This window comes from Staphylococcus sp. HMSC065D05, from assembly GCF_001813195.1.
GTDB lineage: Bacteria > Bacillota > Bacilli > Staphylococcales > Staphylococcaceae > Staphylococcus > Staphylococcus epidermidis.
On sequence record NZ_KV811770.1, the window covers coordinates 1 to 57671 of the forward strand.

Below are 57671 nucleotides of genomic sequence, written 5' to 3' on the forward strand. Positions count from 1 at the left end.
TTATTAAGTTCCCGTTTAAGGGGGTCAGTACCATTTACGTCGTTGTTTTTTAAGTATGTTAGGTTCCAAATTATGATTCAAGTAATAAATCTTCAGGATTTTCAATGAGTTCTTTAATGGTTTTTAAGAATCCTACAGCCTCTTTCCCATCGATGATTCTATGATCATAGCTTAATGCGATATACATCATTGGACGATTTTCAATTGTATCTTTATCAACTGCAATTGGGCGTGTAATAATTGAATGCATACCTAAGATAGCTGCTTGATTACCATTTATAATCGGTGTACTCATCATTGAGCCAAAGATACCGCCATTAGTGATGGTAAACGAACCGTTAACCATGTCATCAAGGCCTAATTTTTTATCACGAGCTTTTACGGCTAAATTAGCGATTTCTTGTTCAATTTCTGCAAAATTTTTCTTATCACAATCTCTAACAAATGGTACGAGTAATCCATCGTCAGTGGATACTGCAATGCCGATATCGTAAAATTGTTTAGTAATCATATCATCGCCATCTATCTCAGCATTTACTTCAGGATATTTTTTGAGAGCTGCAACGGCAGCTTTAGTGAAGAAGGACATAAATCCTAATTTAGTACCATCATGGTCTTTGATAAATTGCTCTTTTTTACGTTTACGTAAATCCATAACGTTTGTCATATCAACTTCATTAAATGTAGTAAGCATAGCTGTTTGATTTGATACTTCTAATAATTTTTTTGCAGCAGTTTTTTTGCGTCGAGACATTTTTTCACGAATAACAGGTTTTGATGGATTGTTATTGGTTTGTTTAGAACCACTGTTTTGTGATTTGCTTTCACTTTTAGCTGTTTCACTCGAAGATTTTTGACTATTTTCAACATCATCTTTTCTTAAAACATCATTGCCTTTTCCGGATACTTCGCTTAAATCAACGCCATTTTTACGTGCATGTCGACGTGCAGATGGTGTTGCACTGATACGTTGTTGGCTATTATCTTGTGTATTTTTACTTTCACTAGAATTCGAATTAGATTGTTTTGGCGTTTCTTTCTCTTTAGCTTCATCTTTTTGTGAAGATTCGTTAGAACTATCGCTAGATGTGTTTACTTGTCCTTCTCCTACTACAGCTACAGCTTGACCTACTTCAACTGTATCGCCTTCCTCGGCTAATTGTTCTGATAATACCCCAGCTTCTTCAGAAACTACTTCGACGTTAACTTTATCTGTTTCTAGTTCTAAGATAGCTTCACCTTTATCTACATTATCGCCTACATTTTTTAACCATTCTGCAATGGTACCCTCTGTGATTGATTCTGCTAATTCTGGAACTTTTACCTCTGCCATACTTATTTTTCCCCCTAGTTAATTGTTAATGCTACTTTCAATAATTTTAGTTTGTACAAGTTTATGAATTTCTCCATCGCCTTCAGCAGGTGCAGCTCTTTGTATTCTACCGTGATAAGTTAAATCATATTTATTAGCAACAAGTGCTTTTAGATAAGGATACACAAATAACCATGCACCTTGATTTTTAGGTTCTTCTTGAACCCATGACACATTTTCAAGATGAGGTAACGATTTTAATACTTCTTTAATTTCTTCTTCTGGGAACGGATATAATCTTTCTACTGCTATGAGAAGAATAGAATCGTTAGGATTTTTAGCTAAATATTCTTTTAGGTCAATATACATCTTTCCTGATGCTAAAATCACTCTTTTGACTTTTTGTTCTTCGATATCTTCTGTGATGATAGGTTTAAAACCGCCAGATGTAAACTCATCAATAGGTTTAGCTACTGTTTTATTTCTTAAAAGACTCTTAGGTGACATGACAATTAATGGTCTCATTTCTAATGTATCTAAACTAGCGGCTTGCGCACGTAGTAAATGGAAGTAATTACTTGCACTAGATAGATTAACTACAGTTGAATTATTTTCAGCGGCTAATTGTAGAAATCTTTCTAAGCGTGCCGATGAATGCTCTGGTCCTTGCCCTTCAAAAGCATGTGGTAAGAAAAGTGTTAAACCTGAACGCTCACCCCATTTTGCGCGAGAACTTGAGAGGAAATTGTCAAACATCATTTGAGACATATTAGAAAAGTCGCCATATTGAGCTTCCCATATGTTAAAGTTACCTTTATTTTCGACGTTATAACCATACTCAAATCCAACTACAGCTGCTTCAGATAGCGGCGAATTATGAATATCAAAAGTAGCCTGTTGTTGAGGTACATGATGCAATGGCGTGAATGTATTACCATTTTCTTCATCATGAAGCACAGCATGTCTATGACTAAATGTTCCCCGTTCACTATCTTGACCTGTTAAACGAATTGAAGTTCCATCTTGTAATATGGTTGCAAAAGCAAGTTGCTCTGCTTGAGCCCAATCGACGAGCCCCCCTTCTTTTTCAAAAGGTTCTCTACGTTTTTCAAGTACTTTATTGAGCTTTTTCAGTACATGAAAATCTTTTGGATAATCAAGCATTGCATCATTGATTTCTTTTAAATGATCAAATGAGAAATCTTTCGTATCACTTTGTAAAGGTAGTTGGAGTGATTCTGGTTTTTCCATATCTGGGTTATTCATTTTGTCATTTTTATCAATTTTATCATGTGCTGTTCGCATTTCTTTTTGAACACTGTCAATGACTTCATTCATTTCGTCTTCAGAAATAATACCTTCATCAACTAACTTTTTACCATATAAAATTTCAACTGAATCATGTTTTCTAATATTTTGGTATGGAACTGGATTAGTAATAGAAGGCTCATCCATTTCATTATGCCCATAACGACGATAACCTACTAAATCAATAACTACATCTTTATGAAATTCTTTACGGAACTCCATTGCAATTTCAATAGCTTCAATTGTTGCTTCTACATCATCGGCATTTACGTGTAGTATTGGAACATCGTAACCTTTAGCTACGTCGGAAGAGTACGTTGTTGAACGTCCATCAAAAGGTTCAGTTGTAAAACCGATTCTATTATTTGTAATAATATGAAGTGAACCACCTGTAGAATATCCTTTTAAACTACCTAAGTTCATCGTTTCAAAATTAATACCTTGACCTGGATATGCCGCATCACCATGTATAATAATCGGCATTGCTTTATGGAAGTCGGTAGATGGACCTCCTACTTGATGTGTATTATCTTGTGCTGCTCTTGTTTTACCAGCAACAACGGGTGCAACGATTTCCAAATGACTTGGATTATTCGCTAAAGAAATACGTTGTTCTATTCCATATGAGTTAGTCGTTTTAACGCCACCTAGGTGATACTTCACATCTGATGTCCAACCTGAAGTTAATTCTAAACTACCATCTTCTGGTAAAAACTTCATTGGATCTGTATGCATAAATTCTGAAATCATCATCTCATAAGGTTTTTCCAAGACATGCGTTAATACATTTAAACGTCCACGGTGAGCCATACCGATTTGAATGTTTTTAATCCCCTCGTTACCTGCTAATGTGATTGTGTGTTGAAGCATTGGAACTAACGTATCGACACCTTCAATTGAAAAACGTTTAGCCCCAACAAAATTTTTGTGCAAATATTTTTCAAAACCTTCTACGTGTGCGAGTTTTTTGAAAAGTTCTTTTTTTTGATTATCGTTTAAACTTGCTTTATAAGGCGTTTCAATTCTTCTTTTTAACCACACACGTTCTTTATTATTATTAATGTGAGTGTATTCAAAAGCTATCGGTCCTTTGTAACGTCTTTCCATACGAACAATTGCATCATAGGCATTGTCATAAATGTCTTTAAAATGTTCAGAGACAATTCCAGATGATATTTTTTCCAAAGTTTCTTTATCTAAATCAAAATCTTCGATTTCTAATTTAGGAACATTTTGACGCTCTGGAGGATTTACTGGATAAATATCTGCTTTTAAATGTCCGTATTGACGAATATTATCGATTAAGCGCATAACACGTTTAATTGTGCTATCTCCCGCTTGTGAACCACCCCCATCAGTGGTAGGTTTAGCTTCGATATGAGCTTCACCTGTTTTAATTGTACTGAACAAGACTTGTAAATCTTCAGGTACGGATGATGGATCTTGTAGATAATCATCATACAAATCTAGCATAAGGCCAAGATTTGCACCGAAGTTTACAGGAGCCTCTGTAAATTCTTTCTTGTTCTTAGTCATTTAACACCCTCCACAAAAATGATGAAACGCTTACATGGTTATCATAGCATTATTTCATATATTGTTAAAGTACATTTACCTATTATTATACAAAATAGGAGCAAGACAGAATTTACTCCAAATTCATAGTCTCGCTCCCGTATGATCGCTATCTCCATCTATCAAGTTTAGATTGTCAAGTCTATAGTAAGAGAACTTTTGTGAAGAAGTTCCTTTCATTAGTATGACATGATATAGCTATTCTAATCAGCATCTTAGTATAATGTCCGTAATCTTTATTTATAATGATAGGTGTCAATGGATTTAATCATTTATAGTACTAGTTTAAGGATTGTTAATATCTAAGCCTGTAATAATTTATTTGTCCCTTGTTTGATCGTAATCATTCGTTACTTAAATAATACTATTTATTTAATTTAGTACTGGAAAACTGATTTTGAAAGTCGTGTAATTTTGTAGTTCACTTTCAACCTGAATCATACCACCGTTAAGTTGTACAATTTTTTCAGCTATTGATAGTCCTAATCCATTGCCTCCCTGACTACGTGCACGTGATTTATCTACACGATAAAATCTATCAAAGATAAATTCTAAGTCAGCTTTTGGTATACCCATACCATGATCAGTAATATCAATCATAATCATTTTATTTTTTAGTTGAGTAACAATTTTAATGTGCTTATGTTCAGTATCGTATTTCATTGCATTATCAATAAATATGAGTAAAAGTTGTTCAAACTGATGACGGTTAATTTTTAATTGGATAGGTTTAGTAGCAAGATGTGTTTCAAAGGTATAATCTGGATGTAGGTGTTGCAGTGACTTCACACGTGACTGAATCTCGCTATTTATGTCTACATTTTCACATTCCAAAACATTATGATTGACTCTATCTTTGGTAAGTAAAAGTAGTTCTTCGACAAGTTTTGTTATTCGATTCACTTCCTCAATTGAAATATTCAAAGATTCCTCCAAAACTGCTGGATCTTTTTTTCCCCAACGTTGAATTAAATTGAGATGACCTTGAATAATCTGTAGTGGCGTTCTTAATTCATGTGAAGCATCCTCGACAAATTGACGTTGCTGATTAAAAGATTCTTCTATTTGATACATCATTTCATTAAAGGTATCAATTAAATTGTCTGTTTCTTCATAATTTGTAGTTAATTCAAGTTTATTTTGAAAACCATCTCTTCTAATTTGATTCATTTTATTGGACATTGTAACTATTGGTTTAGTAATTTGCGAAGAAAAGATATAACTCACGCCGGCGGTTATAATGGTTGCAATTAATCCAAAAGCAAGTGCAACGATATAAAGTGATTTAACGAGATTATCATAATTTTGAAGAGAATGGACTAATACACTGTATCCAGAAAATTCCTTCGAACGTATAGGTTCAGTTATTACTAAGTAATTAATACCGTGGCTTCTATGAATATGTATACGTTCAGGATGTTTGAAATCAATTTTGTTATCATAAGCAAGTGTATTATCATTTGATGTTTGAATTAACTTTCTACCCTTATCATCATAAATCAATATTTCTTGAAAATTTTCTAAGGATGCATTTAAATCCAATGCAGATATATCACTTAAAGATTTTGAATGGAACAGATTGGCGATATCATTTGAACTTCTTTCAGCTTCGTCAATTTCACTACTTCGTAAAGTATCTTTTAAAAAGAAAATAATAATTAAGCAGAAAAGTAATATTGTCGTGAAGGTAATGAGCGTCGTAATAAGCATCCATTTATATTTTAATTTTTGACGCTTAATCATCGAATCACATACCCTACGCCACGTACTGTTTCTATGGATTTTTCTTTATTAAAAGGTTTGAGTTTATTACGTAAATAACGAATATAAACATCAACGACATTCGTTTCTACTTCACTATTATACCCCCATACGTGATTGAGAATTTGTTCACGTTGCATGACGTGGTTACGATTTTCAGCTAAAACATATAGTAAATCGTATTCTGTTTTAGTTAATTCTAATTGATGGCCATTAACAGTAACTTTAAAGGCATCTTTATCAATGATAATACCATTGATATCTAAAACATCTTTATCTGGCTGTCTGCGCAATACCGCTCTTATTCTTGCAAGCAATTCTTCTATATCAAAGGGTTTTACAATGTAGTCATCTGCCCCATAGTCCAACCCAGCTACTTTATCATATGTCTCGCTTTTTGCAGTAATGATGATAATGGGAGTAGTTGTTTTTTGACGAATTTGTCTACAAATTTCTAGACCATTTATGTTTGGAAGCATTAAGTCTAAAATATATAAATCATAGGGCTTAGATAATGCTTTGTCCAAACCTGCCTTTCCATCATTCTCTATATCAACAGTATAATTTTCATGAGTTAATTCAAGCTCTATAAATCTAGCAAGATTTTGCTCATCTTCTACGATTAAAATATTTGTCATATTTGCACCTCACGCTACATCTTAAACAATTAACTCGTATTTCTAAAGATGTAATTCAAAATTGTAAATGATTTGTTATGAAACTAGTATCATTTTACCATGAACCACCTTAATAGATAGTCGAATAAGTAGACTGTCTTTAGAAAAAGTCACTCTAGCATTATCATTATATTTAAATTAAATCGAAAAAATGTATATATTTCTAATTGACAATCATTATCAATCATGTATAATGTTAATTGAAAATGATTATCAATAACAATTGAAAAACATTCCCCCCACATACAAGTTGTTCTTTTGGATTGGTCATTTTCAACTATCCCCTTTTATATGCCCGTAAAAGACTAACGTTAAGATAGGACGTTTCAATAAAAGCAGTAGGCCTTTGACACTTGAGGTCTGCTGTTTTTTAGTGCCACTGCAACGAAAAAAATATTCATTGCTAGTGGCACTTATACTTGGGCAAAGCCTCAGGTGTCACCATTCGTAAAATTAAATAAAGCCTGAGGCGTCTTCTTTTATTTAAAAAAGACGAAGTCTCAGGCTTCATTTTCTATAAGTTAAATCTGTAACCAATGCTTCTGATTAAAATATTCTATATTCTGAGGTTTAGCATAATCAGAAATCATATAATCAATTTCGCTAAACCCATCAATACGATACGACGCATGCGCATCTCGCTTACTACTATCCGCTAAGAGATAACTCAGTTGACTTTTTTGAATCATAATGTGACTTGCATGCGCTTCTTCCAGATCAAATTCATAACAATCACTCGTATCAAACGAACCACATGAAATAAAAGCTTTATCAAATTTAAAACGTTGTAATAACTCATTCGTCATATGCCCGCGCACAACATCTTGTTCAGTATTCGTCTTTCCAGCAAGCATAATCACTTCTGCTTGAATTCGTTGCTCCTCTATAGCACGATTCAATTCATCCGCAATCTTCAGAGAATTCGTCACAATCGTGGTCTGAGTAATATCATTGAGATATTGAGGAATTCGCCCTGTTGTGGTTCCACCATCGATGACAATAATTTCTCCAGACTGTATTTGCAAAGCAGCTTTCTTAGCAATACGCTCTTTTACTTGTGATTGTTTCTGCCACTTATTCGCATATGATTTCTCTTTATTAATATGATTGTATTGTATCGCACCTCCATGTGTACGTGTAATCAGTTTATCGTTTTCTAAGGTTTCTAAATCCTTTCTCACGGTTTCAGGCGTAACTTGTAAGAATATAGCTAAATCTTTTACTGCCACCTGTCCGTACTGATCAACACGTTTACGAATAAGATTCAAACGTTCATTTCTTTTATACATAATTATCTATACTCCAATCTGCTTCATTCGTGCTTGCCAACGATCATTTCGCCATCTAAGATACATAATGATAAATCTCAGCGCTTCATCAGCAATACTCACTAAAATAATTCCTGTATAACCTAATCTCCAATGAATACCTAATAGATAACTTCCAGGTAATAATAACAACCATGTGGTCACAACACTCACGGTGACTGGATAACGTACATCCCCTGTCACGTTTAATAAATCTACAATTAGATTATTAATTGCACGTATCGGTTCTAATCCAAAAAGTATAACAAGATAGTAAATGATTAAATGATAGGTTTGTAAGTCGTGTGTTATCCAACGTCCACACACTATAAATCCTATAAATACACACGTCATAATCATGAAAGATTGTGTGATATTAAACCAAATACTTTTTATAACAACTTTCTTTAAAGTACGGTAACGTCGACGGGATATAAATTTTCCTAAATAAATTTGGCTAGCAGCACTAAATGCCATAGCACAACTAAAAGACAGGCCGCTTAAAACAGTAGAAACAGATTTCGCAGCGATGACTTGAGTGCCTAACATCGCAATAAATGCAGTTGTAAATGTCTGTGCAAAATTATAAGAAATTTGTTCACCTGCTGTTGGGATACCTAATGTCGAAACCTGATATATTTTCTTCCAGCCCAGCTTGAAGTAATGCTTGAATGGACGGAAAATTTGTATCAGCGCAATTAAAGCTAAAGTACATCCCAATAAACGACTGAACGCTGTTACCACCGCGACACCTAATACAGGGTTACCTACATATTCTGGAATAATAAAGAGTACGATACCGTTCAAAATGATATTAGTCACATTACTAATGATAGTAATGCGTGTAGCTGATGATGCATGATTCATGACACGTAATACAGTACCAATATACATGTGACAGGTCGTTAAAGTGAGTACACTCAATATAATCATTCCAAATTGATAGGTCAGTTTGAATATATCTTGAGGTACCTGAAAAAGTCGTAAGATAAGTTCGAATGCGATCCCAATCACAATCGTAAATACGATAGATACTATGATATTGAACAACAAATTATGATAAATCTCTTGTGAAATACTTGAAGGTTGATGTTCCTTCAAATGAACAATACGTATATTTGTACCCACATGAATGATTGTAATCAGAAACGTGATGAGCATGAGTATTTGGCTTATCATTCCCGAAGCAGCAACGGCATCAGTGCTATAGCTGTTTAACATCAATGTATCAGCTTGACCCATGATGAGTATGAAAAGTTGTTCTATTAAAATAGGAATGTATAATGACCGAAACGTTCTTTTAGAAACGATCATCAAATTCTAACACTTTCGATTTATATATAGCGTCAGGTTGCAACTCAATTAATCTAGCCCCACGTTGTAAATCACCATAAGTATTGTAACCACCAACACGACCAAAGCTAAGGCGAATCCCATATAAATTAATCGTAAAATCATTGTCATGGTCATGACCGCAGAACATACCTTCAATATCACCGTTTAGTAACATCTGACTAAATAATCCGGAATTAATTTTTGAGCACGCAATAGGTTCATTGAAAATGCCATGATATTCACCAATATTCTCAACTTCTCTATATTCTTGTAATGGAATATGTGTAAATAATAAGTTATGTTGAAAGTTGTGTTGAAATTGAGTTTGATATGCTTGATGTGTTTCCCTAAGCCAATTCACATGTTCAGGTCTTATAAAATCATAATCACCTATGCCAAATGGATTATAATCTCCTCCATCAATAACATAAAGCACATGTGTGACTGTATCGTTGTTTACAACTTCTATTGTATAAGCTTCTTTATCATCAACAATGAGGCTATGATTTTTCTGTACATAGTTGGTAGAATATTGGTCCTCAATAGCGCGTAAGTCTGAACGTTTGAGATGCCCCTCTGTATCGTGATTACCAAATGTCGTTGCAATTTGCGTATCATATCGATTTAAATACTCCATTAATTTCTTATAAACGCGACCTGAATCAATGACGCCTTCAGACCAAATTTGGTCACCTGTTAATACTGTGATGTCAGGTTGATAGTGTGTCATCATATGATGAATTAAATCGTAAGTTTTTTGATCTTTTTCATCATTGTGTGGCCCAATATGTAAATCGCTTAATTGTAGAATTGTAGTCATTGTTTCGTCTCCTTTACTCTTTTGTCGAACCGATAGTTATACCTTTTACAAAATGCTTCTGAACAAATGGGAAGAGGAATAATACTGGAATTGTTAATAGTACAATCATTGCCATCTGCATTGAGTCCCCTGTAATTGTCAACTTGTCTAACATCGCATATGAACCTGACTTTTGTTTTAAAGCATCTGCAATGGCAGCTTGTTTCGTTAACATATCTTGTAAAACAGTAGCTAACGGTTTGAGGTTTGGATTACGTACGAAGAATGCACCTGTAAACCAATCATTCCACTGACTCACGGCGTTAAATAATGTAATTGATGCCACCACGGGTTTACTCATGGGTAAGACAATTTTCCAAAAGATTTGAAAGTCATTACAACCATCTACTCTAGCGGCTTCAATCACACTACTAGGTAATTGATTGAAGAATGTACGCATAATTAAAATGTTATAAACGCTATAAAGTGACGGTAAAATGTATACCCAGAATGTATCAGTTAAATGAAGTTGATTTAATAGGATATAAAGTGGTACAACACCGACACTGAATAACATCGTAAAGACTAGGAAGAATGAGATGATTCTTCGAAACGGTAAACTTTTGATTGTTAGAACGTATGCAGCCATAGCTGTTAATATGACGCTTAGTATCGTTCCTATGACTGTCTTTGCGATACTAATAAATAATGCATTTAATAACGTGCCTTGTTTAAATATCTCCTTAAAATTATCTAGTGAAAATTTACGCGGGTAGAAAGTGATGCCACCTTTTTGAGCATCTACCCCAGAGTTAAATGCTAAGGCAAAGATATTAATCATCGGGAGGATAATCGTGATTACTAAGCCAATAATAATGATTAATGAGATAATACGAATGACAAGTGCACTTTTATCTTGTGAAACTTTCATTGTCTCTGCCACCTCTTAATAAATAATTTGAGTTCCTTTTTTATCTCTTTGATTTTCAACGTATCTTTCAAATTGATTTAAGCCTGCCTCTTCTAAACGTTGCTTAGCACTATCAATAATTTGTTTCGCTTCCTTGTCTGATTGAGAATAATAAGCACGTTTAATAGCGTCACTATAATCATCGAGTGCAATTTCTAAATCTTCGCCATATTCATATTTAGATAAGAATGACTTTACTGTGAGTCCGTTTACGATTTTGGCGTGTTTCTGTCTTTCATCATAATGCCACATATCAGCAATCTTTTCAGGAGTCGTCTTTTTCGTTTTTGTATTATCTCCGTATTCAGTTTCACCGAAATCAGCTTTATTATCTATATCAGTATAACCAAGATGATCTGCCCAATAAGAACCCGCACCTCTAAAACCACGTTTTTTAGCTTCGTCTGGATTATTTTCAACTTCTTTTAACACTTCAGGTTTAACATGAGGTTTACCTTTCTTATCTAACGTATAGTCACGTCCTTTAATACCGTACTGACCGAGTAATTTACCTTTGCGACTTGCAAGGAAATCAGCGAGTTTAACGACGTCTTCAGGATGTTCAGTCGTACTTGGTACAGCCCAACCGTTTGCGCCTGATTTATATGGCTTTTCAACTCTAAATTTACCTTTGACTGTATTGAGTGGCCCAAGTGGAACGTATTTCATACTTTGATTTTCAGTAACATAGTTATGTAAATCTGAAACAATGCCCCATGAGCCATTTACGAGTCCTTCTTTTGCTTTATTTTCTTCCATTGTATAGAACTCTTTTGTCATTAAGCCTTTCTTCATAAGGTCTTTAACGTAATGTACACGTTTAAGTGGATATTCGGTTTGTGATTCATGTATAATTTTCTTACCTTTATTTAAAAATTTCTCATCAGACTGACCAGTCCACACAAGGTCATTATAGAATCTAGTACGATCGTCACCGCCCCATGCTGTTGGGCCAATAGGTGTGATTTCTTTACCATTATCATCTTTGAAGTGGTGTTCTTTCATCTTTTCAGCAAGTTTTTCTACATCTTTGGACGTCTTGATAGAAGCAGGGTCGATATGAAGTTTATCCATGATATCTTTTCTGACATAAGGACCACCTACAGTGCGACGTTCTTCTTGTCCTGGATGACGGTTAATCCCCATATGTACAAGGTACGTTCCATCTTGTTCTTTATTAAACATGATGTTATCTTTCGTATCTTTTGGTAAATATCCTTTTTTGAAATACTTACTATAAATTTTTGTGTTTTTAAGCATTTTCGTTAAGTCTGTGAGTCGACCTTGTTTCGCTGCTTTATTTAGTACTTTCATTTCAGGTCGTCCACTATCGTCTAAGTAATAAACGATGAAGTCGGGTAAATCTCCTGAAGCGAGTCCTGAAGTTAATGCTTCTGTGGAATCTTCATTAGAAACGGTTTGAAGTTCTAACGTGATGCCAGTCTTTTTCTTAAGTTCTTGAGCGACTTCTTTATTCATTTTAGGGGAGGCATCGTTATCACTTTGAAACACAAGTCCTTTAAGTTTTCTATCTGCAATCCATGTATCTGGTTTACCTTTAGCATCTGCTTCTCTTTTCGCTTCATCTTGCGTTTTATCTTTGCTACATGCTGTTACGAACAAAATGACTGCAATCATTAAGATGAGCATAGACTTTCTAAACATGTACATTCTCCTTAATATAGTGATGTATCCAGTTTCTTATCTGCGAATTTATTAATAATGACGACAGCGATAAGTCCTATCACACCCTGTAATAGGCTAATCGCAATTGCGTAACTGAAATCGCCTTGTTCAATACCAGTACGAATCACAAATGTATCCAGTATTTCTGAAACGTTAGCGTTACCTGGTGTTTTGAGTAGGTAAATTTGATCGAATCCTGCTTTTAAAATATCGCCTAGAGAAATGATGAATAAGATAACAATTGTTGGCGTTAACATAGGTAAGGTAATATGTATAATTTGTTTGAAACGATTCGCGCCATCAATCGCAGCTGATTCATAAATTTCAGGATTAATACTCATAATTGCTGCAAAATAAATAATGGAATCCCAGCCTACATTCTTCCATATATAACTAGAAAACATGATGGTGTGAAAATACTCAGGGTTCATCATAAAGTAAGTCGACCCGTCGCCACCAAATTGATGGATCAGTTGATTCATAAGTCCATCATCTGGAGCGAGTAATTTCTTGAAAATACCGATAACTACAACCCAAGATAAAAAGTGAGGGATGTAAAGTACGCCTTGAAATAAACCTCTAATCTTACCTAATTTAGAATCTTTAATTTCGTTAAACATAATGGCTAAAATAATTGGAAATGGTAGAGCTAAAATCAATTTCATGCCACTTATAATTAGCGTATTCATAATAATTTGAATACAGCGAGGGTCAGAGAAAAAGCGTTTAAAATAGTATAGCCCTTTCCATTCACCGCCGATGATACCAGTATCGAAGCGGAAATCTTTGAATGCCAGAACAAGACTTGTCATTGGAATATAGTTGAAAATCAAGAAAAAGAGTAAACAAGGTAAAATCATTAAGTAAAGTACTTTGTGTTCCCACATTCTTTTTAACAAAGGTTTTTGATGAGCGGATTGAAGGCTTTGTTTTTTGTTTTTACTCATGATAAAACCTCCTCTTGTACTCTTTCGCCTGAATCAGAATCGAAAAAGTGTGCATCTTCCGTTTTTATACCGAAGGAAACTGTTTGTCCTAATTCAAAATCCAAATTACTATCTACAGCTGCTATGATTTTATGCTCATTGTGATGACAGTGAAGTAATTTGTATGAACCAGTTAACTCAACTAAGTCTACAGTGAATTGAGAAAGTTGGATTGGATAATTACTTATTTCGTTATCATTAACAAGATGTAAGTCTTCAGGTCGTATACCAAGTCTGTATTGTGCATGCGATGCAAGTTGAAGTAATGTAGCATCAGCCACTTTTTGTCCATCGAAGTACCAAGCATCCATGTTGTAGGTCATTGGAACCATATTCATTGATGGGCTACCAATGAAAGTGGCAACAAATTCATTGACAGGATGACGATAAATTTCTTCAGGCGTACCAATTTGTTGTATTTCGCCTTGTTTTAATATGACGATACGTGATGCCATTGTCATAGCTTCAGTTTGGTCGTGTGTCACGTAAATCGTTGTTGCTTTCATTTGTTTATGTATTTTTATAATTTCGCTTCTCATGTTACTTCGTAATTTAGCATCTAAATTAGAAAGTGGTTCATCCATGAGAAAGATTTGAGCTTCTCTAACGATAGCTCGACCAAGTGCCACACGTTGACGTTGTCCTCCAGATAAGGCTTTAGGTTTACGGTCGAGGAGGTTTTCAATTTCTAATATTTGAGCTGCATGTTGAATTTTTTCGTCATAAATTTTCTTCTTGATTCCTCGCATTTTTAAGCCGAAAGCTAAATTTTTATAAACTGTCATATGTGGATATAATGCATAGTTTTGAAAGACCATAGCAATCTTACGATCTTTAGGTTGTAAATCATTGATTACTTGATCGTTGATACTAATTGTCCCTTTGCTCACATCTTCAAGTCCTGCAATCATACGTAACGTTGTTGATTTCCCACATCCCGAAGGTCCTACAAATACTACAAATTCATTGTCCTCAATATCTAGATTGAAATCTTTAACTGCGTGACTACCATTGTCGTAAACTTTGTTTAAATCCTTGATTTGTATCATGTCTTTGCTCCTTTGAAGATTTAATCACAAGTTCAGTATAAGTAATCGCTATTAAAGTAAACTTTTTTCAAATTTAAGTTTTCGTAAATCAAAATTTTTTGTTTGTAATTTTTCAAAAAACAAAAGACTTAAAACATTTATAAGACAACATTTTAAGTCTTTTATTAACAAAAATGAAAACAAAGAAATTAATATAAGATAAATATTATTAACATTGAGCTTACAAACAATATTTATTTAAAAACGCCGATTTGAATATACTAAATAAACCACTAAAATCATTGTTTACTCACAATCATTTCAGTGGTTTGGTCAATACCTATTTAATTTAAAATTCCAACCGCGCTTCTTTATACAGCGAGTTGTTTTTTCAATATTAACGTTGATAAAACAATGCAGAAGGCACCACCAATAATGCCGGCAATAATATCTGTAGGGTAATGAACGCCTAGGTATACTCTAGAAGTTGATATTAATAAAATGAAAAGTGCGCATAAACCGATTAACACGCCTTTAGAGATACCCGAATCATGACGGTTTATTACATATATAGCGCTTCCAAAGAATGAAGTTGAGCCCATAGCATGACCACTTGGAAAACTAAAGCCGGAAATGTCAATTAAACGCAATAATGTTGGACGTTCCCTATCAAAGATATTCTTTAATAGTGGATTGAGTGTACTAGATAAGCTCATTACTATTACAAAGAATAATGTCTCAATCTTGAAACGTTTTAGCATAAGGTAAGCAACTAATAATAAGGATAGCGCAACCATTGCCCAAACTTCACCAATTTTTGTTGCACCTAACATAATAGATGTGGTAATGAAACTTTCAGATGAATAAATAAATTCATATACTTCGTTATCTATCCATTTTCCAAGCCTTGACTCATGAAAAAAAGCTATTATACCAAAAATAAGTGTAAAAACAATCAGCAATGAAATGCGTTTCCATCGATTCATTATAGGTGCCCCCTACTTGTTTAATGCATCATGAATAATTTTATCAAATAAATCTTCTTTCGTGTAACTCTCTTGATATGTTTCCATTTGTTTAATAATAGATTCACGATGTAATTCAATATCATTTAATTCTTGCAATAAGTTAACTTCTGTAAGTTGATCTTCAGGAATATGACGACCATAACCCTTAGATTCAAAGTTTTTAGCATTATCAATTTGATCTCCTCTTGATTGATCAAGTCCTAAGGGGATGAGTAGCATCGGTATTCGCAGCGTTAAAAATTCATAAATTGCGTTAGAACCTGCGCGACTTATAACAGTATCAGTGATTGCTAATAAATCAGTTAAGTCGTCTTTAACAAATTCAAATTGAACATAACCTTTTTTATTAATTGAGTCATCAACAAGCCCTTTTCCAGTTAAGTGTATAATTTGATAATCATGGAGAAGTGCCTCAATATTTTGACGAATGATATTATTAAGTTTTTTACTACCTAAACTTCCACCCATGACCAATAACACTTTTTTGTTTTTATCAAAATCAGTGAGTTGATAACCTCTTTCTTTATTCCCTTGTTTTAAGTCCTCACGTACAGTAGCTCCAACAAAATCAGCTTTATCTTTTGGAAGATATGCAAGTGTATCTTCAAAGGTTGTGTATATTTTCTTAGCAAATTTTAAAGAAATTTTATTAGCTAATCCAGGAGTTAAATCTGATTCGTGTATGATAGTTGGAATTTTTAAAGAACGTGCGGCTATAACTACCGGAACACTAACAAAACCACCTTTTGAAAAGAGTAAGTCTGGTTTTTGTTTTTTAAGTATTTTACGTGCATCTAAAATTCCTTTCAAAACTTTAAAGACATCTTTTGCATTTTCAAAGGATAGATAACGACGTAATTTACCGCTTGATATTGGATAATATTGAATATTAGGGAGTTGTGACTCTATCATTTCTCTTTCAATACCATGTTTTGAACCAATATAAAATGCTTCGTGTCCTTTTTCAATCGAAGTAGGAATTAAACTTAAATTCACTGAAACATGTCCTACTGTTCCTCCACCTGTATATGCAATTTTTGTCATAATTACAACCTCTATTCTTATATGTTTTTATAATAAGCATAAAAAGGTGCCCCTCTATCAAAAGGATGATAATCTATCTCTATCTCATCAACTTTAGTAAAACCAAACTTTTCAAATAATCCTTGAGCAGGTTTATTGAGGGCAAATGTATCCGTTAAAATGACATGAATATCATGTTCATTTGCTAAGTCCATGGCAAATTGGAAAAGTTCAGTCGCAGCACCTTTATATTGTTTTGATCCAGCTAATCTGTGAATAACGTATGCTCCATTTCGATTAACAGGCCAATCAATGTCATCATACCACTCCGATTGGTTTTGGTCGATAACAATAAAACCATAAATTGTATGATCAACGTCTAAAACGTATAGTGTTTTATTTTCGATGTCTTCTTCAAAATGCTCTTTCGCGGGATATTCATCATCCCATTGGTTGTTGTTGAATTCTTCCATAATCTGTTTAGCCTCTTTGACTAATTGAGTAATACTAAGTAAATCATCTTTAGTTGCTAATCTAATCATCTTACTAAAACACCTCTTTTTTTAAATTTTAACGAGTAGTAACAATAAATTTAAATCATATTGATACTTTCAAGACTCAATCAATTAACGAAAATCTGAAAATGTTAAGAAATGATTGGGACCATACCTTAATAGGAATAACTTTTATAAAAGTTGTATTTCCAACTAATCAGAATTATCAGATATGATTAAGAGCCTGTACATATACTATATGTCTCAGGCTCTTAATTCAAACGTGAATGGTTATTAAATTTAAGAAATCCAACTCTTTAAGAATGATATTACACTTAAAGAGTTGAATGCGTTCTTTTCGTTTAATGGTTTTCTCGCAAGTTTATTTTAGTTTGTTTAGTAAATCGTTTAAAACAGTATCTTTTTTATTCGCTTTTTCAACAAGTTTTTCAGTAAATTTATCATTTGTTTTTTTATCAAAATTGCCATTAACTTTTAAATTATTGTCTTGTTGAAATGTTTTAATAGCGGATTCTAATTGTTCGTCAAATATGTTTGTTTCATTATCAATTTGATAACCTAAAGCTTTTAGACCTATTTTCATCGTTTTAACATTTTTATCTTTTTCACCCTGATGATAAGTTTTGTTATCTGGAATGACATTGAGTGATTGGTATTTTGGTGTTGAGATACTAACATCTGGTCTAATTCCTTTACCATGTATATAATGGCCATCAGGCGTTAGCCATTTCATCTCTGTATATTTAATTAATGAACCATCACTGAATTCACGAGTGGTCTGAACGATACCCTTACCAAATGTTTTAGAACCATAAACTTTAGCTTTATGATAGTCTTTCATAGCACCTGTAAACACTTCTGAAGCACTAGCTGATCCCTCATTAACTAAGATGGATACTTTCATATCTTTTGCTTGTTTTAGTGCTTGATTAGAAGTTTTTAATTCTTCCTTATCCTTACCTTTTTCCAATTGAACGACTGTATTTCCCTTATCAATAAAGATGTTTGCCATCTTGACTGCTTCATCTAATAAACCACCCGGATTATTTCTCAAATCTAAAATGATATGACGGACGCCTTGCTTATGCGCTTTTATGATTGCAGATTTGAGTTCACCAGAAGTATTGCTCTGGAATTTATTGATTGTTAAAACGCCTACATTGTCCTTTTTCTCATACTCTACACTCTTAACGTGAATGGTATCGCGTTTAATCTTAATATCCTTTTCTTGCGAACCACGTTTTATAGTTAAAGTAACATATGTTCCTTTTTTACCTCTGACCATTTTAACAACTTGATCAAGTGGTTTACCGACTACCGAATGATGATTCACTTGTGTGACGATATCTTTAGGTTGAATACCAGCTTTTTCTGCTGGTGAATCCTTCATTGGACTAGTAACACTTATCTGTTCATTTTTCTTTTGCATTTCGGCACCTATGCCAACGAAATCACCTGATACACCTTCATTAAATTGTTTTGTTTCTTCAGCAGTCATATATTCTGAATATGGATCTTTCAGTTCTTTAACCATACCATTTATGGCAGATTGAGTTAATTTATCAGAACTTTGCTTTTTGTAATAATCTTTATTAAGTGTTTGATAGACATATTCAATTTTTTTTAAATTTGCACGTTGTTCTTTATTTAAACCACTTTTTTGATGGCTAATTAAAATCGTTGATACTACAGTTATGATAGATGTTAAAAGAATAATGCCCAAAATAATGAGTATGAAATGCCATAATTTAATTTTTATTTGCTTGCTATTTTTAGACGGTGTTGACTTTGTATTATCATCTTGAGATGTTGCATGATTTTTTTGATGATCATTCATGGTATCACATCCTTATACGTTCATATTGAGTTATACAAAATATAAATTCATGGTTATATTTATACTTAATCATTAACAAGTTATTGAGGAATTTTCATCTTGTATGTATTCGAATATTTTTAATTATGATGTATGTAAGTAAAAATCACATGAGGCTTGAGTAGTACATGCTAAAAATTACTATATTAAACGTATGTTTCATTGAGAAAACAGTGTAATTATTCTGTGTACGTCAAACAAAAGTTATAACTAAAAAAGTGTAGAGTTTGAATCCCTTTACATTAAAACACCTGAGACAATGAGTCGTGTCCCAGGCTCTATCAATATTTATTAGTGAAAAGAATTTAAAACTTCAACCATTCCGTATAGTCATCATACAAGTCATCAAATACAGACATTGGTAGGGTGAATTCGCTATGTGTCTCAATATATTCAGATAATGTATTAAAATCATCTTCGTGTTTTGGAAAGGCAAGGTCTTCAAAAATTTGCTCAGCAAAAACCCCTTTATCATCTTTTCTTCCACGCACGGTCATAATAAATTGATAAAATGAATAATTCTTAACCATTAGCTTACTGTCACATCAATAACTTGTGTTTCCCCTTTAACTACTGCTTGTACGTCTTCAATATGAATTGATTCAGTTTGATCAGAGTTTGTAATAATAATAGGGGAAATAATAGATTTTGCATTATTATTAATATATTCTAAGTCAAAACGTATAAGAGGATCACCTATTTTAATGTCATCCCCACTTTCAACAAGTACTTCAAACCCTTTGCCATCCAATTGAACGGTATCTAATCCGATATGAACTAATAACTCTAATCCATTTTCGGCTTTTAACCCTACAGCATGTTTTGTTGGAAAAACATTATCGACTTTGCCTTCAATCGGTGAAACAACCTCACCCTCTGTAGGATTAATACCAAAGCCTTCTCCCATCATTTTTTGCGCAAAGACTGGATCAGGAATATCTTCAATCTTGACATACTCACCTGTCAAAGGTGCGTAGATTTTAATGTTTTTGTCAATTTCTTTACCTTTTCCAAATAACTTTTTAAACATGTAAATGCACTCCTATTTTTTGAAATGTTTAATTAAATCTCCATATCCTAACTCTTCTAGTTTATCATAAGGTATAAACTGAATCGCAGCAGAGTTAATACAGTATCTTAAACCACCTTTTTCTTTAGGTCCGTCATTAAAAACATGCCCCAAGTGGCTATTCGCTTTTTCTGATCGAACTTCAGTTCTAATCATACCAAATGATTTATCAACAAGTTCTACGATTTCATCATCATTTAATGCTTTGGAGAAACTTGGCCAACCGCAATTAGATTCAAATTTATCCTCTGAAGTAAATAATGGTTTGCCGGACAATTTATCAACGTAAATTCCTTTTTCAAAGTGATTCCAATACTCGTTTTGAAACGGAGGTTCAGTACCATTTTCTTGAGTAACTAGATACTCCATGTCATTCAGTTCATCTTTGTTTTTTTTAATCATTTTGAGACCCCCAGTGTGATTCGATAAATGCTTTTCTACCAGATCCACGTTGGTATTGTTCATAATGCGTAGGATTCTTTTTGTAGTAATCTTGATGATATTCTTCTGCAGGATAGAAATTTTTATATGGTTTAATCGGTGTGATAACCGGTTTTTTAAAGATACCCTCTTCGTCAATTTGTTGTTTCTTTAACTCGGCAGCTTTGCGTTGATTCTCATCATGATAAAAAATGACAGGTTGATAGCTTTCACCCCTATCAAAGAACTGCCCTCCGTCATCAGTTGGGTCAAACGTTTTAAAATAAACGTCTAATATATTTTCAAATGTTGTAATATCAGGATCATATTCAATCTGTACAGCTTCCACATGCCCTGTTTGATTTGTGCATACCTGTTCGTATGTTGGATTTTCTACATGTCCTCCACTATATCCGGAAACGACTGATTTTATTCCAGGATATGAGGTGAAGGGTTTAACCATGCACCAAAAACAACCTCCAGCTAGTGTTGCATATGCCATGTTATATTCCCTCCTTAAGTTATCTGTTTGTTTAAATTTACGCTATATTGTCGGGAATTTAAAGTATTTAACTCAGAATCTTATATGTGATTTTGTGACAACTTAGTTCAACGTATCTCTTAATACCACAAGTCCAATAGCACCTTGTCCAGTGTGCGTCGAAATCACTGGAGTTGTTACATTAATATCAAATTGGTTAAAATCAAATGATTCTGTAAATGATTTTTTGATTTTATCAACGAAATCTTTAACGTTGGCGTGAGCAATCCCTATTGATTTAATTTTATGATCTTTAACAAAATCTGTAATTTCTTTTTTTAAATATTGGACACTAGAGTTTTGAGTTCTAGAATTATGCACTAGTTCAAGTTGACCATCTCTTAAAGTTCCGATTGGCTTAATTTTCATAATGTTTCCAATTAAACCTTTTGTTTTACTTATCCTGCCACCTTTAATGAGTTGATTAAGCTGACCGATAACCACAAACAGTTGCAAGTTATCACGTAATTGTGTCATTTCTTCCACTATTTTTTCTGTTGATGTACCTTGACTTATTAATTCAACAATTTGCTTAATTTGATAACCTAACCCAAACGAAATAGATTTAGAATCAATCACTGTGATATTACCATCTACCATATGACTCGCTTGAACAGCAGTATTATAAGTACCACTTAAACCTGACGAAAGATGAATACTTATAATTTCAACGTCATCTTGAGCTAATTGCTCATATGTTTCAATAAATCGACCAATAGGTGGTTGACTTGTTTTGACGTCTGCATCATTTTCAATATAATCGATATACTCACTTGAAGAGATATCAACTTGATCAGTGTAAGATTTTCCGTCGATTGTCAGGCTTAATGGTATAACATGAATGTTATGTTGTTTTAAATATTCATGTGATAAATCAGAGGTTGAATCTGTGACGATAATTTGTTTAGCCATAATTGCCTCCTATTCCCCTTTTCTACGCACTAAATGTAAGAATGTATGCGGTATAGTATTTTTTTCATCTAGTTGACCTTCCACTGAAGATTCGACCTCCCAGTTTTCGAATGTGTACGGTGGAAAGAAAGTGTCTCCTTGAAACTTCCCATCTATTACTGTGATATACATATCATCTACCTGGTCAATCATTGCTTCGAATAACGTTTGTCCTCCAAATATAAAAACATGACCAGATAACTCTTTAATTTCATCAAGAAAGTTTATAACATCTACCCCTTCATGGTGAAATGAAGCTTGGTTAGTGAGCACAACGTTACGTCTATTTGGCAGTGGTTTCCCGATAGAATTAAAAGTTTTTCGACCCATTACAAGTGTATTTCCAGTGGTCAGTTGTTTAACATGCTTTAAATCATTTGGTAAATGCCATGGTAATTGATTTTGGTACCCAATGACTCTTTGTTTATCGTGAGCGACAATTATTGATAATGTCATGGTATACCTCCTTTCTGTATGCGAAATATTAATGCATTTTTTATACCGCAATAGGTGCTTTAATAGCAGGGTGTGATTCATAATTTATCAATTCTAAATCTTCATAATTAATATCAAAAATTGATTTATCTGTATTAATTTTTAATTGAGGTGGTAGATAACTTTCTCTTGATAATTGAGTATGTATTGCATCCATATGATTGGAATAAATATGTGCATCTCCAAACGTATGAATGAATTCACCCACTTCAAGTCCACATTCTTTTGCAACAAGATGTGTCAATAAAGCATAACTTGCAATATTGAAGGGAACACCTAAAAATATATCAGCACTTCTTTGATATAATTGACAATTTAATTTACCCTCTTGTACATAAAATTGAAACATTGTGTGGCAAGGTGGTAATGCCATTGAATCGATTTCAGTAGGATTCCATGCTGAAACAATGTGTCGTCGAGAGTTTGGATTGTTTTTAATTTGTTGTATAACTGATTTTAATTGATCATAATGATTACCATTTTTATCTTCCCAATCTCTCCATTGTTTACCATAAACATTCCCTAGGTTGCCATATTTTTTAGCAAATGCATCATCGTTTAATATACGTTCTTTAAATTTTTTCATTTCTTCTTTATACTGCTCGTTAAATTCAAGGTCTTGCTGAGAACGATGTCCAAAATCTGTCATGTCTGGTCCATGATAATCATTAGACTGAACATAATTTTCAAAAGCCCATTCATTCCATATATTGTTATTATATTTAAGTAGGTATTGAATGTTTGTATCTCCTTTAATAAACCATAATAATTCAGTTGCTACTAATTTAAAAGAAACCTTTTTGGTTGTAAGTAAAGGAAACCCTTTGGTTAAATCGAAACGCAATTGATGCCCAAATTTGGAAATTGTCCCTGTATGTGTGCGATCATCGCGTCTATTCCCTATTTCTAATATCTCTTCGCATAAGCCATGATAAGCTTCGTCGAATGGATTATACATGCGTACAACTCCTTATAAAAATATGTATTATCTTAATGAACATTATACTAGAAAAGATGTATCGATAGAAGAGAGAGGGTTTTGAGTTTATAAAATTTTAAATCTTTTATGTAAAATATCTCATATAAAACAAATTAATAAATGGGAATGTGTTGAATTGGTTGTTCAATCTTGACAATATGAATTTGAGTTGTGAAATTTTCTTACATAAGATTTTTTAAAGACTCAATGGACTGTTTTTTTATAAAAAAACCGAGTCACAACAAATGTTGACTCGGGAATTTCAAATATGAAATGCAAGTAATTATGAATATTTTATTTCTATTGGAGTGAAAGAAGTCCATCCTCCATGAAATATGTTTTATCACAAAAATGAGTTAAACGTTCATCATGAGTAACAATCACACATGTTTTATTTCTTTCTTTCGTTTGTTCTTGAAGTATTTTCATTACAGCCATTGCATTATTCGTATCTAGTGAAGCGGTAGGTTCATCTGCTAGTATGATTGATGGATTTGTGTAGATAGCTTTAGCTATTGCCACACGCTGTTTTTGACCACCGGATATTTGATTTGGTAATTGATTGGTAATATCCGATAAATTTAGCTGTTTAACCAATTTTTGATATCCATCTTCACTTAATGTATCTTTTTTATATTTGCCAAGAAGTTTGAATTGTTGTTCGATTGTTAAAAAAGGCACGAGATTCGTCGATTGTAATATAAAACCTATTTCGTTAATTCTTATTTTTGATAAGTGCTTTTCAGATAATATTGATATATTTTTGTTGTTGATGTAAATATTTCCTGAAGTAGGTCGTTGTAAGGCGCCAGCCATAGTTAAAAATGTACTTTTCCCTGAACCTGAGGGTCCCACAATAGCAATCAGTTCACCCTGAATTATTTTTAAATCGGTAGGTTTTACTGCCTGAATTATTTGATTGCCGTCTCTGAAAGATTTGCTCACTTGTTTGAACTCTAACATGTTTATGATTCCTTTCTATCCAATTGCTTTAAGTGGATTTATTTTTATTATAGACAGAACAGAAAATAGACTGCCTAATAAAGAAATAATGATAAGAACAATTCCATATATCAACATCGTTAATAAATTAAAATGAATTGGAACAACACTAGGCAAAAAGGTACCTGTTAATAGTGTTAAGAGAAATCCAATGATTGTTCCAATTAAAGATAATATGAAAGTTTGAGCAAAAACCATTTTTGCTAAATAGCCGTTGGTAAAGCCTTGTGCTTTAAGTACACCAAATAAGTGTGTTTTTTGGAGCGTTATAACATATAAGAATACGCCAATAACTGTTGCTGAAATTATAAATAAAAAAACGATCATAAAGTTCAAAGTTAAATTTTGAGCTTTATAGCCAGGAAGATTTTTAATAAACTGCGAGATTGAAATACTTTCTAAATCTTTGTTAAGTTTATGATTTTTCCAATTTGAGTCTTTGACTACTATGGCATTTGTTTTATCTTTTGATAATTTGGGATTAAGTTTCTCAATGGTTTTATTATTAGAGAATAGCACGGGTGAAGCATTATATTTAGCACTTTCTACAATACCTACCACTTTTAGCTTTTCATCTGATTGAGATAAAGATAAGATGTCACCTATTTTGAACCCCTTATCGGCTAGTGATTGATCAATGACTACTTCATTTGAACTTTCAACTTGATGACCTTTAATTATAGGAGGGATTAAAAATGATTTGTGTGTAACGCCGAAAAGTAACGCGTTTTCTTCGTGATGATGGTTTGAGATAATGACCCCTTGTTGTTTTAATGTGGTTGATTGTTCATAAGTATTTTGCACTTTGGATATATTGAATAAGGATTGCTCTACAGTTTGATTAGCATCTTTTTTTAATATGATAGCGTCTGCATTCCACTTTTCTATACCTTCAGTATTCATTTTAATAAGGCCGTTTGCAAGTCCAGACAGTAGGAATAATAAATAACTTATAAGTACTAATATGCCATGACTAAACTGAATTTAATTTTATTTCTTTTTATTTCATTCCAAGCTAAAAACATGAATGGTGCACCTCAATTTTTTACATAATCGTTGGTAGAGAAAGTAATCAAATAGAATGAGTTAAAGAACAATTACATTTAATATGTAAGTATGATTGTAATTGAAAAAAATAGGACAGGATTCATGTTGAATCGACTGTCCCACTCTAGTGAATGATATTAGTTTTAGTGATTCTTTGACATAGCTAGACAATATTAAGTTTATTGACAATTATCGTCAAAAGCATCTTTTAAATCCATAGCTATATCATTGATGTCGCGCCCTTCAATATGTTCTCGAGGTATAAAATGAACTAAATGTTGACCTTTAAATAATGCGTATGAGGGACTTGAAGGAACTTGTTGGATGTAATCTCTCATTGTTTGTGTTGCTTCTTTATCTTGACCTGCAAATACGGTTACTTTATGATCTGGTTTTACTTCATTTTGTTCTGCAACTGCAACAGCTGCTGGACGTGCTAATCCTGCAGCGCAACCGCATGTTGAGTTGATTACAACAAATGTTGTGTCATCATTATCTATATTTTGCATATACTGATTGACATCATCACTCGTTTCAAGACTTGTGAATCCATTGTCTGTTAATTCAGCTCTCATTTGTTGTGCAAGTTCTTTCATATAAGCTTCGTACCCATTCATCATAAAATGCTCCTCTACTATAAATTGTTTCTAATTGTACTATATAGAAAATTAATTGCTTTTAGCGAACGTGTTTTCTATTTGTGGTAATAATTCATTCCAGTTAGCGTTATCTTCTTTATCAATTGATATAAAATCCAAAACATAAAATATTGATTTAACACCTTCTATTTCAAATAATCGGTTAATAAATTCAGGTTGACCTTCTTGAGCGGCAGTATATGTTGTAGATGAGTTATCTTGACGTGGTTCACTCAAAGAAACTTTCATTGTATTATGATTAGGTGTTTCTGAAATTGCTATAATCTCCATGTGACATCCTCCTATTGTAACTCATTACCAATTTGTTTAATTTGTTTACCGACCGTGCATTCATTTATACAAAAATGATGTGCTGGTGTTTTACCGTGAGTTTTTCTATTGTGCTTTTTTAATGGACATTGGTGACAATAAATATTCATCAATTGGTCGATGTGTTGAATTGCTTGTTGTTCTGTATAAGTGAGTATAGCTTCCACTTCCCTTAGCTATAGACTATTTATAATATATACTCATTTCACATGTTTGTATTATAGCATTTATAAGTTGGGAATTTGAAATAATCAATTTTAGTTTTGAGAAAATTGATAACTTAGATGTTGGTTTAAGTTAATATTTATTTACTCTTCTTTTTTAGCATTGCATTAAAGATAAATTTTAAGTAAACTAGTATAGTTAATTTTGGCGGTTTCTAAACACCCGCTTTAACAAAATTTAGGAGGAAAATGATATGTATAATGAAATATTTGGTATTGCGTCATTTATTGTTACATTCGCTTTAATGGTACTGATGTATCGTTGCTTTGGTAAACAAGGACTAATTGCTTGGGTAGCAATAGGAACGATTATCGCTAATATACAGGTCATAAAAGCAGTTCATATTTTTGGTATTACGGCTACGCTTGGAAATGTCATGTTTGCTTCTATATATTTAGCTACTGATATATTAAATGACATCTATGGTCGTAAAGTTGCTAAAAGAGCAGTGTGGCTTGGTTTCTCTTCAACCTTAGTAATGATTATAGTCATGCAAATGTCATTGCATTTTATTCCTGCTCCAGTAGACAATGCGCAAAACTCATTAAAAATGATTTTTGATTTAGTGCCTAGAATTGCTATTGGTTCCATTATTGCTTATATCATAGGCCAACAAATTGATGTATTTATATTCAGTATGATTAAAAAGATATTTAGCTCTGATAAAACCTTTATTATTAGAGCATACGGTAGTACCATTTTAAGTTCTATTATTGATACCGGTTTATTTGTTTCAATTGCTTTTATTGGTACTATGCCAGGTACTGCTGTTTTTGAAATATTTATTACAACTTACCTGTTAAAATTAGTGTCAACAATTTTTAATGTACCATTTGGATATATTGCTAAGTCACTATATCGAAAAGGAAAGATAGAACAATTAGATAATGGGTATTAATATTTATTGTATTCGATATGTAGATATACAAAAAAACGAAACAGAATTCCTTGTGCTGAACTAGCTTCGAAATTCAATTTGATTTGTCCGTAGAAATTCCAAGTGAAATTTTCAATGATAGGACGTACGACCAAAGTTAAATAAATCTTAATATAAGGGCTCAATATAGACATCAATGCCTTATTTGTTAGCAGAACCTGTAGTATATATGTTATCTTAGGTTCTGTTTGTTTTTGATTTAATTTTTAGCGTTTTGTCTTTTTAGTTTGATACAATAGAATAGATACATTTTAGCGAGTAGACAATTCTGAAGAGGAGTAAAAGTAATGGCTAAAATACATTTTGATGCTGCGACTAAAGGAAATCCCGGCCGAAGTGCTTGTGCGATTATTATAAAAGAAAATTCACAAAGATATGCATTTACGCATGATTTAGGTGAAATGGATAATCATAGTGCAGAATGGGCAGCAATGTTGCACGCTTTGGAACATGCACGCGAATTAAAAGTATCTAACGCGTTACTTTATACTGATTCAAAATTAATTGAAGATAGTATGCTACAAGGTAAAGTTAAAAATGCTAAGTTTAAAGTTTATTTTGAAAACATAGAAATCTTAGAGCAAAGTTTTGATTTGATGTTTGTGAAATGGATTCCACGAAAACAAAATAAAGAAGCGAATCAACTTGCTCAACAAACACTATACAAACTTACATCACAATAATCTAAAGTGTTAATATGATATATTACGTATTTAATTGTTTGTTCAACCTCACCAATAAGATTTCGGCTTTGAAAAGCTTATTATAATACGTTCATACTCAATAATCGATGATTAACACAAAAACAAGCCCGAGACATTAAGTCCCGGGCTTGTTCTGTGTTAAAGATATATTTTACTTTTTAGAACGCTTTTTGTTTTTTACAACTTTTTTAGTTGATCGAGGGGTTTTCTTCTTTTTAGAAGCAACTTTCTTCTGTTTTGTATCATTGTTATCACTATTTAGTTTACGTTTAACGACGGGGATTGAATGAATATCCTCTTCACTCAATTGCTTTTCTTTAGATTTCTTACGTTTAGCAACTGGAATTGAATGTTTGTCATCGTTTTGTATTTGTTCTTCTTTATCTATTTTACGCTTAGTTATTATCATTGGATCTATTTTATCAGTATCTGAAAGACGAATGTCTTTGCGATGATTTTTTATCGATTGTTTTTCTTCTTCTTTTTTACGTCTTTTAGCTAAAACTAACCAGAAACTAGAAAGTAAACCAGTTAATGTGATAACACCTACAGTTTTGCCAAAATTATCAACTAAATGTTTGAATAGGCTATCATTATCATTCTTATGAAGTTTTGGTTGCTGTGTCTCTTTATTGGTTTTACCTGGTTCAACACCCGTTCCTTTTAGAACTTCTTTGAATGTTTCAGTTTGTACGATATGGTTTGCAACATCCGTTTCTCTTAATCTAGCATCAAATTTTGATTGAAGATAATTAAAGTTATGCAAAGAATCCTTGAAGGATTGATTTGTAATATTTACATTTACTTTCATGATTTGCTCTATACCTTGTAACAATGCTTTGTGTACATCTTGTACGGTATGTGCATCACGAATTGAATTCATCGTTTCTAGTTGAATTTGTTTAATTCTATCAAGTGCCCATTGTTTTATAAAGTAAGAAGCAGATTGATTATTTAGTATTTGCTGAGTTTTATTTATTACAACATATCCTAATTTATGTTCTGCTATATGTTTTTCACCTAGTAAATGTGCCTTGTTTATAATATGTTCATATCTATTATTAAACTCTTGATGTAATTGATTTAATTCTACTAAATTATGAGCATAATCGACTTTTGCTAAAAATTCTTTTTGTAGTGCAGTTAACTGTTTATCAAACTGAGTTTTTTCTTTAGAAGTCAAACCTTTTATTGTTTTGATTTCTTTGAAACCATTTTGGATTTGAGTATTAACATCAGTAATGATATCCTTTTTAGCTTTATTTAGCGTAAAGCGTTTAGGATCAAATTGATCTATTTCTTTAAAATCAGTTCGTTTTACTGTTTCAATATCTTTAATCGATTTTGAATGATTCACTTTATCGATAGCTTGCTTTTTCAATCTTTCAATTTCAGCTTTTGCATCTTCACGTTGAATAGACGTTAATTCGTTATTAGAATCTATATCTTTGATTTTTTGTTTTACCAGAACATCAATTGTTTTTATAGCATCATTTTTAGCTATTTGTAATTCTTTTTCTACAACTTTCACTAGAACATTTACAGTGATATATGAGCCATCAGCTAACATAACCTTAACTATAGCGGTTAAGTGATCAGCTACTTTATCAGTCTTTGGTAATGAAACAATATTTGCTTTAAGTTCATCAGTTAAAGTCATAGCTCCAATTATAGCTTCTAATGAAATCGTTTCATCTCTGTGAACAACCACCTCACTTGTTACTAGAGCATTTTGAAGGCTCAATTCAGGTAGTTCAAAAACTAATGGTTGTTGATCAGTATCCCAAATAACAATATGAGCTAAAGTATTAAATGCATGCTCTTTATTGTTACTGATATCATCAATTGAATTAGAATTTTCGATATGTTGAAGTGCATCTTTTTCTGTTTTATCAATATCTGCTAAAGCATGTGCTTTTTGAGAAGGTGTTAAATCAGTGTTGTTATTTATTGCATCTCGTTTCTTTTGTGATAACTCTTTTATCACTTGTTTAGCTTCTGCTTTGGCGATAATTAATTTTTTAGTAGTATCAATGATTCCATCTAGTTTTGTTGTAGCATTTTCTATTTGTTGTTTATTTATAGCTTGATGAATTTCATTCTTAATTTCATTTACTAACTTCTTAATTTGAGATATTAGTTTATTTTTTTCTTCATTTGATAAGTTTGGATTTTGACTAATTAAGTGATTTATATTTTCAACTTTTTGGTCAATCATTTGATTAGCATCTAGTTTTGCTTTAGGTAATTCATCTGCATGTATGTGTTCAATTGCAGATTGCCCTTCATCTTTTGCTTGATTAACTAAATCATTTGATGTTGCGTCATTAATATTAGAAAGCGCTTTTCTAGCTTCCTCATTTACCATTTGTTTAGCTTGATCTTTAGAATTTGATGTTGCATTAGCATGTTCAATTTCATCAAGTTGACGTTTAAGCGTTTCTTTAATGTCATTATGTGCTTTTGCTTGAGCATCTTTAAGTCTTGCGATTCCATTTAAAAGTGCTCTAGCATCATCCATATTTTGAATCATACCAATTATGATATTAACGTCTTTATTTGTACCGTTTTCTTTGTCAAGAACATTATTCGCTAAGTTGATAGCGTAATCATATTGTAATTTTAGGTCTTCATCGGCATTTAAATATTCGATGTTGTCTTTTGTAGTTGCTGTTAATTGAGTTACATGTTCTTTTAAACTTTGCATAGCATCATTTAATTCAATTGCATTATCAACAATTTGGTTAATAATTTTAATGTCTTTAGACGCTCTAATCTGATTAATTACTGCAGCTTTTTGAGCATTATTAAGTATATCTAATTCTTTAATAATATATACTTCAGATTTTTGTTGATGTTCTTTTAGACGTTGTTCACCATTTAATTGATCTTTTGCATTATCTATTTGTGTTAAAAGATGCTGAATGTCATTGATATTGACATTTGTACCGCTATTTTTATTTAACACGCCTTTAGCTTCTTTTAAAGCTTTGTTAAATTGACGTTTTAAATTATAATCAGCATTTCTATAATTTAAACTTGCCTTAACGGAATTTACTAAGGTTTTAAGTTGATCTCTCAATAATTTCATTTTATCGTTTAATTCTAACGTTGATTGAGTGAGCTGAGATAACTCTGTTAAAGTATTTGCTGCATTTACCTTGTTTGTGACATCTTCAAGTTGCGCTTTATTTAAATCTTTTAATCCTTTTATTAATTTTAGATCTTTGCTTTTCTCAGTTGCAAGTCGTTGTTCACCATTTAATGCATTTTTTGTATCGTAAATGGCTTGACTAAGGCCTAATACTTCTTCAATCGTTGCTGGATTTTCTGAAGTTTTAGAGCTTGTTGCACTTGCTTGTTGTAGTGCCTCATCAAATTCAATTTGTAAATTCTTATCTGCATTAATATAATTCACACTATTTGGAACAGAAGATGAATTACTTTCTATAGTATCTTGTAAGTCTTTCATTGCATTATCTAAATCACTAGCATTAGATAATGTATTTGCTAAAGATGATAAATCATCAGAGTTGTGAATATTATTTTCAGCAATATGACGTTGTGCATCATTGATATAAGATAAAGATTGTACATATTGAATTGCTTTATCTTTAGCTTTTGATAAACGTTGGATACCATTTAAAGCATCTTTAGTATCCTCAATCACTTGTTTGAGTCCCTCAATTTGTATTTCATCTAAGTTTTTACCAGTTTCTTTTGCAAGTACTTTTCGAGCATTACTTAAAGCATGGTCAAATTGTTGTTTTAAATCTTCATCTGAATTTATATAATTTGAGCTTGCTTGGACAGGAAGAGCTTGATTATTAAGTGCATCTCTTAAAGATTTCATTGCATCATTTAAATCAAATGCTTGATTCACGATTCTAGACAATTGTGCAATAGAATTAGTATTCATAATTTCATCGTTTGCATGTGTGAATTGAGCTTTATTAATAAATTTTAAACTATCAATTAGTTTTTCTGCTTTTGATTTTGCAGCTGTTAAACGTTCAATACCATTTAGTGCATCTTTAGTCTTGAATATATCATCTTTAAATGTATCAATTGAATTGAAATCTAAGTTCTGACCTTGAGTTTTGTTAAGCACATCACGTGCATTGTTGATAGCTTGCGTAAAGTTATCTTTGCGTTGGTTGTCGGCGTTAATGTAATTTATACTTGCTTTGGTTTGAGCATAGTTATTAACGATTGCCTTAGCTAATTCACCCATAATGTCATTGAGGTTTGTACCTTCGTTGACAAGATGTTCTAATTCTAATAAATCATGCGATTGCGTTACTTTATCCTCTAAAGCGGACTTTTGAGCATTGTTTATTTTATCTAGTGATTTGATATATTCTAAAGCTCGTGGTCTAGCATAATTTAATCTTTCAAAACCATTTAACGATGTTTCTGCATTTATTAATTGTTGTAACGCCTGTTTTGCTTCATTTTGGGTTGCGTTAGTTTTTTGTATATCTTGTCCATGTTCTAGTGCTTCATCATAAGCGATAATTTTGTCGTCGTCGGCTTGTCTATAATTATCACTATTTTCAACAGAATCAGCATGATTAATGAATTGTTCTAATTTACCCATTACTTTGTTTAATGCCTGAGCATTGTTACTAGCAGTAGCGATTTCTTCTAGTTTTGTTGCGTTTTTAACACTTTCTTTCGCAGTTTGTTGTTGTAATGAATTAAGATGTGTTAATTGGTCAATTGTTTGATTAGCATGAGCTTTAGATTCTTCAACTCGCTGATCACCATTTAGATTTTCTGATGCTTGAGTTAATTGTTCTAGTGCTTGTTGTACTTGATCTAAACTTACATTTGAGCCATTTATTTTATCAATGATAGCTTGAGCATGTGAAACAGTTTGGTCTACTTTTTCCTTTTTATCCTCTGAAGCTTCAGTGTAATTAGGCAAAGTAGTATCTGTAATCACTACTTGAGTTTTATCTTCAAGTGATTTCATGGCTTCATCTAGGACTTTAGCTTGTTGCAGAAGTTGCTTAACTTCAGTTCTTAAAGCTGCGTGAGAAATCATATCTTTTAAAGATTGCTTTTGTGCATTATTAAGATAATTCATATGTTTAACTTCATCATTTGCATTTGATTTGTCATATGATAGTTTTTCTGCACCAAATAGTATTTTTTCGTTAGCTAAGATATTATCTTTAACAATATCGACCTTATATGGTTCTAATGTTGGATTTGTTGTCTGATTAAGTAGTTGTTCAGCATCAGCAATAACTCGATCGTATTGTTGTTGATATTTTGAATCTTCATTTAAATATTTACTATCGTTCAATATATTATTTTTATGAGCAACTACTTGTTGTAGTGCTTCCATAGCTTTATCAAGAGATTGAGCATTATCTAAGTTCTTCGCAACTTGTTCGCGTGTTGTAGCATTTGTATTCGCATTTATCATGACATCGCGTTGAGCAACGTTAAGATGAATTAGCCCATTAATTGCATTAGCAGCATCTTGTTGTGCATGAGTAAGTTTCTGATCACCATGTAAGTTATTTTGAGCAGTTTCAAGTTCATGAGTTATGCTATTGATTACTGTTGGATCCATTTCAGGATTTGTTTGTCTATGAATGATTGAATCAACATGATTTATAGCTTGTTGATAGGCCTCTTTTTCGGGTTGATCTTCGTTAATGAATCGACTACTATCTAACACTTTATCTACATTTTTATAAACTTTGTTAAGTGCTTTCATTGCATGATTTAATAATTTTGCTTTTTCAATCGCTTGCGCAACTTCTGTTCTCGTTTTAGCAGTATATATTTGATTAGATATTGAACTGCTTTGTTGTGATGTTAAATCATCCAATTTACTTAATTCTTTATCAGCTAAATCGATAGTTTGATAAAGTTTTTGTTTACCTCTGAGTTGTTTTTTCGCTTGATTAACTTCGTTGATAGCATGCTCTATATCTTCAATAGATAACGTTGGATTTACTGTTTCGTTAAGTATTTCTGTCACATGATTAACGGCGTTATCATATGTTTCTTTAACATCAGGGTCTTCGTTAATATAGTTACTTGACTGTTTAACTTGCTCTTTATCTTTGATACTTTCTTCTAAATTCTCCATGACTTGATCGAGTAGTTTTGCTTGGCCAATAATAGCAGCAACTTCAGTTCTGGTAACTGCGCTATTAATTTTCTCATTTAATACGTTTTGTTGTGCTTGATTTAAGTGCGTCAATGTAGGTATAGATTGATGTGCGTTTTGCTTATCAGCTTCTAACAATTCAACGCCATTTAAGTCATTATTCGCTTGATTTACAGCATCCGTTAGTTGCTTAATTATTTCTTTATCCAGTGTTGGATGTTGTTCATTGATAATATTTTCGACTTCTCTAACTGCGTGATTATATTGCTCTTTTTTATCATCACTTGCATTAATATATTTGCTCTCTTGTCTTACAGTTGATTGATTTTGAATGCTGTTTCTTAAATGCTTCATAGCATCATTTAGAGCTTGCGCACTTTGAAGTTGTTCAGCTACTTTTTCTCTTGTTTGAGCTTTATTAACCAATCTATTTATGGCATCTCTTTGTGGTGCATTTAAATCGTTTAAACTATTAATCAATAAGTTTGCATTTTCTTTTGCTTGTTGTAATTTATGTTCTCCATCGAGTGCATTGATGGCATGCTTTATATTATTGATTGCATTCTCTATTTCGTCATGAGACATCGTAGGGTTTGCTACTTGATCAATGATTGATTGTGCATGATTAACTGTATCGTTGTACATATTTTGAGGTGCACTATCCTCGTTTATATAATTGTTTGATTGTCTCACAATATCTTGCTGAGCAACGATATCTTTAAGTTTTTTCATATCATTATTTAAAGCTTTCGCTTTGTTATAGATATTATTTACTTGTGAAACTATAGTTGCTTGTTCAATTTCATGAGTTAATGCTTCTTTTTGAGCTTGATTGAGGTTATCTAAGTGATTGACTGCAAAAGTTTTTGAATTTTTATTGTCATTCAATTCACGTTCACCATGAAGTGCATCTTTAGAAGTTTTTACATTTGATGCTGCATGTTCCACCTCTAAAGGATTCATAGTTGGATTAGATGTTTGATTGATTATTTGTTTTACACGATCAACGGCATTGTTATATGCAGTTTGTTTACCAACAGTTTCATTAATGTAGTTACTTGTTTGTTTAACATTATTTTCATCAGTGATACTTTGACGTAAAGTATTCATTGAATCGTTTAAAGCTTGTGCTTTATGAATTACTTGATGTACTTCAGAACGGGTATGAGTTTGTTGAATTTCTTGATTTAATTGTTCTTTTTGAGCTTGGTTTAGACCAGCCATTTGATTAATAGTATTGATGGACTGTTGTTGAGCTTGTTCTAGTTTTTGTTCGCCATGTAAATCATTTTTAGCTTCAGTAATTTTATCAGCAATAGTGTTAATATTAGCTGGAGACAAATTTGGATCTGTTTGTTCAACAACTATGTTTTTACCTCTATCTGTATATTCATCAAAGTTAACTTGTTGAGAAGTATCCTCATTAATATAATTACTCGTTTGTTTTACTGCGTCATTACCAGTTAAAGCATCTTCTAATTTTTTCATCGCTTCATTGAGTTGATTTGCTAATTGAACTACTTTTTGTACTTCTGGTCTAGAATTAGAGTTTTGAACGTTAGTTTCAAGATTACTTCTTTGCGCTTGATTTAAGTGATTTAACGCATTTAATGTTGCTTGAGCGTTTGTCTTGTCATTAGCAAGTTTTCGATCACCATGTAAATTATCTTTAGTTTGTTTAACTTCATTTAGTACACTTTGAATCGCATCATTTGCCATTACTGGTGTTGGTTGATCATTAATGATATTTTTAGCTTTAGAAACAGCTTGTTTATAAACATTTTGCTGTTCAGAATCTTCATTGATGTACTTACTACTTTGTAAAACTTCAATATTATCAGCAATAGAATCTCTAAGTGCTTTCATTATATTATTTAATTGTTTAGCACTTGCAATTTTTTCTCCTACTTGGTTTCTTGTTGGTGCACTGAAAATATGATCTAAAATCGTATCTTTTTGTCCGTTCGTCAAGCTATTAAGATTTTGTAGTTGTTCTGAAGCTTCTTTTTTATCTTCTAATAGTTTATTACTACCATGTAAATCATTAAGGGTTTGTTTAATATTTGCAATAGCTTGATCTATTTGATTTTTATCCATGATAGGAGGATGAGCAGTTATCAAATCTTTTGCTGCTTGAATTGCATGATTATAAGCATCCTGTTGGCTAGAATCTTCATTAATGAAATCACTATTTTGTTTTACTGTATTGTCATTGTTAACAATTTGTTGTAGTTGATTCATAGAGTTATCTAACTGTTTAGAGTTATTTACTATATCATCTACCTGTTGTTTAGTTTGAGCTTGATTAATTAAATCATGTTGTTTATCTTTTTGTGCTTGTGTTAATCCTTGCAAATGGTCGATGCTTTGATTTCCATCTGACTTAGCCTCTGCTAATTTAGATTGCCCATTTAAATTATTTCCAGCATTTTTAATCGTTTGAGTTGCTCGATTTATTACATCTTTATTAAGCTCTGGTGGTTGAGTAGTTGTAATAATTTGAGAACCATAATTTAACGCAGAATTGTAATTTGCTTGAAGACCACTATCAGCATTTATATATTTACTATCAGCCTTGATTTGTTCTTTTTTATCTATTTCAGTTTTCAGTGCTTTCATAGCTTCATTAAGTTCTTTTGCTTTTTGTAAGGCTTCTTGAACTTCTGGTTTGGTTGATGCTTGGTTAACTAATGTTTTTTCAGCAAGAACCTGTCCTGGATTTAATGCTTGTAAATGATCAATTTCAGCAACAGCTTGATTTTTAGCCTCTTGAAGTTTTTGCTCACCATGTAAACTTTCTCTAGCGTTTTGCAATTCTAATAAAGCATCTTCAATTGTAGCTTTATCTAAAGTGCTAGTTGGAACGCCATTGATAATGTCTTTAGCTTTTTGAACTGCATTACTATATTCATTTTGTGCCGCTTCATCTGCATTGATAAAGTCGCTTAATTTTTTAACACTGTTTTCAAGAGCAACTTCATTCTCAAGTTGACGCATAGCTTCGTTAAGTGATTTAGCATGATTTAAATCATTAGAAACTTCAGTTCTTGAAGGCGCAGAATTAATCTCATCATGCTCACTTTGTCTTTGAGAATTGTTTAGATTTGTTAAATAGTTTAATTCATTATTTGCATCTTGTTGTGCTTTTTGTAATTTTTGCTCACCATGTAAATCATTTTTAGTTAATTGAATGTTTTGAATGGCATCTGCTATTTTATTGTTGTTTAAAACATCATCCGTAGAACCGTTTAATATTTCTAGACCTTTTTGAATGGAGTCATTATAAATATTTTGAACTTGTGGATCTTCATTAATATATTTACTTTGTTGATGAACTTTTGACTGTTCCTCTACGAGTGTTTTCAGTGTGCCCATATCATTATTTAACTTATTAGCTTGTGCAATAATTTCTGCCACTTGTTGTTTAGTTTGAGCATGATTAATTAAGTCATTTAATGCTTGTTTTTGTTTATCATTTAAGTTTGTTGATTGATTTATTATTGAATTTGAATCTGCTTGATTTTGTGCTAGTTTATTTGCACCGTGCAATGAATCTTTTGCTTGAATGACTTTTTGAGTAATAGCTTGAATATTACTTATATCCATAGTTGGGTCGTTAAGTTGATTTATGAGTTGTTCAGCTTGGCTTACAGCATTATCGTAAGCTAACTTTTTCTCAGAATCTTCATTGAGATAGTTACTAGAATTTAGAGTAGCATCCTTATTGGCTATACTTTGTTTAAGTTGTTGCATAGCTTGGTTTATAGCTTTTGCTTCTTCTAGTTTCTGAGTTACTGCAGGTTTAGTTATTGTTCTATCTATAGCTTGGATTAATTTTGTTATTTGAGCTGAATTTAATCCGTCTAAATTTTGTATTTCATTCTTTGCAGTTTCCTGTGCTTGTCTTAATTTATTTTCGCCATGAAGATTTTGTTCAGCGACATTAATTTCTTGAATGATACGATTGATATCAGTACTACTTATTGTTGGATTATTTTCAGCATTAATTATTTCCTGACCCTTTGCAATAGCTTGTTCATATGCTTCTTTTTCAGAGGCATCTTCGTTAATATAGTTACTATTTTGTCTTACTAATGGCGCTTTGGCAACTGCAGCTTTTAATTCTTCCATTTTTCCATTTAAGAATTTGGCATAACTTAACTGTTTAGCAACATTTGGTCTACTTGTTTGTTGGTTAATGATGTTTTTCAATGCTTGTTTTTGTGGTTCAGTTAAACCAGTAAAGTTAGTAATTTGTTGATTAGCATCTGTCTTTGCATCTTGAAGTTTTTGATCTCCATTTAATCCATTTATAGCTGTATTTAAATCTTGAGTTGCTTTTTTGATTATTTGAGGATCCATCGTCGCATTGTCTTCACCAATAATGCTATTTATATTGTCAACTGCATGATTATAGGCATTTTGTTGAGCTAAGTCTTCATTAGTATAATTGCTATTTTTACGAATTTGCTCTTGATTCATAATGCTATCTCTCATTGCTTTCATAGCATCATTAAGCTCTTTTGCTTTCTGTAATTCTTGAGCTAAACTTTCTAGAGTTGTCACATGGTTAATGTTATCCTTAACAGTTTGACGTTGTGGAACATTGAGATTGTTTAAGCTATCTACGTCGTTTAAAGCATTGTCTAATGCCTGTTTAAATCTAGATTCTCCATTTAACTCGTTATGCGCTTGGTCTATCTTGTTCAATAAATCTTGTAATACTTTATGATCTAATGTATCTGGGTGATTATGAATTAAATCCTCAGCTTCTTTAATAGCATTATCATAATTTTGTTTTTTATCATTATCAGCATTAATGTAATTGCTTAAATGTTGAATTTGATCTTTATCATTTATGACTTTATGAAGTGTACTCATATCACCATTTAATTGTTTAGCAATCTCTAGTTGTTTATTTACTTCATCACGAGTATCAGCATTATTAATTAACGGTTTAAAATGGTTCTTTTGTTCTTCGGTTAAGTCATCTAAACGATTTAATTGATTATTAGCGTCTTGTTTAGATTGAGCTAATTTTTGATTACCGTGTAAATTATTCACTGCATCTTTAATATTTTGGAGTGTATCAGCAATTTTTTGTTTATCTAAGGTTGGATTAGATGTTTGATTAATTATATCTTTTGCAGCCTGGATTTTATCATTATAAATTTTTTGTTTGTCTGAGTCTTCATTTATGAATGGGCTGCTATTTGAAATTTGATCATCTTGATTCACTTGGTCTTCAAGTTGTTTCATAGCTTCATCAAGCGCTTCGGCCTCTTTAAGTTTTTCTGCAACTTGGTCCCTAGACGTAGCTCCATTAATAGCTTGTATAAGCGCATCTTTTTGAGGTTGATTAAGATGATTTAAGTTACCAATGGCTTGATTAGTTGTATTTTTGTCTTGCTGTAATTTTTGAGCTCCGTGAAGATTATCTTGTGCTTGTTTAATATTATTTAAAGCATTAGTAATGTCTTGTGCATTTAAGTTAGGATTTGAGTTGTTATTAATAATGTCTTCCGCTTGTTTAAGTGCATGATTGTACGCATCTTTTTGTGCAGAATCTTCATTTGTATAATCACTGTTAGCATGAACACCATCTTTTTGCGCAACTTGTTCTTTAAGTTGTTTCATTGCGTCATTTAGTGCTTTTGCTTGCTCAATTTTTTGTTTGATATCATCTCTACTATTTGAACTATTAATTTGTTCTCTGAGTTTTTCACGTTGTGCATCTGTTAAATCTGTTAATCCATCTAGTTCAGTCGAAGACGTTTGTTTGTCTTGATTTAATTTTTCAGCACCATGTAAAGCTTGTTCTGCATTTTGAACTGATTGAGTTGCTTGGTCAATGTTTGCTTTAAGTAATTCAGGATTTTGAGTTGCGTTAATAATACTTTCAGCACGTTGAACTGCATCATCATAGTTTTGCTTAATTTGTGGATCTTCATTTAGATATTTACTATCTGCTTTCACTTGATCTTTGTTAGCAATACTATGTCGTAACTCACCCATAGCATTGTCTAATTGTTGAGCGGTTTGTAAGTTTTGTTGAACTTGTTCTAATGTTGATACGCTATTAACTAGATTTTTCTCTGCATCTTTTTGGGCATTGTTCAAATTAGATAGATTTGTGATTGTTTGATTAGCATTATTTTTAGCTTCCTCTAATCTATGATCACCATCTAAATCATCTTTTGTATTGTTAACGGTTTGCGTTGCTGTATTGACATTACCTTTATTAATAGTTGGTTGATTTGTCCCGTTTATTATATTTTGAGCATTTTGTATAGCGGCATCATATGCTTGTTTTTTAGATGGTTCCGCATTGATGTAATTACCGTTTGAAACAATATTAGCATTATTTTTAATACTCTCTTTTAAGGCACTCATTAATCCATCTAAAGCTTGAGCTTCTGTTAAATCATGTTGGACTAGCGTACGTGTAGATTCATTATCAATTAAAGAATCTTCCATATGTTTTTGAGCTGAATTCAAATTCTGTAATTGAGCAATCGTTTGTTTAGCACTATCTTTATCGTGTTGTAGTTTAGTATCTCCATGAAGATTAGATTTAGCTTGAGTTACGGCATTTGCTAATTGATTGATTGTATCTGAGCTTAACGTTGCTTGAGTTTCGTCAATGAGTTGTTGAGCATTATTTACAGCATTGTCATAAGCTTGTTGTTCGTCATGATCCTCATTGATATATTTACTACTATTTTTAGTATCGTTTTTATCTTTAATGCTTTCACGTAAACCATGCATTGCAGTATCTAATGTTGTTGCTTCTTGACGAATATTACTCACTTCATTACGTGTTGTTGCTGCAGTTACTTTAGCTACTTCAGCATTTTTCTGAGGTTCATTGAGACTCGTTAAACCACGTATTACAGTTTCAGCAGCTTGTTGGTCTTGTGTCAGTTTTTGAGCACCGTGTAATGCATCTTTTGTAGTGTTAACAGTTTGAGTTAAACGTTCTATAGCTAATTTGTCTAGAACAGGTTGAGCATTGTTGTTGATTGTAGCTTGAGTTTCATTGACAGCATTATCATAATTGTGCTGTTCAGGTTGATCTTCATTGACATAATTGCTACTTTGTTTCACTTTATCAATGTGTTGTACACTATCTCTTAACGCTTTCATCGCATGATTCAATTCATTAGCTTTAGTTACTTCTTCTTGTACTTTTGTACGTGTATCTGCTGAATTGATTAACTGATTTAATTCACGTTTTTGTCCATCATTTAAGCTGTTTAACCCATTTACAGTTTGTGTAGCTTGTTGTTTAGCATTAGCTAATTGTTGAACACCATCAAGATCTTGTTGTGCTTGTTGAACGCGTGATAACGCTTGTTCAATTGTAGCTTTATTAAGCTCTGCGTTTGGTGTGGCATTGATGATATTTTCTGCGTTCTGTAGTGCTTGATCGTAAGCTGTAGCTTTAGTCGGATCTGCGTTGATATATGCACTGCTATGTTTGATGTCCTCTTTATTTTGAATGCCATCTCTTAAATTACTCATAGCAGAATTTAATTCTTTGGCTACAGCTAACTTTTGAGCAACTTCTGTTCTAGTAGTTGATTGGTTTACTAAACCTTTTTCAGCATTAATTTGAGCTTGGTTCAAACTAGATAAACCTTCTATTTGTCTATTTGTGCTTTCTTGGTCAGTGTGTAATTTATTTTCTCCACTTAACGCTGTTTGAGTCGTATTGATCTGATTAATAGCCTGTTCAATTTCATTTTTGTTCATGATTGGATCTTGAATTTTATCAATAATAGTTTGACCGGCTTGTACAGCATTATCATAGTTATGTTTTGGTTGTTCATCTTCATTGAAATAATTACTTTGTTGATGAACGTTATTTTGTTGGCCTATTTTATCTCGTAAAGCTTGCATTGCAGTATTTATATCTCTATCCGAAGTTAATTGTTGATTAACTTCTGGGATTGTCTGCTGTGCTTGAACATTTTCAATTGCTTTTTGACGTTGTGCACCATTTAATGCTGTGAGTTTGTTGATTTCAGAAATAGCATTATTTTTAGCATTTTCTAAAAGATGTGAACCTTGTAACGCATTTTGAGCGTCAGTCAATTGTTGTAAATTTTGTTCAATTTTCGATTTATTTAATGTTGGATTACCGTTTTCATTAATAATATTTTCTGCCTCTTGAAGTGCTTGATCATACCCACGTTGATGTTCAGTTGAATCATTAATGTAATCGCTACTTTGTTTGACATTAGTCTTTTCAGCTGCTTTATCTCTTAATTGCTTCATAGCATTATTTAATGCTTTAGCTTCATTAAGATGCTCTTCTACTTCAGAACGTGTATTTGAACCGTTGACTAAGGCTTCCTCACCAGATTTTTGAGGGTCATTTAAATAACCTAATTGACTAATTGTTTGGTTTGCAGCAGTTTTATCTCTTTGTAATTTATTAGCACCTTGTAAGTCATTTTTAGCGTTGTTAATTTGGCCTATAGCTTGATCAATTGTATCTTTCTTCATCTCTGGGTTATGTTGACCACTAATGATTGATTGACCAGTATTAATCGCATTATTATAAGTATCTTTTTGAGTTTGATCCTCATTAATATAGTCGCTTGTAGATTGCACTTGATTTTGAGAATTAACTAAGTCACGTAATGTTTGCATAGATTGATCTAATGCCTTTGAATCACGTAAAACGTTAGCAACTTGATCTCTTGTTTCTGCATCATTAACAGCTTGATTTTCTTTAGCTTTTTGCTCATTAGTTAATCCTCTTAGGTTATTTATTGAAGCAACAGCATCTTCTTTAGCTTTAGTCAGTTTGGCTTCACCGTTTAGATTGTTAATTGCAGAGTTAATATTATTAATTGCTTGTTCAATGTTAGCTTTATCTAATTCAGGATTTTGAGAATTGTTCTTAAGTGCTTCTGCAGTAGCAATCGCATTCGTATATGCTTGTTGTTGATTCGCATCTTCATTGATAAATTTACCGCTATTTATCATTTGGTTTTTACCGTTGATGAGATTGTTCAGTTGCTCCATCACCTTATTTAGTTCTTTAACTTTTGCTAATTGAGAAGCAACTTCTGTTCTAGTTTGAGAACTATTGACTAAACCTTTTTCACTGTTTCTTTGTGCATCAGTCAATTGATTTAACGTATTGATTTCTTGATTGGCATTTTCTTTAGCACGACGTAATTGATCTTCACCGTCTAAAGCATTCTTAGTAGTGAGAATCGCTTGTGCTTTCTGATTAATTAAATTGGCATCAAGAGTGGCTTGTTGTTCATTAACAATTTCTTTAGCATTATTTAGAGCCTCAGTAAACGTATGTTGTTTTTCGGGTTCAGCGTTAATATACTTACTTTCGTTTGTTACTGATTCGTTATCAGAAATGTTTTGTCTCAACGTGTGCATTGCACTATTTACTTGATTTGCTTTACTTTGCTCTGCAGTTATATCAGTTCTTGTATGAGCAGTGTTAATAGCTGTTTTAATAGACTCTTTCTGAGGAGTGTTTAAATCAGCTAATGTATTAAGTGCATTAATTGCTTCCGTTTTAGCAGTTGCTAATTTTTGTTCACCATGTAGTGCATTCTCTTTGGTTGAAATGTTACTAACTGCGTTATCAACTAAAGTTTTATCAAGTACTGGATCAGCTGTTTTATTAATTATAGTTTGTCCCATTGTAATGGCATCATTGTATGCAGATTGTTCAGGTTGATCCTCGTTAATATAGTTGCTTGTTCTTTGTACTTCAGGCTGCTTAGCAACGAGTGATTTTAAAGTGCCCATAGAACTATCTAGCGCCTTAGCTTGATTAAGTTGTTCTTGTACTTCCGTACGAGTTTGTTTACTATTTACCAGTTCCTTTTCTTTAGCTTTTTGATCATTAGTTAAGTTTGGTAAGTCATTGATTTCTGTATTAGCACTAGTTTGTGCTTGTTCTAACTTTTGTTGTCCGTTTAAATTCTGATGGGCAGTATCTACTGCTTGTGTTTTTTGATTTACTACGTCACGGCTCATTTCAGGGTTAGATTGTGCATTTATCAATGTTTGAGCATGAGTAACAGCTTGATTGTAAGCTTCTTTTGGACCATTATCTTCATTTATATAATTGCTGCCCGTTTTGACGTTGTTAACATCGTTCACACTGTTACGTAATGCTTGCATAGCAGTATTCAACTGATTGTAATCTTGTAACTGACTCGCAATATTTGTTTTTGTAGAAGCTTTGCCTACATTTTCTTTAGCTTTGTTACGTTGAGCTTCATTTAGATAAGTTAAACCATCGATGGTTGTATTAGCATCCCTTTTAGCTTCAACTAATTTGTCATGACCATTTAAATCATTTTTAGTCGTATTGACTCTTTGAGTAATTTTATTAATTTCAGCTGGATCAAGTTGTGCTTGATTAGCATCAGATTGATTAATCAGTTGTTTAGCATTGTTAACAGCATTATTGTAAGCATCTTGTTTGTCTTTATCTGCATTAATGTAATTGCCGTCATGCAATTCATTGTCATAGTTAGCAATAGTTTGTTTAAGTTGAGTCATTGCTGTGTTAACAGTATTAGCTTTATCTTTAGCTTGATTCACTGAATTGATGTTTGGAGAGTGATTTATAGTATCAGTTAAAGCTTGTCGCTGAGCATCGTTTAAATCATTTAAGGTATTTAAATGAGCTATTGCTAGTTGTTTAGCTTCTTCTAATCTGTGATTTCCGTCAAGAGCATCTTTAGTACGTTTTACTTCTTCAGCTTTTTGATTAATCACATCAACACTCATAGACGGACTTTGAGTTTGGTTGAGAATTCCTTTAGCCGCATTGACTGCATTGTCATAGTCTTGACGTTTATTGTTAGATGCATCTAAATAATTTTCTTGTTGTTTTTGATTTTCGTAATCTGCAATACTTTCACTTAATGCTGTCATAGATTGATTTAAAGTATCTGCCTTGTTTTTAATCGTTTCTAAAGCATTATGATTAGGTGCTGAGTTTACTTGAGCTTTAAAATTATCTTTTTGCGCGTTATTTAAATGACTTTCATTATTTATATGATTGATATATGGCTCTCTATTTAATGTAAGTTGAGAACGAGCAGTGTCTAACGCTTGTGTATGACTATTAGCTTCGCTAGTGTTCTGTCTTATTTCAGCTACAGTAGGTTGGCCGTTTAAAACTTGAGTGATTTTTTCAAGATTTTGTCTAGCTTTAGTTAATTTATCATTGTAATTATTAAGTGAATCTTCAGTCATACCGTCAGTATCTGTTTGTTGGTTAATACTATTTTCTAATCTATTTTTAGCTTCTTGAAGTTGAGTTTTGTCTGGAACAAGTGAATTACGAGCATTTTGTAAATCTTGTATAACTTGTTGTGCATTAGCAACGCTTTCTTTAACTTGTGCTACTGTCGGATTACGTTTAAGTAATTTATTTACTTTGCCTTTTTCTATAATTGCTGCACTTAAGCTATCATTATAGTTATCCACTGAATCTTGAGTCATTCCATCTGTGTTAGTACCTTGATCAATTTCATCTTGTAGTTGTCTTTTTATTTTTTCTAAAGGTTGAGTATCAACTTGTAAGTTATTCTTAGCTTGTGTTAAATCATTACTGATTCGTTCCGCTTCTGCTTTATTTGTTCTAATTGCATTAACATCAGGATTGTTAGCTAAAACGTTATTAATTGTGTTAATTTCGTTTTTAGCTATTTGTAGTTTTTGATTATAATTAGCAACTGATTGCTGAGTCATACCATCTGTACTAGGTACTTGGTCGATGTTATTTTGTAACGCTGTTTTTGCGGTTTCTAATGGTTCTTTATTAACTGTTAACCCATTGATTGCTTGAGTTAAGTTTGTAGTTTGCTGATTAACTCGGTCTGTTTCAGTTGTAATTTGTTGTTCAGTGGCATCACCATTATTAATTAATGCTAAAGCAGTGTTAGATTCATTTTGGGCTTCACGTTTAGCGTTTTGATAAGCGTCTACAGATTGTTGCGTCATACCGTCAGTTTGTACTGTTTGATTTATTTTATTTTCTAACTCTAATCTTGCAGCTTTTAATGCATCATTATTTGATAGTGGCTGAAGTTGACTAATTGCTTCAGTTAATTGTTGATTCAACTGATTCACTTGTTGTAATGCATTATTTACTTCTTGAACAGTACGTATAGGTTTTTGTATCACAGCGTTGGCATTATCTTTAGCAGACGTAATTTGTGTTTCTAATGATTGAATTGCTTTATTATATGCACTGATACTTCTTGGCTTTTTATTATTTATATCGCCTCTTCGGTTTAATTGTTGAACAGCTGTTTGTAATTGACTCGTGTCTGCAGTCAATTGTTGTTTAGTCTCATTCAAATGTGCTAGTGCTTGTTCAACTTTAGATTTCTCGTCTGAAATTTGTTTTGCTGATGCATCGCCATTGTTGATGACAGATTCTGCATTTCTGATAGCACTTTGAGCCTCATTTCTCTTAGCTTCATAGTTATTAATAGAAGCTTGAGTCATACCTGTTGTTAATGGTTGATCATTAACTGCTTGTTGAAGTTGATTTTTTGCTGTGACAAGTGCACTATTATCTTCTTTATCTTGAAGCATTGCTATCGCTTTATCCAATTCAGGTTGTACGGCTTCAACTTTTTGTAATGCTTGTGCTACTTCATTAACTGAAGGGTTACCATTTTCAAGAATTTGATGTGCTTCTGATTTAGCGTTATTGTATTGTGTCTCAATGGTTTGTCGAGCAGCTTGGTATTGTTGAATACTTGCAGGTTTTTTACCATTTATATCAATATTTTGTATTAGTTGGTTATAAGCGTGTTCTAATTGAGACTTATCAGCACGTAAATCGTTTTTAGCTTTATTTAATGCATTAATCGCTTGATTTACACTATTTGTTTCGTTAGTAATTTGTTGTTCAGTGGCATCGCCATTGTTAATGATTTGTTGAGCCTTTTGTATTTCAACTTCAGCTTCACGTTTTTTGGATTTATAGCTATTAGCAGTATCTGTTGTCATGCCTTGTGTTGGATTTGCTTCATTAACAATTTGTTCAAGTCGTTGTTTTGCTTGAACTAATGCATCATTGTTTTCTTTATTCTGTAATAATGCGATTGCTTTATCTAGTTCAGTTTGAACGGCTTTTATATTGTTTAACGCAGCAGTCACTTGTGATACTTGAGGATTGTCATTTGTTAAAACACTGTTTGCTTCATTTTTAGCTGAATCAATTTGAGATTGAATACGAGACTTAGCTTCATTGTATTTCTTAATACTTGATGGCGTTTTACCGCTCGTATCAATATTTTGAGTTAATTGATTATATGCATTTTGAAGTTCCTCTTTGTCTGCTCTTAAACCAGTTTTTGCATTATTTAATGCTTCTAAAGCGCGTTCAACATTTGTTTTTGCGTTAGAAATTTGTTGTGTAGTCGCATCGCCATTATCGATAACTTGTTGTGCTTTTGTTATTTCTTGTTGAGCAGCTTGTTGTTTTGAATTGTAATCATCTTTAGTTTGTCGCGTCATTCCTTCAGTTGAAGGAACTTGATCAACTGCTTGTTGAAGTTGCTCTTTTGCTCGAACTAGTTCGTCGTTGTTTTCTTTATTTTCTAAAAGTGCTCTGGCTTCGTTTAATTTTTGTTGTACTTCTCTTACTTTATTTAGTGCATTGTTGACGTCAGCTACACTTGGGTTTTGCTCTTTTAAAATTCGGTCAGCATTTGTTTTAGTATTGTTCAATTCATTACTAAATTGTTGATATCTTTGATTGTACGCATTGATAGTAGCTGGTTTCTTATTATTTAAATCCGTTGGTTGAATCAACTGGTCATATGCATGCTGTAATTCTTGTTTATCAGCTCTAAGCGCTGATTTGGCGTTGTTCAATTCATTGAGTGCTTGCTCTACCTTAGATATCTCATCAGACACTTGTTGTACACTTGGTTGAGCGTTTTCAATTACTTTATTTGCCTTTTGAATAGCTTGCTCAGCTTTTTGACGTTTAGCGTTATAAGTTTGAATTGTTGCTTGAGTCATACCAGTTGTATTTGGTTGATTATCTAGACTTTGTTGCAAAGCAGTTTTTGCATTAATCAATGGTTGTTTATCAACAGTAAGACCTTGTTTCGCTTGTGTTAACTCGTTATTGATTTGTTCTGCTTCAACTTTGTTTGTTCTGATGGCACTAACATCTGGATTGTTCGCTAAGACATTATTAATTGAATTTATTTTATCTTTAGCTTCTTGTAATTTACGTTGATAGCTTTGTACAGATTGTTGCGTCATACCATCAGTGCTAGGTTTTTGGTCAATATTTGCTTGTAATTGATTTTTAGCAGTTTCTAAAGGTTCTTTATTAACTGTTAAGTGATTGATTGAATTTGTTAATTCAGACAGCTTTTGATTTAATTTTTCTATTTCTGTAGAAACTTCTTGATCAGATGCATCACCATTATCAATAAGATTTTGTGCAATACTAGATTCATTTTGAGCTTTTATTTTAGCTTGATTATAATTTTCAACAGATTGTTGAGTCATACCTTCTGTTTGAACGGTTTCATTAATTTTACTTTCAAGTCGATTACGAGCTTCTTTTAAGCTTTCTTTATTCGCTAAAGGTTGTAGTAAGTTAATCGTATCTGTTAAGCGTTGGTTCAATTGGTTTACTTCATGTAATGCATTATTTACTTCTTCAACAGAACGAATAGGCTTATTGATGATAGCATTTGCTCTATTTTCAGTCTGTGTAATTTCAGATTGTAGCGAATGAATAGTATTGTTATAAGCACTAACACTGCTAGGTTTTTTGTTGTTTGTGTCGCCTCTCCTACTTAATTTTTGTACTTCAGTTTTTAACGAAGTTGTATCTGCAGTTAAATGTTGTTTTGCTTCATTAAGTGCATTAGTTGCATCTTCAACTCGAATTTTATTTTCTGTTATTTGTTCAATAGATGCATCCCCATTATTAATAATAGTCTCAGCAGAACTTGCTATATTTTGTGCATCTCTACGTTTTGCTGTGTAATTATTAATAGATTCTTGAGTCATACCATTTAGTGATGGTTGACTATTAATGGCTTGATCCAATCTTTCTTTTGCTCTGACGAGTTCGCTATTATCTTCTTTATCTTGAAGCATATTAATAGCTTTTGTAACCTCTGGTTGAATTGCATTTATCTTACGTAGAGCATCCTCTACTGCATTTACAGTAGGGTTTGTATTTTCAAGAACATTATGAGCTTCGTCTTTAGCGGTATTATATTGGTTTTCGATATTTCGTCTTGCAGACTTATAGTTTTGAATACTAGATGGTTTCTTACCATTAGTATTTACATTTTGTATAAGTTTATTGTATGCAGTCTGTAATTCTCTTTTATCAGCTCTTAAGTTATTCTTAGCATTTTGTAATGCTTGTAATACTTGCTCTACTTTAGATTTTTCAGAAGAAATATCTTGAGTTGTAGCATCCCCATTATTAATAATCGTGTTCGCTTTTTGTATTTCATCTTGAGCTTCTCGCTTTTTAGCGTTGTAATTATTAATTGTTTCTTGTGTCATACCGTGTGTTGGATCTGTATCATTTACTGCATTTTCAAGTCTGTTTTTAGCATTGACTAATTCTGTATTATTTTCTTTGTTTTGAAGCATGTTGATTGCTTCGGTTAATTTTGGTTGAATAGCTTTGATTTTGTTCAATGCTTGAGTTACTTGCGATACTTGTGGATTATCGTTACCTAAAATTCGCTCCGCTTCATTTTTAGCATCATTAATTTGATTTTGTATTCTGGCTTTGGCTGTTTCGTATTGACGTATACTCGCCGGTTTTTTACCGTTGGTAGATACGTTCTCAATTAATTTGTTATATGCTGTCTGTAATTCATTCTTATCAGCTCTCAGACTACTTTTAGCATTAGTTAATGCTTGCATTGCTTGCTCTACTTTAGATTTTTCAGAAGTAATTTCTTGAGTTGTAGCATCCCCATTATCAATCACGCTTTGTGCAGATGTAAGTGCTCTTTCAGCTTCACGTTGTTTGTCATTATAATTATTAATTGTTTGTTGGGTCATACCTTGTGTTTGAGGTATGTCATTTACAGCGTCTTGTAAACGTTTTTTAGCTTGTACAAGTTCTGAATTATTTTCTTTTGGTTGAAGTAAAGCAATTGCTTGATTCAGTTTAGGTTGAACAGTATTTATTTTATTTAAAGCGTCTCTAACTTGTTCAACGGAAGGATTAGTGTTTCGCAAAGTACTACTTGCATCAGCTTTAGCTGTATCTAATTCACTTCTAATATTTGAAATGGCCTCATTATAGCGTCTTACAGATGCTGGCTTTTTATCATTTGTTAACACATCTCTATTCAACGTATCATAAGCACTTTGTAACTGTGACTTATCAGCACGTAAGTTGCTTTTGGCTTCAGCATATTCTCTCTGTGCCTGTTCAACTGTATTTTTAGCATCATTAATTTGTTGGAATGTCGCGTCTCCATTATTTATAACGTCATTTGCATGTTGTATTGCTTGTTCAGCAGCTTGGCGTTTATTGTTATAGTTCCTTGTGCTATCTTGAGTCATACCATCAGTTGAAGCGGCTGGTTGAATCGTTTGTTGTAATTGTTCTTTTGCTCTCACGAGTTGACTATTATCAGCCTTGTTTTGTAATAATGCTTTAGCTTCATTTATTTTATTTTGTGCCGCTTGAACTTTGGATAACGCTGAATTTACTTGTTGAGGTGTTGCAAATTCTGTGCCTATAACTTGGTCAGCTTCACTTTTAGCGGTATTAATTTGTGATTCAGCACGATTCAGAGCTTGATCAAAGTTTCTGATACTTGATGGTGTTTTATTCTCTTTACTAATTTCTTCATCTAGGCGACGACGTGCATTGATTAATTCGGTTTTATTAACTTTAGTTCTAACAGTCTCAGTAGCTTCTTCAGAACTTCCATCACTGTAATAAATAACTACTGGAATATGTGATGTACTACCACCAGCTAAATTTGTTGGAAGAGCGTTTCCTTGTTTAATCGTAACTCTATTTTTATTTGGCACTTGAACCGCATTATTAATATCATCATTAGTTACATTTTGACCCTGTTCTTTAACAATTTCATTGATTGTTAAAGTATGTTGCGCAGGTGCTTGAATTACAGTAGGATTTGTGTTTTCAGTGTTACCCTGACCTGCTTTAGGAGTTATTGTAATTTGAGAATTAGGTTTAATTGTATTGGCTGAAAATACAACTTTACCGTTATCCTGATTGAAATCGACATAATTTGGTTTATTATTTATCGTCCATTTGCCGTTGTTATTTTTAGTAATAGTGAATGATTTTTGTGTTTCATTGCCATTTAATTTTTCAGTGTAATTAATTTCGACACGTTCAGTTGGATTTAAAGAATTACGTGAATTGTCAGGTAATATATCGAATGTTCCATTATCATAAGTATGAGTTGCTACTTGCTCAGGTTGTGGAGCTTTGACAATATAAATTTCACTAGTTGCTGAAGTACTTATAGTTTCTCCGGAACCTTCAGTCGCTATTGCTTCTATTGAATCCCCAGGTCTAACTGCTAATCGACTTAAAGATATAGCAGTTCCGTTATTTGTTGGTCCGATACCATTTATGTCAGGTGACCCAGTTTCAACAGTCCAACGGCCATCATTATTTTTAACAAAAGTAGTTAATTTATTTCCATTTTTATTAATAACAATCTTATCTGCAGATGCTTGGATATAATCATTTGTCCCACTAATTAGTATATTACGCACAGCACCAGGTGTTACTGTTACATCACCAGTTTTAGACTGAGTTATGGTTGGTTGATTAGGTTTAGCATTTGTAACTATAAATTTAGCTGATTGTGATGTTTGCCAAACACCCCAGTTGCTAGGATTAACGACATCATAAGTACCAGTTTTAACAAAAGGAGTTCTAGTATATGCTAATGATTGCCATTGATCACTAGTAGTTCCTGTACTTTGCTGGTTCCAATAAAATCTCCAACCATCTATTGGTAATCCCTCACCATTTTCAAGATGTTTGTAATAGCCTACCCATGTTCCTTTAGGGAATGTATCACCTACTTGAATTTTGTAGATAGGTTGAGGGAAATCAAAATTATATACCCACACTTTAACAGGAACTTCTAATGGTGTAGATATGCCAGGATAATTAACAAGTGCAGTTAAATTTTGTACACCGGCTATGTTTTTATCAGGTTGACGATTGTCTTTCCAAGAAGCTGTTCCTCCAAGACGGTTATTATTTTCAAAAATAATATAATTATAAACGTCAGTACCATTGGTTAAGTTTCGCCCTTTTTGATCTCTAACTGGATTCTTAGCTGTAACTGTGGGGTAAATTGTTATTGGAATATCTACAGTTCTCGTACCTTGATGATTAGGTAGAGTAACTGTAACAGTTTTTGTTGTAGTACCAATGTTGTTTTTCCAACTATTAGGTTCCTCGTTCCATGTAAGAGTAGAATGCGCTGGTATATTACTTATGAAACTATTGAAGTCATTAAAATTATAGTTTGTACCTTTAATTATTTTAATACCATCATTTTTAGCTTGTATGCCAGCTGTAACATTTACTTGATCACTGTTTTCTGAAAAAACACTTATATCTTCAGTTGTATTTGAAGCAATTCCACTACTATTTTGTTTAGTGTACGTTACATTATTTGTCATTGAGGTTTTAGCAGTAATATTTCCGGTTGGTAGAGTGCCTTGAATTGTTACAGTAGCTATACCGTTAGAATCTATAGTTGTACTTGTATTAGGAATAACAGTTCCATTTGATTGATATAGAGTGACTTGTGCATTTTGTGGAACATTTCGAACTAAAATTTGTTGACCATTTAATTGTCCTTTTGAAATCACACTATTACTATCAATAACAGGTTTATTTGGTTTGACTTTGAATAGTACATTAACGTTTTCAGTTTGGCCGTTTTGATAAGCTACCGTAACTGTTTTAGTAAATGAACCTGCATTACGAGAACTTGGTGTACCTGATCCTTGGGCCCATCTGAAGTCCATATGTTCTGGCCAATATTGATTTACTGCTTGAACAAAATTTCCTGGATATGCATCGCCTGATGAATTAAATCGACCATTGATAGTTGTTTCATATACTTGCTTTGGAATAGATTGACTAAGTTTGTAAGTCGTATCTTTTCTAATTGGTGTTGTTTCACCATCAAAGAATATTTCAGCGTGTAATGTTAAATCTCTACCAATTTGATTACTGTTTATATCGGGTCCCTGATTATTAACCCAAACTATTCTCGCATCAACTGGACCTCCCGTTCTTAAACTAAAGAAATCATTTGGGGAAGTTCCTTTGCCGGTTGGAAATTGTTGTCCTCTTACTGTTGTTCTAGTAGTAGGTACAACCTCTAATAACACATGTTTAACTGGAACAGTTATTGTATTAGTTGTGCCATCAGAAAATGTAGTTGTAACATTAACTGTAGCATTGTTTCCACTTCTATTTACTTTACTTACAACTTGACTACGAACGTCATTATTTGACTCGTTGACATAATTTCTTGTACCTAAAGTTTTAGTCATGCTGAGTGAAGATTTTACTCTATTTTGATCTTCAATTGAAAGGTTAGCATTGTTTTGAATATTACTAATTCTCACTGGTGTTTGATTGCTTGATGAAGTTGTTATTCTATATTTCTCGTTTAATGGTTTTATATTTACTGTGAACGAAACAATATTTTCATTCCCACTTTTATCAGTGGCTTTAACTTTTACAATTTTATTTGTGCTATTAGTAACATTAGGAGCCTCACCTACTAACTCGTTGTTGTTTCTGGTCATAGTAATTGCACTATCACTTGTAGAAGCTACTGTATTTAATCCATAATTATCATTTACATTGATAGTATTTTTAAATGTTTCACCAGAATATACCGTATGATGGTCATAATTACCTACAGTTATACTAGGATTTACTTTATCAGAAGGCACAAAATAAACATTAATCACGTTATTGGTATTGCTTAAATTTTGGCCTAATTTTTCAATGTAACCTTTTGGACTGTATGGTGCTAAGTATAATTGTGCCTTATAGATAACACCCATAATACCATTATTTGCCGCATTAGCTTTAACAACTTTATCAATATTAAAAGCGGATGCCCCATTAGCTTCTGGAACCTGACCATTTACGATAGTGGAATTTTTTTCATTATATACAACGTTAGAATGACTGACTTGTCGTCCACCGTAACCGTTTTCTGGTTCTACTAAGTCTAATACTTGAATAGGATTTGAGTTAAGTAAATAAGATTTCTCACCATCATCTCTAATTATAGATTTAGAATACCCATTAGCACCTCGTTCTGCTAACTGTTTTTCATTACTATTAATATTTGAACGTAAATTTGAACTTTTAGCTGTTGCTTGAAGTAAAGTTAACACGTCATTAGTATTTATTTGTCTACCTAATGTTGCATCATATTTATAAATAAGTGATTTATGATCTGGTGACCATTCTAATCCACCATCTGTATTTCTACCTTGAATCTTACTAGAAGTCCACGAAATGGTATAATCATCCCTTATATTAACCCAACGTAAGAAATTCATATTATTGAGATTTGATGAAAACTCTTTTATCAAATCGCCCTTACGTATAGTTACTGTCACACTACTAACATTTCTATGATCGAAGTTATTCGAAACAGTGATATCGTTATCGTTTAAATTAAGTCCAGAATTAGCTGCTTTAAATGCTTGTTTGATTTTATTGATTTCATCATTAGTTAAATTATAAGTACTAACTCTATATACACGATTATTACCAGTAGGTGCATTAACATCTACTATTTTAAGTTTTAAATTAAGTTCTTGTTGAGTCTTATGATAAGCGTTTTTAGCATTAACTCTATAGTTATAATTTCCAACATTGAGTCGACTAATTTCACTCGATGAAGGTAAAGATCCAATAGCTGATATAGAGGTGAAATCTCTATTAGGTAAATCCGAACCATTACTTAATGAGAAATATTTTCTCAAGTTTGGACCAATGGAATAGTTTTGTCCTCTAGCAATAGTGATTACTGCTTCTTTTTTATTTGTATTACCATTTTCACTGAAAATGGATTTTCTTTCGGGCTCATATGTGATTACATTTTCAGCATCAATAACATCTACAGAACCATCTCTATAATAAAATGTAACGTCGCCATTTACTCCAGCGAGTATTGGGTTATTTTGTAATAAATATGATCTTATATTAGCATTTGCTTCACTTATTTTTCTTTTTACCTCTTCTCGTTCGGAATTAGATAATGAAGAAGGGTCTGTCACTAATTGTAGTTGATCTCTAGATAATCCGACTGGATTTAAATCATCAGCCAACTTACCAACATTTAAAATAAAGGTTTTAGCTGGATTTGTTGTATTTCCAGAATTATCAGTTGCAGTTATATTGAAATGATATGTCGTATTATATGCTTCATTACTAGGTATATTACCGATTAACTTAAGCGTACCCTCAGTATTATTATTAGGATTGATTGTAAAAGATTTTGTCCAACCTTGAGGTAAATTGACGTTTACATCTCTTAAACCTGAACCGCCAGCATTATCAGTGACTGGAAGAGTAATTTCTACATGATCTCCTCTGTAATACTTATGAACTAGTCCTGCTGGTTCATTAATTGTAGGTGGTGTTGTATCACTACTAAACGGAACGCTATTACTAAAGTTTGATTGTACATATTGATTGTAATAAACAATTGCCTTTAATTCACCGCTTAATGGTAGATCTTTAAGGTAGTCTGATGAACGGAATGTTAAGATCCCATTTTTACTTGGATCATTATCATGGTATGCTTCTGCAACTACTGTGTAGTTTTCAGGGACAGTATATGGATTTATTTCTGGATCATGATCACCATCGGTTCCACCCATCACAAGTTTGATTTTAGCAGTAGTATCATTAGGTATATCTGTTACTCTTATTTCAGGCTTGTGGTTAGGATTTCCACGTAATTCATTAGCAGTTGTAATGATTCTTGGTGGTGTTGGTTTTGATCTAATTTCAAATTGTTCTACTTTATCACCAAACTTAACAGTGATGAAATAATTTCCTGGATCAATATGACCAACAAGAGCTAAGTTTTTTTCAGTAGCATTATTTGTTCTACCTACAGCGTTTTGTAATGTAAGCGTGTTAGGATATCCTGTAATAGACCATTCACTATCTTTAATTGGTTCATTACTAGTAAGTTTGATACGTATCTCTTGTTGATAAGGTAATATTCCTGATCCTACAGTGTTATGAAGCGTTCCACTCATTACTTGGAAAACACCATGGCCCGCTCGTTTCGATACTGAAAATTCCTTTCTATTTTGTTTTTCATTATCGTGATATAACTCAATTGTATGTTTTAACTCAGGTTTTACATATAAATTTACTGGTAAAAGAGTTTCAGGGTTATGATGGCTATCTTCAACATCAAAACCTACAAGAAATTGAATTGGACGGCCTGAACGTGCTGCATTTTGAAGATTTTCTTGTGAAAAAAGTTCTTCAATTTGATAGGCATTCATTGCATTAGCTCCCTGCCATCTTTCCTGATTATAAGGAAGATAAGATGGATAAATACCTAGGACTGTACCAGTCACATTCTTTACATAACTTAATGGGTCGTATACCGAATCAATACTTCCGGAACCGTCACTATCCAAAATAGGAACATCAGTAGTTCTCTGTAATGTAGGATCGAATTGTCTGATTGTTCTTTTTAAATGAAGTGTACGATTTTTAACTTGGACATTTGACTGTACTCGATTTCGATAATTCTTATAAGGTTCGACATAGAGTTGGTTATAATTCGTTGCTTGTTTATATTCACCAGAACGCGCGCCAGCAGCATAATACAATCTTGCAGTTGGAGATCCTTGAGTTTTAAATGAAATACGATAACTTACATCACCACTACCTTTAAAACTATATATTGTATCTAATCCTCTT

Annotated in this window: 29 protein-coding genes and 1 pseudogene (1 of these 30 running past the window's edge); 2 read left to right on the forward strand and 28 right to left on the reverse strand. The window is 32.5% G+C overall.

Annotated elements, in window-relative coordinates; genetic code table 11:
* Positions 1–70 precede the first annotated feature (70 nt).
* From sucB to HMPREF2897_RS10460, 27 genes and pseudogenes are all read right to left on the reverse strand, one after another.
* On the reverse strand, positions 71–1333 hold the full coding sequence (gene sucB / locus HMPREF2897_RS10330) for a dihydrolipoyllysine-residue succinyltransferase (RefSeq protein WP_002476124.1): 1263 nt from the start codon (positions 1331–1333) through the stop codon (positions 71–73).
* Positions 1334–1351: 18 nt separating this feature from the next.
* Positions 1352–4156: a 2-oxoglutarate dehydrogenase E1 component gene (locus tag HMPREF2897_RS10335; RefSeq protein WP_070593157.1), complete on the reverse strand. Its 2805-nt coding sequence runs from the start codon at positions 4154–4156 to the stop codon at positions 1352–1354.
* Between the two features lie 411 nt (positions 4157–4567).
* A complete protein-coding gene (locus tag HMPREF2897_RS10340; protein WP_002446426.1) occupies positions 4568–5938 on the reverse strand; it encodes a HAMP domain-containing sensor histidine kinase in 1371 nt (456 codons plus the stop codon).
* Positions 5935–6594 (reverse strand): response regulator transcription factor, encoded by a 660-nt coding sequence (locus HMPREF2897_RS10345; RefSeq protein ID WP_002476128.1) that lies wholly within the window; start codon positions 6592–6594, stop codon positions 5935–5937. The genes HMPREF2897_RS10340 and HMPREF2897_RS10345 overlap by 4 nt, the downstream gene beginning before the upstream one ends.
* Before the next feature lie 560 nt (positions 6595–7154).
* On the reverse strand, positions 7155–7922 hold the full coding sequence (locus HMPREF2897_RS10350) for a DeoR/GlpR family DNA-binding transcription regulator (RefSeq protein ID WP_002446428.1): 768 nt from the start codon (positions 7920–7922) through the stop codon (positions 7155–7157).
* Between the two features lie 6 nt (positions 7923–7928).
* Positions 7929–9254, reverse strand: coding sequence for an MATE family efflux transporter (locus tag HMPREF2897_RS10355; RefSeq protein ID WP_070593159.1), 1326 nt, complete (start codon positions 9252–9254; stop codon positions 7929–7931).
* Entirely contained in the window at positions 9241–10095 is an 855-nt protein-coding gene (locus tag HMPREF2897_RS10360; protein ID WP_002446430.1) for a metallophosphoesterase family protein, read from the reverse strand. The genes HMPREF2897_RS10355 and HMPREF2897_RS10360 overlap by 14 nt, the downstream gene beginning before the upstream one ends.
* A 13-nt stretch (positions 10096–10108) precedes the next feature.
* A complete protein-coding gene (locus HMPREF2897_RS10365; RefSeq protein ID WP_001830948.1) occupies positions 10109–11005 on the reverse strand; it encodes a carbohydrate ABC transporter permease in 897 nt (298 codons plus the stop codon).
* 15 nt (positions 11006–11020) lie between these two features.
* On the reverse strand, positions 11021–12709 hold the full coding sequence (locus HMPREF2897_RS10370; RefSeq protein ID WP_070593161.1) for an extracellular solute-binding protein: 1689 nt from the start codon (positions 12707–12709) through the stop codon (positions 11021–11023).
* An 11-nt stretch (positions 12710–12720) separates the two neighbouring features.
* On the reverse strand, positions 12721–13677 hold the full coding sequence (locus HMPREF2897_RS10375) for an ABC transporter permease (protein ID WP_070593165.1): 957 nt from the start codon (positions 13675–13677) through the stop codon (positions 12721–12723).
* Positions 13674–14765 carry an ABC transporter ATP-binding protein gene (locus HMPREF2897_RS10380; RefSeq protein WP_002446434.1) on the reverse strand — a complete coding sequence of 364 codons (1092 nt, stop codon included), beginning with the start codon at positions 14763–14765 and terminating at the stop codon, positions 13674–13676. The genes HMPREF2897_RS10375 and HMPREF2897_RS10380 overlap by 4 nt, the downstream gene beginning before the upstream one ends.
* 350 nt (positions 14766–15115) lie before the next feature.
* A complete protein-coding gene (locus HMPREF2897_RS10385; RefSeq protein ID WP_002476105.1) occupies positions 15116–15730 on the reverse strand; it encodes a phosphatase PAP2 family protein in 615 nt (204 codons plus the stop codon).
* A 12-nt stretch (positions 15731–15742) separates the two neighbouring features.
* The gene (locus HMPREF2897_RS10390; protein ID WP_002457662.1) at positions 15743–16816 is read right to left on the reverse strand and encodes an undecaprenyldiphospho-muramoylpentapeptide beta-N-acetylglucosaminyltransferase; all 1074 of its coding nucleotides are present in this window, start codon (positions 16814–16816) and stop codon (positions 15743–15745) included.
* Between the two features lie 17 nt (positions 16817–16833).
* Entirely contained in the window at positions 16834–17337 is a 504-nt protein-coding gene (locus HMPREF2897_RS10395; RefSeq protein ID WP_002446437.1) for a GNAT family N-acetyltransferase, read from the reverse strand.
* 334 nt (positions 17338–17671) lie between these two features.
* A complete protein-coding gene (locus tag HMPREF2897_RS10400) occupies positions 17672–19147 on the reverse strand; it encodes a S41 family peptidase (RefSeq protein ID WP_002489972.1) in 1476 nt (491 codons plus the stop codon).
* 344 nt (positions 19148–19491) lie between these two features.
* Positions 19492–19716, reverse strand: coding sequence for a YozE family protein (locus tag HMPREF2897_RS10405; RefSeq protein WP_001831241.1), 225 nt, complete (start codon positions 19714–19716; stop codon positions 19492–19494).
* Complete coding sequence (locus tag HMPREF2897_RS10410; RefSeq protein WP_002446439.1) at positions 19716–20216, reverse strand: PTS sugar transporter subunit IIA; 501 nt, start codon at positions 20214–20216, stop codon at positions 19716–19718. The genes HMPREF2897_RS10405 and HMPREF2897_RS10410 overlap by 1 nt, the downstream gene beginning before the upstream one ends.
* Positions 20217–20228: 12 nt before the next feature.
* Positions 20229–20657, reverse strand: coding sequence for a peptide-methionine (R)-S-oxide reductase MsrB (msrB, locus tag HMPREF2897_RS10415; protein ID WP_002490000.1), 429 nt, complete (start codon positions 20655–20657; stop codon positions 20229–20231).
* A complete protein-coding gene (msrA, locus tag HMPREF2897_RS10420; protein ID WP_002457665.1) occupies positions 20650–21177 on the reverse strand; it encodes a peptide-methionine (S)-S-oxide reductase MsrA in 528 nt (175 codons plus the stop codon). The genes msrB and msrA overlap by 8 nt, the downstream gene beginning before the upstream one ends.
* 102 nt (positions 21178–21279) lie before the next feature.
* Positions 21280–22128: a fatty acid kinase binding subunit FakB2 gene (fakB2, locus tag HMPREF2897_RS10425; protein WP_002446442.1), complete on the reverse strand. Its 849-nt coding sequence runs from the start codon at positions 22126–22128 to the stop codon at positions 21280–21282.
* Positions 22129–22137: 9 nt separating this feature from the next.
* A complete protein-coding gene (gene dfrC / locus HMPREF2897_RS10430) occupies positions 22138–22623 on the reverse strand; it encodes a trimethoprim-sensitive dihydrofolate reductase DfrC (RefSeq protein ID WP_070593167.1) in 486 nt (161 codons plus the stop codon).
* Between the two features lie 40 nt (positions 22624–22663).
* A complete protein-coding gene (locus tag HMPREF2897_RS10435; protein WP_070593169.1) occupies positions 22664–23620 on the reverse strand; it encodes a thymidylate synthase in 957 nt (318 codons plus the stop codon).
* Between the two features lie 321 nt (positions 23621–23941).
* Positions 23942–24604, reverse strand: a complete 663-nt coding sequence (locus HMPREF2897_RS10440) for an ABC transporter ATP-binding protein (RefSeq protein ID WP_002446445.1) — start codon at positions 24602–24604, stop codon at positions 23942–23944.
* A gap of 15 nt (positions 24605–24619) precedes the next feature.
* Positions 24620–25668: pseudogene (locus HMPREF2897_RS10445) on the reverse strand (ABC transporter permease).
* Positions 25669–25869: 201 nt separating this feature from the next.
* Positions 25870–26307, reverse strand: coding sequence for a bacilliredoxin BrxA (brxA, locus tag HMPREF2897_RS10450; protein WP_002457670.1), 438 nt, complete (start codon positions 26305–26307; stop codon positions 25870–25872).
* A gap of 51 nt (positions 26308–26358) precedes the next feature.
* Complete coding sequence (locus HMPREF2897_RS10455) at positions 26359–26619, reverse strand: NifU N-terminal domain-containing protein (protein ID WP_001831110.1); 261 nt, start codon at positions 26617–26619, stop codon at positions 26359–26361.
* Between the two features lie 11 nt (positions 26620–26630).
* On the reverse strand, positions 26631–26825 hold the full coding sequence (locus HMPREF2897_RS10460; protein WP_070593173.1) for a zinc-finger domain-containing protein: 195 nt from the start codon (positions 26823–26825) through the stop codon (positions 26631–26633).
* A gap of 251 nt (positions 26826–27076) precedes the next feature.
* Between HMPREF2897_RS10460 and HMPREF2897_RS10465 the strand changes: the two genes are divergently transcribed.
* Both HMPREF2897_RS10465 and HMPREF2897_RS10470 read left to right on the forward strand, forming a co-directional pair.
* Positions 27077–27781, forward strand: a complete 705-nt coding sequence (locus tag HMPREF2897_RS10465; RefSeq protein ID WP_070593175.1) for a queuosine precursor transporter — start codon at positions 27077–27079, stop codon at positions 27779–27781.
* Between the two features lie 326 nt (positions 27782–28107).
* Positions 28108–28503 carry a ribonuclease HI family protein gene (locus HMPREF2897_RS10470; RefSeq protein WP_002446449.1) on the forward strand — a complete coding sequence of 132 codons (396 nt, stop codon included), beginning with the start codon at positions 28108–28110 and terminating at the stop codon, positions 28501–28503.
* A gap of 172 nt (positions 28504–28675) precedes the next feature.
* Here HMPREF2897_RS10470 and ebh read toward each other — a convergent pair whose 3' ends face one another.
* Positions 28676–57671: the 3' portion of a hyperosmolarity resistance protein Ebh gene (ebh, locus tag HMPREF2897_RS10475; protein WP_070593177.1), read on the reverse strand. The gene runs 1448 nt beyond the window's last position; the window shows 28996 of its 30444 coding nt (coding positions 1449–30444); its start codon lies off the right edge, out of view — the gene reads right to left on this strand; it ends in the stop codon at positions 28676–28678.

Excerpts from the sequence above, each read along its gene's own strand:
- sucB (WP_002476124.1), bottom strand. The coding sequence starts at position 1,333 with ATGGCAGAGGTAAAAGTTCCAGAATTAGCAGAATCAATCACAGAGGGT.
- HMPREF2897_RS10335 (WP_070593157.1), bottom strand. The coding sequence starts at position 4,156 with ATGACTAAGAACAAGAAAGAATTTACAGAGGCTCCTGTAAACTTCGGT.
- HMPREF2897_RS10340 (WP_002446426.1), bottom strand. The coding sequence starts at position 5,938 with ATGATTAAGCGTCAAAAATTAAAATATAAATGGATGCTTATTACGACG.
- HMPREF2897_RS10345 (WP_002476128.1), bottom strand. The coding sequence starts at position 6,594 with ATGACAAATATTTTAATCGTAGAAGATGAGCAAAATCTTGCTAGATTT.
- HMPREF2897_RS10350 (WP_002446428.1), bottom strand. The coding sequence starts at position 7,922 with ATGTATAAAAGAAATGAACGTTTGAATCTTATTCGTAAACGTGTTGAT.
- HMPREF2897_RS10355 (WP_070593159.1), bottom strand. The coding sequence starts at position 9,254 with ATGATCGTTTCTAAAAGAACGTTTCGGTCATTATACATTCCTATTTTA.
- HMPREF2897_RS10360 (WP_002446430.1), bottom strand. The coding sequence starts at position 10,095 with ATGACTACAATTCTACAATTAAGCGATTTACATATTGGGCCACACAAT.
- HMPREF2897_RS10365 (WP_001830948.1), bottom strand. The coding sequence starts at position 11,005 with ATGAAAGTTTCACAAGATAAAAGTGCACTTGTCATTCGTATTATCTCA.
- HMPREF2897_RS10370 (WP_070593161.1), bottom strand. The coding sequence starts at position 12,709 with ATGTTTAGAAAGTCTATGCTCATCTTAATGATTGCAGTCATTTTGTTC.
- HMPREF2897_RS10375 (WP_070593165.1), bottom strand. The coding sequence starts at position 13,677 with ATGAGTAAAAACAAAAAACAAAGCCTTCAATCCGCTCATCAAAAACCT.
- HMPREF2897_RS10380 (WP_002446434.1), bottom strand. The coding sequence starts at position 14,765 with ATGATACAAATCAAGGATTTAAACAAAGTTTACGACAATGGTAGTCAC.
- HMPREF2897_RS10385 (WP_002476105.1), bottom strand. The coding sequence starts at position 15,730 with ATGAATCGATGGAAACGCATTTCATTGCTGATTGTTTTTACACTTATT.
- HMPREF2897_RS10390 (WP_002457662.1), bottom strand. The coding sequence starts at position 16,816 with ATGACAAAAATTGCATATACAGGTGGAGGAACAGTAGGACATGTTTCA.
- HMPREF2897_RS10395 (WP_002446437.1), bottom strand. The coding sequence starts at position 17,337 with ATGATTAGATTAGCAACTAAAGATGATTTACTTAGTATTACTCAATTA.
- HMPREF2897_RS10400 (WP_002489972.1), bottom strand. The coding sequence starts at position 19,147 with ATGAATGATCATCAAAAAAATCATGCAACATCTCAAGATGATAATACA.
- HMPREF2897_RS10405 (WP_001831241.1), bottom strand. The coding sequence starts at position 19,716 with ATGGTTAAGAATTATTCATTTTATCAATTTATTATGACCGTGCGTGGA.
- HMPREF2897_RS10410 (WP_002446439.1), bottom strand. The coding sequence starts at position 20,216 with ATGTTTAAAAAGTTATTTGGAAAAGGTAAAGAAATTGACAAAAACATT.
- msrB (WP_002490000.1), bottom strand. The coding sequence starts at position 20,657 with ATGATTAAAAAAAACAAAGATGAACTGAATGACATGGAGTATCTAGTT.
- msrA (WP_002457665.1), bottom strand. The coding sequence starts at position 21,177 with ATGGCATATGCAACACTAGCTGGAGGTTGTTTTTGGTGCATGGTTAAA.
- fakB2 (WP_002446442.1), bottom strand. The coding sequence starts at position 22,128 with ATGGCTAAACAAATTATCGTCACAGATTCAACCTCTGATTTATCACAT.
- dfrC (WP_070593167.1), bottom strand. The coding sequence starts at position 22,623 with ATGACATTATCAATAATTGTCGCTCACGATAAACAAAGAGTCATTGGG.
- HMPREF2897_RS10435 (WP_070593169.1), bottom strand. The coding sequence starts at position 23,620 with ATGTATAATCCATTCGACGAAGCTTATCATGGCTTATGCGAAGAGATA.
- HMPREF2897_RS10440 (WP_002446445.1), bottom strand. The coding sequence starts at position 24,604 with ATGTTAGAGTTCAAACAAGTGAGCAAATCTTTCAGAGACGGCAATCAA.
- brxA (WP_002457670.1), bottom strand. The coding sequence starts at position 26,307 with ATGAATGGGTACGAAGCTTATATGAAAGAACTTGCACAACAAATGAGA.
- HMPREF2897_RS10455 (WP_001831110.1), bottom strand. The coding sequence starts at position 26,619 with ATGGAGATTATAGCAATTTCAGAAACACCTAATCATAATACAATGAAA.
- HMPREF2897_RS10465 (WP_070593175.1), top strand. The coding sequence starts at position 27,077 with ATGTATAATGAAATATTTGGTATTGCGTCATTTATTGTTACATTCGCT.
- HMPREF2897_RS10470 (WP_002446449.1), top strand. The coding sequence starts at position 28,108 with ATGGCTAAAATACATTTTGATGCTGCGACTAAAGGAAATCCCGGCCGA.